Source organism: Vibrio rumoiensis (assembly GCF_002218045.2).
Lineage (GTDB): Bacteria > Pseudomonadota > Gammaproteobacteria > Enterobacterales > Vibrionaceae > Vibrio > Vibrio rumoiensis.
Window position 1 is genome coordinate 1552037 of the sequence record NZ_AP018685.1, and the last position, 57671, is coordinate 1609707.

The following is a 57671-nucleotide window of genomic DNA, read 5'->3' on the forward strand; positions in this document are numbered from 1 at the left end:
AACGCCCTTTCCGTCTAAAAGGCGATTCAAGCGAATACACATGTGACGCGTTAATCGTTTCAACTGGCGCGTCTGCGAAATACTTAGGTTTAGAGTCTGAAGAAGCCTTCAAAGGTCGCGGTGTTTCTGCTTGTGCTACTTGTGATGGTTTCTTCTATCGCAATCAAAAAGTCGCGGTCGTCGGCGGCGGTAACACCGCAGTAGAAGAAGCGCTTTACTTGTCAAACATTGCTTCAGAAGTACACTTAATTCACCGTCGCGATAGCTTCCGCGCAGAAAAAATTCTGATTAACCGTTTAATGGATAAAGTCGAAAACGGTAATATCATTCTTCATACTGACCGTACATTAGAAGAGGTGGTTGGTGATGAAATGGGGGTCACTGGCGTAAGAATTAAAGATACTCAATCTGATCACGTTGAAACCATTGATGTAATGGGCGCTTTCATCGCGATTGGCCATCAGCCGAACACCGATATTTTCCAAGGCCAACTTGAAATGAAAGATGGTTATATCATCGTGAAATCAGGTTTAGAAGGCAATGCAACTCAAACGAGCATTGAAGGTATATTCGCAGCAGGCGATGTTATGGATCATAATTATCGCCAAGCAATCACTTCTGCGGGTACAGGTTGCATGGCTGCATTAGATGCTGAGCGTTATCTTGATGCACTCAATACTGCAAAATAATGTCAACAAAGAGGGTATGATGCCCTCTTTTCTTTTCGTCATAAGCACTTATTCAGTACAAGCTAAACAATCGCTGATAGAATACGTCAGCCTCATTTTAAGGCTGAACTAACACGGACTAATTTTGTCATATTACCGCCATGCCTATTCGGTATTACTCTCGAATCTCTAATACTTATGGTGATGGCCTGTTTTTTGGATGCAATCCTGCCCTTTTTCACCCCCTGATGGGAATGAGTCTTACATGGATAAACAAGAAAGACGTCATTTAACTAAATGGCTTAAGCAGCAAGGTAAACTTGCAAAAAAATGGTTATTAATAACGATAGGATTAGGTGTACTTTCTACCTTGTTTCTACTCGGTCAAGCCGCATTCTTAGCCTCTATTCTGCATAACATCATCATAGAGCATGTCGATAAACATCAACTCGTCAGTTCCTTCATTGGTTTAGCCGTCATGATCGCAGGTCGTGCATTATGTACGTGGGGTCGTGAGATAGCAGGCTATCGCTGTGGCGAAGCAGTACGGCTTTATATTCGTCAGCAAATTTTAGATAAGCTGCGCGATCTAGGTCCTGCCTACATTAAAGGCAAGCCTGCGGGTACTTGGGCAGCATTACTGCTTGAGCAAGTTGAAGAGATGCAAGACTTCTTCTCTCGCTACTTGCCGCAAATGTCACTTGCCGTATTCATCCCGTTTTTGATCTTAGTGGTGGTATTTCCAACCAACTGGGCGGCAGGTTTGATTTTCCTTATCACTGCCCCATTGGTGCCATTGTTCATGGCATTAGTGGGCATGAAAGCAGCCGATGCCAATAAAAAGAACTTTAAAGCATTACAACGCTTATCTGGTCATTTTTATGATCGCTTGCAATCGATGACAACCATTCGTTTATTCCATCGCGCAGAAGCGGAAACTGAATTATTACGCGGCGCTTCAGAAGTACTGCGTAAAAGCACAATGGATGTTTTACGCATTGCCTTTTTATCTTCGGCAGTTCTTGAATTCTTTACTTCGATTTCTATTGCGATTACTGCGGTGTATTTTGGCTTTAGCTACATTGGCGAGCTTAACTTTGGCTACTACGGCGCAGGTATTACCTTATTTACCGGGTTATTCGTTCTCGTATTAGAGCCAGAGTTTTACCAACCGTTACGAGACTTAGGTACGTTTTACCATGCCAAAGCTCAAGCTCTCGGCGCGGCGGAAAGTATTGTTGAATTTTTAGAAGCGGATGTTGAAGCGGCAAAATCAGGTACGACACCTTTAACGACCCCAGAAACCATTGTGATTACCGCCCATGATTTAGAAGTGTATAGCCCAGAGAAAACCAAACTGGTTGGTCCTATTTCTTTCACTTTAGATGCCAATCAAACTACAGCGTTAGTTGGCCCAAGTGGCGCAGGTAAAACCAGTTTAATCAATGCGATTCTAGGCTTTTTACCCTATTCCGGTTCTTTGCAGATCAATGGCATTGAAGTGAAGGAACTCGACTTAAAACAATGGCGCAGCAATATCAGTTGGGTTGGTCAAAACCCACTACTGGTCAACGGCAGCATTTATGACAACGTAGTCCTTGGACAACAAAACATTTCTCAAGAAGAAGTCACCAAAGCATTACAAGATGCCTTTGCTGATGAGTTTGTACAAAGCCATGGTTTGGATTATCACATTAGCGATCGTTCAGGTGGCCTTTCTGTTGGACAAGCCCAGCGTTTAGCACTCGCTCGTGCCATGCTGCAAAATGGTCAGTTCTGGCTTTTAGATGAACCCACTGCCAGTTTAGATGCACACAGTGAAAAGTTAGTCGCGAAAGCATTAGCGGATAATACCATTGGCAAAACCACATTGATGGTGACTCACCAATTAGATCACTTAAAGCAAGTTGAAAATATCTTAGTGATGAATGCCGGCCAAATTGTTCAATCAGGGCAATATGATGCCATTAAAGATTCAGGTTTATTTGCTCAAATGTTGTCTTCAAAAGTTGAAATCGACAACGAGAATAAGGGGAATTTAGATGCGTGAGTTAGCACCTTATCTCAAACTGTATAAAAAGCATTGGTTTAGCCTATCACTGGGGATGTTCCTCGCTTTTGCAACACTCGTCACCTCAATAGGCTTATTAACACTTTCGGGTTGGTTTCTTTCTGCTGCCGCGGTAGCCGGTTTAACCATCGCACGTGAAACCTTCAACTACATGCTCCCTGGTGGTGGTGTTCGTGGTTTTGCTATGGCGAGAACCGCAGGACGTTGGGGAGAGCGTGTAGTCAGCCATGATGCAACATTCAAATTATTAGCCGACCTACGCATCTTCTTCTTTAAAAAATTAACACCGCTGATCCCTGGGCGTTTATCAAAACTGCGTGATGCGGATCTACTCAACCGTCTTGTGGCGGATGTCGATGCGATGGATCACGTGTATTTGCGTTTAGTGAGCCCAATTATTGTCGGTGTTTTTGGTATTGCTTCCTTAACCATTTTCATTGCTTGGTTTGATTTAGCCATAGGTTTAACACTTGGGGCGATTCTACTGACCTTATTATTGTTGTGGCCGATCATTTTCTACAAACTAGGCAAGCACAATGGTGAAACGCTAACCCAAAATAAAGCGAAACTACGTATTGCGACCCTAGATTGGGTACAAGGCCACAGTGAGTTAGTGCTATTTGGTGCAGAACCTAAATACCGTGAAGCCATCAGTACGCATCAAGACTCACTGATTCAAAATCAATTTAAAAACGCTCACTACACGGGTTTGGCAAGCGCCCTACTTCTATTGGCAAATGGTTGGAGCCTAGTGCTTATCATTTGGATGGCAGCTGACGGTATAAATGGTCAACCTCCGGGCCCTATGGTCGCGATGATGGCCTTTGCAACCATGGCCAGTTTTGAACTGTTAATGCCAATTGCAGGCGCCTTCCAATACTTAGGGCAAACCTTAGAATCCGCGCGCAGACTGAATGAAGTGCTGTCAGCGACACCCGATGTTGTATTTACGGAATCTGGTACAGAGACCAGCCAAAATTATGATATTCAACTAAGTAATGTGAATTATCGTTACCATGGCAGTGATCACGACGCACTTAAATCAGTGTCGCTAAATTTAAACGCGGGTCAGAAACTGGCCATTGTTGGCCAAACGGGCTCAGGGAAATCCACCCTATTGCAATTACTCACTCGACAGTTTGATGTCACTTCTGGTGAATTACGACTTGGTGGCAGTTCTATCGATCAATGGACAGAAAAAGGCTTACGACAAAGCATTTCAGTCGTCAGTCAACGTGTTGATATCCTTAACGGTACATTGAAAGACAACTTACAACTGGCGAAACCTGATGCTTCTGATGAAGAAATGAAGCAAATTTTAGCAGAGGTAGGTCTTGCTCACCTTAATGAGAACATGGGTTTAGATGCTTGGCTAGGTGATGGTGGTCGTCAGTTATCCGGTGGTGAAAAACGTCGTATTGGTATCGCACGTGCAGTACTACACGACGCTCCAATTATGCTGTTAGATGAGCCAACCGAAGGCTTAGACAAACAAACTGAAAACCAAATCATGCAACTATTAAGCAAACATACCATCGATAAAACCGTGGTATTTGTTACCCATCGCTTAGTTGGTTTAGAAAAAATGGATATGATTTGTCTGATGGAACAAGGCGAGATTGTAGAACAAGGCAACCATAGTGAACTACTGGCACAAAATGGCTTGTATCATCGTTTACACCAACGTCTATAAATAGACGAGCAACATAACCATACAAACAAAACCGCCAAGCTGAATACAACTTGGCGGTTTTATACCCAAGTGACTTCAAGATGCAGAATTCAGAGCTATCATCCAAACCTTTAGGCAAGGAAGATTGGCGAAGGTATGTAGGCACCTTTCAAACCAATCTGACGCGGCCTTCCTCTTATAAAAAAGAGGAGGTTTGAATGAAGCTCCCGGAGGGCAAGTTACTTGGGTATATTATTGGTAAATCAATCTAGCGCTATTTATTTTCAGCTTCAAATTCCTTCATGAAATCAACCAAAGCTTGCACACCTTCTAATGGCATTGCGTTGTAAATAGACGCTCGCATACCACCTACCGCTCTATGCCCTTTCAATGCTTGTAATCCACGCGCTTCTGCTTGCTCAAGGAATAATCCATCTAGCTCAGGTTTCGCCAATTGAAATGGCACGTTCATTAACGAACGGTTATTGGCATGGACATTGTTACGATAAAAATCAGACTCATCAATGCACTGATACAATAACGCAGCCTTCTCGCGGTTCACTTTTTCCATCGCCGCAACACCGCCGTTAGCTTTCAACCACTTAAACACTAGCCCAGATAAATACCAAGCATACGTCGGTGGCGTATTAAACATCGATTCTTTTTCAAACAGTACTTTGTAATTAAGAATGCTTGGTAATTCATTACATGCAAGATCCAACAAATCATCACGTACAATCACAATGCACAAACCAGCGGGGCCAATGTTCTTTTGAGCACCCGCATAGATTACGCCATATTTAGACACATCAATTTCACGCGATAAAATCGTCGAAGACATATCGGCAACAATTGGCTTATCCGTATTTGGCAAATCATTAATTTCAATCCCATCAATGGTTTCATTCGGACAAAAATGGACATAAGCGGCTTGCTCTGAAATTGGCCAATCTGAGGCTGGAATAATCGCAGTTTTACCGTCAATTTCGGTCATCGCCTTGATCACATTTGGCTGACAATACTTTTGAGCTTCATCAACCGCACTTGCAGCCCAATACCCACCATCGATGTAATCTGCCGTTGTCGCCTCTCCCAGTAAGTTCATTGGAATAGCGGCAAACTGAGCGCGTGCACCACCTTGGCAGAAAAGGACTTTATAGTTATCAGGAATAGAAAGTAAATCACGCAGATCTTGTTCTGCATCCGCAGCAACTTTCAAAAAAGGTTTACTACGATGACTGATTTCCATAACGGATGTGCCTAAACCATTCCAATCTAAAAACTCTTTTTGAGCTTGTTGCATAACGGCTTTAGGAAGGCTTGCTGGGCCAGCACTGAAGTTATAGATAGGTTCCATGATGAATTTTGCTCCTGCGTAAATGACGAATAAATAAGGTGAAGAAATTACCTACAGTAATACCATTTTTTACCGAATTGAGAAAAGCCATTTTTCTTCAAACATAAAAAAAGAGGCCATATTGGCCCCTTTAATTCCGAAACACCTATTTCATCGATAAAAAACAGGTGCAAATCTCGCGATGTCACTTACAAAAACAGCGGCGCAAGTACAACAAATAGTGGAAGAGTTTTACCACCTTTAAACTCAATATTACCGCCTTTAATGTCACCATTAATATGATAACCATCCGCTTGTTTTTCCATGATGCCTTGCTGAATTAAATCATCTAGGCCCGATTGAATAAATGGAAATTTGGTCACCATTTCATTTGAAATAAAGGCATTTGCACCACCGTCAATCGACGAAATGATTTTCATCGGATTCTTAGTGATCTTGTTATCACCTTTAGGGAAATTTAATACCCAATCACTATTAAACTTACCTTCACCAATCGACGCTTTCATTTCATTAAGAGAAATACTAAAGCCTTTCTCAAATAATGTATCCACCGAGCCCATCAGTGTTTTGATGTCTTCATTATTTAAAGCTTGGCCTTTATCTTGGTACACACTTAAGAATTGAGAAAAAGCCTGCATATCCAGATTGCTAAATGACGCCTCAACACCTAAATCAGTTAAAGTATCATTCGCCAAATCCACACTATCAACCGACACTTTATGATGGCTAGTAAAAGTGGTTGCCGATGCATTTTCTTCAGTACTAAATTCATACTCAAACTGATGAACATCAACAATGCTTTCACCTTGAGCATCAATCAGATTGGTGCCACCTAGAGACATTTTTTGACTACCTAACCAAAAACCATCTTTTTTCTGCCCATCACCTGAACCACTGATGGAGTCAACAATTAATGATTCGCCATTACTAAAGTGACCATTAAAACCGTCGAGTGTATAGTCAAATTTCACTTGGCCATCACGATTAATATCCGCATTCAGTTTCGCTGGAGAAAACTCAAGTTGAGAGCTCGCATCATTCGCAAAATTAAAGGCCATCTTTTTACTGGTTACATCAAGTGAAGTGGAACCAGTAAGGTAAGTAACAGAATGGATATCGACTGGTAACGCAGCGTAATCATCCGCTTTCGTGTCTGTAGAAATACTCACTAAACCATGACTAATATAATGATTAAGTGAAAACTCTGTTGGTAAGCCATCCAGTTCTAGTTGTTGCTTTAATGCTGGGTCGACCACCGTAACTTTCGTTTGAGCCGTTGAACTTAAGTAGCCTCGCTCATAACTCACAAGCTCAACACTGACTTCTTTTTTATCTAATTTGCTTACCGTCTCTTGAATCGTTGTTTGTGCAAATTGCCCAACAGCTAACGGCCAACACGCCGCCAATAAAACCGCACCACCAATGGCAGCGAACTTCTTTACATTATTCATTTTAATCCTTGGCAAATAAAAGACAGTCTATCGCAAATTCATTTTCTATGTCATTCAAAAACAAGCTAGATAGCATTCACAGCTTATTATTTTATGATTAATAATCTCCATTAATACTTAAGGCCATTATATTTGCCTGAATTTTACATTAACTCTCTCTTTGTCAATTTACATCTGTCGCTGCTTCTGACAAAATCGGTGCCATACAGCAAAACAAACCTAAGTAACATGCGGTTACTGCCTAGCTTAAAGAATATAAGCTTTCTCCTATTTCGAGATAGCGATGCTTTCACTATCAAGTCTGGGGCAGTTACTACTTGTATACACATTAATTTGCTACTTTCACGATTGAATAAGAAAAGGGTTTTCTTTCATGCGCAAGTCACTGATTCTTTCTGGGCTACTACTGGTGTCTGGTACTACTTTTGCCGCAAGCGATACTAGCTCTGCAAACATGAGCAACTTTAATTACGATTACATCGACGCTCGAATTGGCTTTAGTCCAATGACTTTTGGTTCTGAAATCAGCAAGTCAATTCACCCTAATGCACACGCCATTGCATCTATAGATTCAGAGTTTGATAGTGATTATGACCTTTCTGCAGGTTTAGGATTTCACGCCCCAGTCAATAACTGGGCTGATATTACTGGTGAAATGTTATTTAAATTGGTTGATGACCGACACAAGTTCGATAATGATCCAGGTATGGAAGTCAACCTAGGTGTAAGACAATGGCTTGGACCACAATTTGAAATTGGCGGTCAAGTGGGTTACTACAAGATCAACAACCATGCTGATACCGATGACGTTTACGGTTCTATCTCAGGTCGCTTCCATGCAACTGAACTCTTTTCTATTGGGTTAGAAGGTAAGCTAAATTATATTTATGGCGATCAAGTGATGGTCACCGCTCGCTTTAATTACTAATTAAAAGTGAACTACAGATAACGACAATCGTCGAATACTTTCGTAGCTAACGGCATATAGAGTAAGTATCAAATTAAAAAGCCTCGCACAAATTGCGAGGCTTTCGACTATTTACACGCTTCTATTAAGGTAATAATAGAGGATTTAGTGGTGCACACTGGATAAAAGTTGTTGCTTTCTAGGCTCTTGAATAAGTTTCCAATGACAACCGTCTACTGCACCGGCAAATTTCCATAACAGTCGTATATCGACATCTCCACCATAGGTTTCTTTTACTTTCATAAAGACATCTTCTGGTCCCATTTGCAAAAATGTATCGACATCTGGCACGCCTGACTTTTTTACCATTCTCTCAAGCGTTAATTGCATATTAGGTAAGTCACGTAGTCTGCGACTATCCGCTGACTTTTGAAATGCCCTTTCTTGCTTTGAGTACTCAATCGATAATTGAATAATGTTATCAAGCGAGCTATCACCTTCTGTATAAAGCTTTGTGATATCAAAGTAATTAACGGTTGCAACGGTTTGTTTTTTTACGTGCTTATATCTTTTACAACCCTTTTCTCCTAAGGTTGTATCAAGACTACCACCACCACGAATAAAAATAGTGCCATTAGAAAGCAACGCGTACATTGCATCCTCGCTGAATAACCCAATACCTCCAAACATTGAACGTTTTTGAAACGAGCCAAATTTAGCTACATATTCAAAAAATGAACGCTCCATATTACTGCCCATTGTGTAACCTCCGTACTTATGTTTAATCCCCCGATCAAGACACAAGCGTCATTAAATGACATATTATTATAACTTCCATATTTTTTTGCGAGCAGGCTTAAAAACATCGACGCCATCAATCCTGTTTTTATGAACACGCTCTAATATAAATCATACTTCATGATAAAAATTAAGTAAGTGCACAGCTCACACCTAGCTGTGAAAACCCGATAAAAAATGAGACATTACTCGCATTCCATTTTTCTTCATGTCATGAAAATGTAATGTTAAATTCAAAAAATATATATCACCATAATAACCATGCGGATTACAGAATAAGCAGAAAACTTAATTTCACAGGAAAAATAAAGTGCAACATCTCTTAAGTAGATGATTTTCACTCTCAAAATCATTAGTATAGGCCGCAACTTGCTTTCGATTTTCCCCCATTTTATTCGAGGTGTTTATGTATTCAGGCGTATTTATGATTTTCTTGCCGTTAGTGGTGGGTTATTTCATCGCCATCAAAAATGAGTCTTTGCACCATAGGATCAATAAATCCGTTTCATACCTCATCTATGTCATTCTCTTTTTTATGGGGTTAAGCCTCTCTGCTTTAGATAACCTTGGCAGTAACTTACAAACGATCGCGCTTTTCACATTCACTTTTTTCGTGGCTATAGGAACTTGTAACCTTGCCGCTTTACCCTTCATTGACCGGTGGATGCCAATTGAAGCCTACTCAAAAGCCGCACCTTTACCGATCTATATGATGGCATTAGAATCAGCGAAATTAATTTTAGTCGTCGGTGCAGGTTTATTATTAGGCTTAATTCTTCCGTTTAAAGTGCCTTATATCAGCCAAACCAGTGAAGGTATTTTATTGCTTTTACTCTTCTTCATTGGCATTCAATTAAGAAATAGTGGATTAACACTTAAACAAATTATTTTAAATAAGCGCGGAATGATCATCGCTTGTATCATCGTTGTCACCTCATGGCTCGGTGGGGTGATCTCCGCTTATATCTTAGATATCCCGCTCACCAATGGGCTGGCAATGGCCTCCGGATTTGGTTGGTATTCTTTAGCCGGTATTTTGATGGGCGATGCTTACGGCCCTGTTTATGGCGGAGCTTCTTTTATGTTGGAATTGTTGCGAGAACTCGTTGCGTTAATCACAATTCCAATGTTTATCCGTCGCTACCCTTGTACCACGATTGGTTATGCTGGTGCGACAGCAATGGATTTCACATTACCCGTCATTCAAAGCACTGGAGGGGTAAAATGTGTTCCAATAGCGATTGTGAGCGGCTTTATACTCAGTTTATTAGTCCCCATTTTGATGCTATTTTTTATCTCTCTAGGAGCTTAATTGCCTATTTAATATCGCCACCTAGGTACCATCGCGATGCTGAATCAAGGGGCGCGATAAAGTTACGAATAGTGACAGAAGGCACTGACTGAAAAGCAAGCCAACGCTATAATTAAAACAGTGTAATACCAATGCTCGTGATAACTAAGATTGGTATCAATGCCTTACTCTAGGAAATGAAAATGAAAAAACCTGCTATCGCCCTTTTATTATTATCTTTAAGCAGTTCTGCGTTTGCTACAGCAAATGATCTTCAATGCTTAACGAATAAATACGATGCTTACATTGATGCCTCTTTAACCTGGTATCAAGATCTGGTTACTATCACGACAAAATCTAACCCAGACTTAAAAGAAGTCGGCGATTGGTTTTTACAAGGTAGAACTCACCATTTTGAATTAAATCGTGCCGCCGTCGATTATTACTTAACCTCTTCTCCTGAAAAAGTCGCAATTGATGAACAAGTCGAATCTTGGCTGAAATTATCTCAAGCGGATGTTAAAACTTTATCACAACGTGATGATGAGCTAGGCAAAATAGCCAAAACGACGTTTGATGATCGTCAATCGCCGCCAAATGATAAAAACTATGAACTTCGCTCTGCTTTTGCTGATCTACTAAGCCATCCAAGTAATATCAAACCAGCCTTAGATAAATATAATCAATCGGTCGCAAAAACTAACGCAATGAAATGCCAGTAAATAACGACACAACTCACCTAACCTACCTCCATTTGAGCGAGACTTTATTGATTAATTCATATAAATTATTTCGCTCAAATGAACCGTTATAGACGCTATGGAAGAAAAGCTGTTATGGGATTTAACGACAAAATTGTAGATGTCAATTTTGAAAGCTTGTTACGCATATTTACCGTACCAGAAGCGCCCGATTCAACATTGGGCAACATTGAACAAAAGCTATCTCAAAATCTAAACGAATTTTTACGAGAACATATTGTCGCGGAAGAAAAACCCTTATCAGAAATTGAAAAAGACTTTTCTAATGCTGCCATTCCAGAATCGCCAACGTTTGTTTCCGAACACACACAACACCTTCTGGATACGCTAGTGTCGCACTCGGTACATACCTCTGCACCAAGTTTTATCGGCCATATGACCTCCGCATTACCTTACTTTTTAATGCCGTTATCTAAGATCATGATTGCCCTTAATCAGAACTTGGTCAAAATTGAAACCTCTAAAGCATTTACGCCATTAGAGCGTCAGGTTCTCGGTATGCTACATCGCTTGATCTATGGGCAATCTGAAACCTTTTACCAACAATGGATGCACAGTGCTGAACATTCACTTGGTGCATTTTGCTCTGGCGGTACGATTGCCAACATTACGGCATTATGGGTAGCACGAAACAACGCATTGAAAGCCGACGGTAATTTTCAAGGGGTCGAAAAAGAAGGCTTGTTCAATGCGATGATGCATTATGGCTATCAAGGCATGGCTATTCTCGTGTCAGAACGAGGCCACTATTCTCTAAAAAAAGCGGCCGATGTACTCGGCATTGGGCGGTCAAACTTAGTGCCAGTTAAAACAGATGAAAATAATCGTATTTGCCCTAATGCCCTTGAAGACACCATCAAACAATTAAAATCTAAAAATATTAAGCCCTTCGCCATTATTGGCGTGGCGGGTACTACCGAAACCGGCAACATTGACCCATTAGATATCATCGCTGATATCGCACAGCGTGAAGGTTGCCACTTCCATGTTGACGCTGCTTGGGGCGGCGCCACACTCATGTCGAATAATTATCGCTCATTGTTGAAAGGTATCGAACGTGCTGATTCAGTCACAATTGATGCGCATAAACAACTTTATATCCCAATGGGCGCAGGCATGGTGTTATTTAAAGATCCTACGGCGATGAAAGCGGTTGAACACCACGCAGAATATATATTACGAAAAGGGTCAAAAGATCTCGGCTCACACACTTTGGAAGGTTCTCGCTCAGGTATGGCAATGCTAGTGTATTCAAGCATGCATATTATCAGCCGCCCGGGCTATGAATTATTGATCGATCAAAGCATCAACAAAGCGCGTTACTTTGCCGACTTAATTAAACGACAGGCCGACTTTGAACTCATTTCTGAACCTGAACTTTGCCTACTCACTTATCGGTACGTACCAGAAAAAACAAAACAAGCCTTGAAGGTAGCTACATTCGAAGAGCGCCAACAACTTCATCAATGGTTAAACGAGCTCACTCAGTTTGTGCAGAAAAAACAACGGGAAAATGGGCTTTCTTTTGTATCACGAACTCGCTTAACCCCTGTTCAGTGGGATCGTATGGAAACTAACGTCTTCCGAGTCGTACTGGCCAATCCACTGACGAGCCATGATATTCTGCATTCGGTTATCGAAGAACAACGTCAGATTGCCCAGACCAGCCAACTAGTACTGCCTAAAATTGAGTCTCTGACTAAAGCCATTTTACAGCGATAACAGTTGCCATGTTTTCTCTCCCCACTGTCATGAGTCGCCTGGGGAGAAATTTCTGTAAATTTATTTCTTTGATTAGAAAAAAAATAACGGACTTAATTCGTATTAGTGTGAAAACAGAGGTATTTACTTACAAAACTGTAATTAAATTTGAACTTTGTCATGTTCTCATCATAAAAATGCCTTTCAAATACTCGAATACACTGCCAGCATGGTTATACTCTAAATGTACTCAAGGACTCGAGTATGTATTAGTGCAGTGATTGCCCTCTTTATACACACGTAATCAAATCAGGCTTTGAGTCTTAGCATTTTCGAGAGCAGTATGAATACATTAGAAAAAATCCAAAAAAACCTCGATATTTTCAGTAAATCAGAACGAAAAGTCGCAGAAGTCATCATCGAAGCCCCACAAACGGCAATTCATTCTAGTATCGCCACCTTAGCTAAAATTGCCGATGTAAGCGAACCAACGGTTAACCGTTTTTGCCGCCGTTTAGATACGAAAGGCTTCCCAGATTTTAAACTTCATTTAGCACAAAGCTTGGCTAATGGAACACCTTACGTAAATCGAAATGTTGAAGAGTCTGACGGGCCGGATGCCTACACCCATAAGATTTTCGAATCCACGATGGCTTGTCTTGATGTGGCAAAAAACAGTATTGACCCTTTTCAAATCAATCGCGCAGTAGATTTACTTACTCAGGCAAAAAGAATCTCCTTTTTTGGTTTAGGGGCTTCATCAGCCGTTGCAAAAGATGCGCAGAATAAATTCATTCGCTTCAATATCCCTATCATGAATTTCGACGATATTGTGATGCAAAAAATGAGTTGTATTAACTCAACAGAAAATGATGTCGTGGTTCTCATTTCTCACACTGGCCGTACTAAAAGCCAAGTAGAAATTGCTCATCTTGCCAGAGAAAATGGCGCAACTGTGATTGCTATTACCGCGAAAGACTCACCACTAGAGCAAGCCAGTGATCTTGCTATCTCCCTTGATGTACCAGAAGATACCGATGTTTATATGCCTATGGCCAGTCGTGTCGTGCAAATGGTTGTTATTGATGTTCTTGCGACCGGTTTTACTTTACGCCGTGGTTCAGGCTTTCGAGAAAACTTAAAACGAGTAAAAGATGTACTAAAAGGTTCTCGTTACGATAAAACGAGCCCGTTTTAGGCCCATCAAACATACTTAATTACTTTTAACTATTAATCTCAACTTTAAAAACAGATTATCTTGAGGCATAGTGAACAACATAACGAATGGAAGGAGATAAACCATGTTTGTAGTAATTTTTGGTCGTCCTGCTTGCCCGTTTTGTGTTCGAGCAAAAGAGCTTGCGGAAAAATTGAAAGAAGAGCGTGATGACTTCAATTATCGCTATGTTGATATCCATGCAGAAGGTATCAGCAAAGCAGATTTAGAAAAAACCGTCGGTAAACCCGTTGAAACTGTTCCTCAAATTTTTGTAGACCAAGACCATGTTGGTGGCTTTACAGAGTTTGAAGCCTATGCAAAAGCGAACCTAGGTTTATACAACGAATAAAGTGCTTTTGATTGCACACTCTAATTTCCTCAACGACCAGTATTCTGGTCGTTTTTGTTTTTTCCAGCACAAAAAAGATCATTTTATTAACCCGCATCTAACAGAACGAAAATTAATCTAAATTTTTCATTTTTACTCTTATTAATTCATCATTTATCCGATACACTTCGCAACTAATTGATGCTTGTTATTCGATAAACTTAGTCAATTGAAAATACGATATTATTTGTGACTTTGCGGATAATTACCCTATCCTTTGTTGTACTTTGATTTCACTTGAGAAAAATTGTGAATATAGACGTCGCTTCACTGTTAAACCAAAACCCTATCCTGCTTTTATTTGTTGTATTAGCCCTGGGATTATCTATTGGTAAAATCCGCTTCGGTAACTTTCAGCTTGGTAACTCCATTGGCGTACTGCTGACCGCTCTCTTCATGGGTAATCTCGGTTTTGTTTTTAATGCCGAAGCACTCACCATTGGCTTTATGCTCTTCATCTATTGTGTGGGTATTGAAGCAGGCCCTAACTTTTTCGGCATATTTTTCCGTGATGGTAAACACTACTTCTTCTTAAGCTTAATTGTTATTGTCACTGCGACCACACTGACTTATGGGTTAGGTCATATCTTAGGGTTAGATTTTGGTCTAACCGCCGGTATCATGGCAGGTTCCATGACCTCCACACCGATTCTTGTTGGCGCTCAAGATGCCCTTAATTCTGGCCTAGGCACGATCCCCGAAAGCATGCAGCTTTCTACCGTATTAGATAATTTATCTGTCGGTTATGCCCTCTCTTATTTAGTTGGCTTAACCAGTATGATCATGTTTGCTAAGCTACTACCAAAACTCCAAAAAGAAAATCTCAGTGATTCGGCACAACGCATTGCCCAAGAACGAGGCCTTGGTGGTGCAGGTCAACGAAAAGTTTATTTACCGATTATCCGTGCTTACCGTGTTGGCCAAGAACTGATTGATTGGACGGGCGGTAAAAACCTACGTGAGCTTGGTATCTATCGTCAAACCGGCTGCTATATTGAACGCATTCGCCGTAATGGCATATTGGCCCATCCTGATGGGGATGCAATATTGCAATTAGGTGATGAAATTGCACTTGTTGGCTACCCAGATAGCCATGCAAGGCTAGATCCAAGTTTCCGAAATGGTAAAGAAGTCTTTGACCGTAACCTACTCGACTTACGTATTGCTGAAGAAGAAATCGTGGTGAAAAGTGACAGTATTGCAGGGAAGAAACTCTCCGATCTTAATATTGCAGAATACGGCTGTTTCTTGAACCGAGTAGTTAGAGCTCAGATTGAAATGCCAATGGACTTAAATATCGTACTTGCGAAAGGTGATATTTTACAAGTCAGTGGCGAGAAAAGTCGCGTACTAGGTTTAGCAGAGCGAATTGGTTTCATCTCAATCCATAGTCAAATTGCAGACTTACTTGCCTTCTGTAGCTTTTTCATCATTGGTTTAGTCTTTGGTCTTATCACAATGACGTTTGGCCAAGTAACTTTCGGGCTAGGTAATGCAGTTGGCCTACTTATTTCAGGTATTACACTCGGTTATTTAAGAGCGAACCACCCAACCTTTGGCTATGTTCCTCAAGGCGCCTTAAACATGGTGAAAGATCTAGGCCTAATGGTATTCATGGTCGGAATTGGCTTAAGCGCAGGTTCTAATATGCTGGAATATTTAAGCCAAGTCGGTCTAAAAATTGTCGGTGTCAGCTTCATTATTAGTGTTCTACCAGTTGTTGTCGCTTATTTATTTGGTGCCTATGTATTGAAGATGAACCGAGCATTATTATTTGGTGCCATCATTGGTGCTCGTACTTGCGCACCAGCAATGGATATTGTTAACGATTATGCTAAATCGACCATTCCTGCGCTTGGTTACGCGGGAACCTATGCGATAGCCAATATCTTGATGACTCTCGCGGGTACTTTTATCATCATACTCAGTTAACCTAATCACACAAATAACCCTATAAACCGCCATCGTGCTTCAACAATGGCGGTTTTTTATTGTCACACACCATATACATATCAATATAAGTGCGCGTATCCCAAGCAATTAGTATTTAATAGCAATTTTTCCAATCGATGCGCTGCTTTCAATACGCTGGTGTGCATCTTTCAGTGTTTCTACATTAAAGCCATTTAAGGTTGTCGTTAATGTGGATTGGATACGACCAGCATCAATCAAGTTCGCTACTTGAAATAATATGCTTTGCTGCTTTTGGATATCGTCAGTATTGAAGAGTGAGCGTGTAAACATCAGCTCCCAAATAAAACCAGCTGACTTGCCTTGTAATGCAGACAGATCCACTCCACCATCAAACTCAACAATCGAACAAATCATACCTTGGGGAGCAATCAACTCTACCATCGAATCCCAATGTCCTTTTGTATCCGCGACATTGAAGATGTAATCAACATGTTGAATACTTTGATCCCGTACCGACTTTATAAGGCTACGATGATTAACCACGTAGTCTGCACCCATTTTTTTTACCCACTGTTCAGTTTCTGGTCGAGAAGCAGTGGCAATAACGGTGAGGTTAGTCAATTGCTTCGCTAATTGAATTGCTATTGAACCAACACCACCAGCGCCACCAATAATTAGGATAGATTTTTTCTCGTCTGGACGAACACGCAAACGTTCAAATAGAGCTTCCCAAGCAGTAAGAGTGGCAAGCGGCATAACAGCAGCTGCTTCATCAGAAAGGCTCGTTGGTGCGTGAGAAGCAATACGAAAATCGACTACTTGAAACTCAGCATTCGCCCCCATACGTGTTACATCACCAGCGTAATAAATACGATCGCCGACTTCAAAACCTTCAACATTATGACCTTTTTTAACCACCTCTCCTACCGCGTCATAACCGAGTACTTTAGGCTTCTCAAGCGTTTTATCTTTTGCGTTACGAATACGAATTTTAGCATCTGCAGGATTTATCGACGTCGCATTCACTTTTACAAGTAAATCGTTGTCTTTTAGCTCTGGAAGAGTGGTCTCAAATTCAAATAGACTGTCTTCCTCAGTAATAACGAGTGACTGGGTAAAGCCAATCGCTTTCATTTTTGATGGTGCTAACATAGGTTTTTCTCCTTAAATTAAATCCATTTATTTTGGTGAATGCATACTTCAGATAAATCATTTAATTTTTTAAATAATAAATTTTAGATAATGATATTCACTCTACAGGTAAGTAAAACTTAACGGTATTTAGGTTAAATGATGCTTTTATCAATTAACCAATCATGTGTAATTTCATAATGAAGCAGAAGAAGGTATATCTCCTCACCTCAAGCCCTATTGTTATGTTATTCAGCGTACTTTAACTCCTTAATGAGCAGGCGTCGGTTCAATATAAGGCTTGGTTTGTTGTCGGTTCGCTTTCACAATAATCACTAAACCAATCAGTGGTACAAGAGTCGCTGCATAAGGGATCATACCTGCTCCAACTTGGCTATCTAATATCACTCCACCTAGGAAACCACCAAAAGCATTAGCCAAATTGAAAGCTGAAATATTCGCTGTTGCCGCTAATTCTTGTCCGTCGCCACCATGTTTCATAACACGTAATTGCATAGCTGGAACATTCGCAAATGAGGCAATACCGAACACGAAAGCGGCAATCACAAACAACACTTTATTATCAATAACCAAGCCAACAAAAATCAGTGAAGCAATCATCATCACCGCCCAAAATACAGAGGCACGGTTAAGGTTTTTATCTGATGAACGACCACCTAGGATGTTTCCAATAATCAGACCTACCCCAACAATCACTAAGATCCAAGTCACTGCATTTTCACTAAAACCGGTTATGTGGATAGCAATAGGGGCAATGTATCCATAAAAGGTCATAAAACCAGCCCATGCTAAAGTTGTGATCGCTAAACTCATTAATAACATTGGGTTTTTAAATGCCATCAGTTGAGTTTTAATATTTTTAGCTTCACTGTGCCCTGTTGATTTAATTGATGTTAAGACAAACAGCATCGCAACCGCTCCAAATGCTGCTACGGTTAAAAAGGTATTCTGCCAACCGAATTGTAAACTTATCCATGTACCAGCAGGAACCCCGAGAACATTAGCAAGAGTTAACCCTGCAAACATTTGACCAACGGCTCTGCCTGCCATTTTTTCAGATACAAGGTGTGTCGCTACCACCGCTCCAATGCCATAAAAGGGACCTTGAACCAGTCCAGCGATAACACGGCTGACAAGCAATAAATCATAACTTGGAGCATAGGCGGACATAATATTACCCAGAATGAACAAGCTCATAAGCCCAGCTAATACCGCTTTCTTGTTAAACCGAGCTAAATAAATGGTTAAGATCGGGCCACCAATGACGATTGCTAATGCGTAGGCACTAATCAAATAACCAGCTTGCCCCTCTGTTATCGAAAGTGATATCGCAATTTGTAGCAATATACCGGCTATAACAAATTCAGCAGTACCAATCGCAAATGCTGCTAGTGTGAGTATCCATACTTGAAATGGGATTTTTTCGTTGCTCATAATGCATATCTCCATGCAATATAAATTATTGAATCAAAGCACCACCATCGACGTCGACAATGGCACCTGTCATATAAGGATTTTCAATGATCATCACATAAGCCATTGCAATATCTTTCGGTTCACCAACCTTTCCTACTGGTAAAGAACTCCCCGCATTTTGATACATAGATAAACGGTCAGATTCATTCATATTTTGATAAGCCTCAGTCATGGTTAAGCCAGGACTCACCGCATTAACACGTATTGGAGCAAGTTCCTTAGCAAGCACCTTCGTCATTGACTCTAATGCCGCATTAATGGTGGTTTTCACATAGGTATTTGCCACTACTTTTCGAGATAGCATACCGGTAGTAAATGTAATTGTTCCCTTTGGCTTTAAGTAACTAGCGGCATGTTTCGCCGCTTGAATCGCTCCCCAAAACTTGGTATCAAACGCTTGCTTTGCCTGTTCAATATTTACATCGATCAATTTACCAGTTGGCGCATAAGAACCTGCGGTGATAACTAGATGATCAAAAGGACCAATGGATTGGAAATAGCGATAAATCGATTTTTCATCGCTAATATCCAGTCCGGTTTGACGGCTTGCTATATGGACAATATTGTCGTTATTATCGAAATGTGAGGCGATCGCTTTACCAATACCAGAAGTTCCACCGATGATGACGTATGAACTTTTTTCTTGATTCATAATTTATCCTGTAAAGTTATTCATTTGATGGAAATGAGTATATGTATTTTTGTTAATTTGATAATTGGCTAGTTCATGAAAACATTATTCAGTTATTGTGAATAATAGAGGGAGAGGATGTGATGGATAAATTTTCAGATATGGTGATGTTTGTCAGCATAGTAAAGCATCAAGGCTTGGCTGCCGCGGGACGTGAATTAGGGTTATCGCCAGCGGCAATGACAGCAAGAGTTCAGGCTCTTGAAGAAAGATTTGGAGTCAAATTACTCAATCGAACTACTCGTCACCTATCACTAACCGATTCCGGTTCTCTGTACTATAAAACTTGTATTGAAATTTTAGACATTGTAACTGAGGCCGAAAATCTAATTCAAAGTGGCACAAAAGAAGTAAAAGGAGCTTTAAAAATCATCGCACCAAAGGATATTGGCAAACAATATATTCTTCCAATTTTATCAGATTTCATCCGACAACATCAGGGAGTTGTTCCCTACCTGTACCTCAATGACCATGTGTTAAATATTGCTGAATCGGGAATGGATATTGTAATTCAATATGGCGAACAGATGGATAGCAACCTCATTTCCAGAAAGCTATCTAGTAGTCGAAGAGTACTATGTGCCTCTCCTGAATATTTACGCAAACATGGAACCCCACTGATCCCCCATGACTTAGTGAACCATGACTGTTTGGCAATGCTACGAAGTGATGAAGAATTAAAAACTTGGCATTTTCAAGATCCAGATAAAAAAAGTTCAATTAGAGTCGAACCTAAACGTTTCTCGGATGATGGTGAAGTGATACGTCGCTGGGCGTTAGAAGGGGCTGGAATTGCACTTAAATCGATTTTAGATATACAGGATGATCTTAATAACCACCGTCTGACCACTGTATTAAATGGCTATATGAAAAACTTCGACTCTTCGACATCAGTATCGAGTGCAAACTTGAATGTTGTCTATCTCAGTCGAAAATATCAACCAAAACGTATTAAACTATTTTTAGATTTTCTATTTCAAGAGTTTCAGGTTCGATTGTCACCATACCAATCGCAATAATAAGCCACCTAATATATAGGCTGAACGCGGTTCCAGATAATGGCTAATAAGAAAATAACCTTTCATTTAATCTCGACACTCTGCTCGTAACCGCCTTGTGTGCTACACTCACGTTCATATTTTTCAGGTAAACATCCATGACCTTCAGTGCTCTCAAGCTCAATTCAACACTCCTTCAAGCTTTACCGAATTCTGTTGTCACTCCGACAACCATTCAACAGCAGGTTATACCTGAAATTTTAAATAAAGCCGATGTGCTTGCATTAGCACAAACGGGTAGTGGTAAAACCTATGCATTTGGTCTGCCAATGCTATCGATGATCGAATCCGAAGATAAAAAGAATGAAAGTATTCAAGCCGTCATCATCGTGCCAACTCGCGAACTTGCAAGACAAATAAGCCAAAACCTCTCCCCGCTTGCTCGTAGCCTTAATATCAATATGGCAAGCTTATTCGGTGGCATCGATATCGAACTGCAACGACAACAACTCGATAAAAAACCGAAGGTTATTATTGCAACACCTGGTCGCTTACTGGCGCTGTTAAAAGAAAAATGTCTCGACCTAGCATCAATGACACAATTGATCTTAGATGAAGCCGATCGCTTAATTGATATGGGATTTTGGAGCGATATTCAAAACATCATAAAAGCGATGCCTAACTCACGCCAGACCTTGTGCTTCTCTGCCACACTTGCTGATGATCTGGCGCAGAAAATGAATGCCATCATGCACGCCCCACAAAAGATTCAACCTCAGGAGCAAAATAGTGTGGCCGACAACATTAATGAGCATTTATACCTCGTGAACAAAGGCAGCAAAACCAATGCGCTATTAGCCTTGTTAGCCAAACACCCGCTACAGCAAATTTTGGTTTTTATTAGTGCCAAAGACAATGCAGATGCCTTGACCAAGAAACTGACGAAAGCTGGGATTAAGGTCGCAGCTCTTCATGGTAATAAAGATCAAACGACACGAGAGCAGACACTGGCGGACTTTAAAAAGCAGAATATTAAAGTCTTAATCGCAACGGATTTATTAGCGCGTGGTATTCATATCGAGGCTCTGCCAGTCGTGATTAATTTTGATCTTCCGGAAAACGCCCCGATTTATGTACACAGAGTTGGACGCACCGCACGTGCAGGTTACACAGGTCTGGCAATATCGTTAGTCTGTCACGCAGAAACCGTTGCATTAGAAGCGATACGTCACTTAACAGGCCGCTCATTGCCCCTGCAAAGCTTAGATGGGTTCCCTGTTACCGATAAGCCAAGCAGCGGCGCCGCTAAACGTCCACCTAAAGATAAACAAGCCAATCGCCGTAGCGCACAAAAACGTAGTATTAAAGAATTTAAGGCTAAGCCTAAGCGCGGTTAAAATTGAAAGTAGATGAATACTACGATTCAATCAAATGGGTGGTAATGGCGTTGAAAAACGCCTATTTGATGCAGGGAGTTAATTCAATTTTAGAAGAAATATAAGGTAATTATTGAAATGATTACTTTTTCTTACTTAGCTTAACCAAGGTTTCGTTCCACGCAATACTACCGTCTCGCTTGCTTACATCATACTCTGAGCAAAATTGCGATATCGTCATATTGTTATCACCCGTCGCTAACTTCAATGCTAACTGAACTTGTTGAAGCTTACTTTGAAGGCGCAATATTTGACCAGCGTTAGGATTCTTTTCTTTGGCATATTTTAAGGCTGCATGTTTGCGTTCTGCTGCCCCAGCTCTTCGATCAGCTTCACCCAATAAATATTTCAGCTGAGCAATACTTTTACCCTTTTTAAAGGCTGGTTCAATCAGTTCGACACACTCATCAAATGATGGGTTGACAACGTATTGGTCAATTTTTCGAGCTTGTTGGCGCATCCATTTCAGCGCGAGTTCTTCATCTGACATAATTGGATCTTTACAAAGAAATAGCTTTATATGGTATCGCTCAATAGCAAACCGTTGCAATAAAAAAGTGATTAGTCTTGTTGCATCACGGGTATAAAGAAAATCGAATTTCAGTCTTTTTGCTTTATGGCTGTGGATTTCCTATATAACTATCAAAAATCACCTGCCCAATATTTTAGCGATCGCCTCATTTCGTTCTTCCATAGAAGCTTCTGTTTGCGCAATATAGATACTGATTATTATTGGTGGTAGATGATCATTCCAAACAATAGCCGTAATACTCCTCGCGGCAAAGCCACCTGCGCCTGAACGATCCGCAATAAGCAAGTTATCTGGTAATGTGTCTGCTCATAACCAGCGACGTACTTTTTGACAATAGTCTGCGTATTCCTTGCCAAATTTTTGTCGTAGAAAACGCTCTTCAGGTTTAATTTGAAATTGAGTGATATACCAAACAAACGCGATGCATATTCCGGTAGTTAACCAGTTATTCAACCACACCGAAATCGCCAGTAAATTAAGCAATATCCCTAAGTACATTGGATTTCGTGAAATCCGATAAATACCATCGGTGACGAGAGTATTGGTGGCGTGTTTTAGATCAGGGTGAATGGTGGTTTCTGCTTGAATGAACTTTTTTACACCTGTCATCGCAAGCATCCCGCCAATAAGCACTAACCCTAGTACCATTCCCAAGCGATACTCTCCTACTCCTAGCGTCTCCCTAGGCAGCCAATAATCGAGCCCAAACATAATGATTACGGCAATCACAGCAACAATCGGCGGTTTTATTTTAAGCTCTAATGACTTCATATATACCCTAGTGGCTTTCTTTACGGATCGTTTTAATCATAAACCCTTCTTGGGGCTGAGGCGCTTCGAAATATTGGGTTACGTGTTGAAACATTGCCTCCGTATCGAATTTAGCGCGTGCAGGCTGCTCGATACGTCGATGTTTAATCTGCTCTAAACAGACCTCATTATCAGCATCAATATAGATCAGTTGATGCTTAGCTTGAGCATGGTCAAATAGCTGCTTAAACCACTCTCTTTGTTGGCGCGTATTGGCAGGAAAATCGAGGACGACATCGGTTCCCGCGGTAAGAATTTGTTGAATATGTTTGGAAAGTAACGGTTTTATTCTTGAAGCCAACTTTAAGTATTCTTCAAAATTGGTGATTTGATCAGGATACAATGCCGCTAACCACTCATCTTCACTGATATGAACCGCCTTAAGCTCTTTTGCCAATTGCAGAGAGTGAGTCGATTTACCGGCTCCCATTTTTCCAGCATAAAAATACAGTGTTGCTACATTTTCCATCTCATCTACCCTAACCACTACACCCGCCTCTCATACCCAAATATCATCATCGAATACGAGTTGCAGCATCTTATTGTCACTTGAATATAGTTATACCGATTATTACCATTAAAACATAGACCAAATCTAAAGTTGTTATGGTTTACAAATAATAAAAAAGACGCTCCGAGGAGCGCCTTCACTTTCATTCAAACTTCCACTAACGAAAATTATATGTCTTGTACGTCGAAGTTAACTTCTGGATTTACGTCAGCGTCGTAGTCAACACCGTCAACGCCAAAACCGAACAGTTTCAAGAATTCTTCTTTGTACTCTACGTAATCGGTTAACTCTTTCAAGTTTTCAGTCGTGACTTGAGGCCATAGATTACGACAATGCTGTTGAATGTCTTCACGTAACTCCCAATCGTCTAGGCGAAGGCGGTTCTTATCATCCACTTCTGGTGCACTACCATCTTCTTTATATAAACGCTGGGTGAACATGCGATAAATCTGTTCCATACACCCTTCGTGTACACCTTCTTCACGCATTTTCTTAAAGACCATTGCGATATAAAGAGGCATCACTGGAATAGCAGAACTTGCTTGAGTCACAACGCTCTTCAATACGGCAACGTTCGCAGTACCGTTAAGATCCGCAAGCTTCTCATTTAACGCAGCAGCCGCGCGATCTAGGTCCATTTTCGCTTGACCTAGTGCGCCATCCCAATAGATTGGCCATGTTAGCTCTGTACCGATGTAACTATAAGCAACCGTTTTACAACCTTCAGCTAATACGCCCGCCTCAGCCAGCGCAGCCATCCAAAGTTCCCAATCTTCGCCACCCATAACCGTGACAGTATCTTTAATTTCTTGCTCGGTTGCAGGCTCAACACTCGCTTCAATAATAACGTCTTTATTGGTATCAACAGCTGTTGCAGTATACGTTTCGCCAATCGGTTTAAGAGATGAACGAATCACTTCACCGGTTTCTGGCATTTTACGCACTGGTGATGCTAATGAATAAACCACCATGTCGATTTGGCCAAGATCAGCTTTGATCAGGTCAATCGTTTTTTGTTTTGCTTCATTTGAGAAAGCATCACCGTTTAGGCTCTTAGAGTATAAACCTTCTTCTTTGGCAAACTTGTCAAAAGCTGCTGAGTTATACCAACCCGCTGTGCCAGTTTTTTTCTCTGTACCTGGCTTTTCGAAAAACACACCGATTGTCGATGCGCCACCGCCAAATGCAGCCGCAATACGAGATGACAAGCCATAGCCACTTGAAGAACCAACGACAAGTACACGTTTTGGTGCATTGGCTATTGGACCTTGTGCTTTTGTATAGGCAATTTGTTCTTTTACGTTTGCTTCACAACCCACAGGATGTGTTGTTGTACAGATAAATCCACGGATTTTCGGTTTGATGATCATATTCAGCTTCCTTTAAAAAACCCCTGTAGGATAAAAGTTTATCCAAGGTTTCGCATCTTATTTCTGCATTTTTTTGCTTATATACCCAAGAGGTTAGACCTGTTTAACCAAGTCTCCACCAAAGCAAAAACGCCACAGTAGCTGTGGCGTTGTCATTAAGTATACTCAAGAATCATCTATTTTGTATGATATGCGCGCCTTCAGATCAAGCAGCGCTATCAAGCTTTTTTGACGATTTATCCTTATTATCGGCATCATGAGTACGAATTTCACTGAAATCATGGCTAAAGTGGTCAACTTGAATTGAACGATATCGAATTTCGTCTGCTTTCAATACTTGCTCGGCTTCATCTTGAGTTAAGATTTTTTGTTCAACCGCCGCTTGTAAACGTTCATTCAAAGGACCAGCTTTCGCTAACTTGCCATCTTTTACCGCTTTCATCATTTTACGCTCTAGATGCTTCACACCGTACATGGCGATGAATGCTCTTTCAATTAGACCAACATTATCGTTTTCATCTTCACCAATGTAGCAAAGGTGTGTTAGACGATCACGATGCGCTCCAGGAGTCATCAAGCTTTCCGCCACTTTAGTTTTTTGCTTATCAGATGGTGCTTTGAAACGATTGCCAAATGGGAAAACCAATAGTTTCAGCAGATTACCTGCAATACGACTCGGAATATTACGATACGCTTCTTCTAGACCATTTGCCGCTTGGCTTAAACAATGGTTCATCGCGTAATGAACATAATCAAGATCGTCTTTTTGACAGCCTTCATCTTCATAACGTTTTAAAACCGCAGAGCCTAAATATAAGTAGCTCAATGCATCACCAAGACGTGCGGATAGCATTTCTTTACGTTTTAACTCTCCACCGAGCGTGAGCATCGCAAAATCTGTAGTCACCGCAAGCGCTTTACTCAAGCGAGTCATGTCGCGGTAGTATTGCTTGGTTGCACCAGAGGTATGAGATTTCGCAAAGCGAGAACCGGTTAACGCCATGCTAAAAGCGCCTAGGCTATTTTTAATCGCATAGCCCATGTGTTTGAATAACAACTCATCGAAAGCTTTTGCGCCCGCTTTTTCATCTGGATTTGCCGCCGCTTCCATTTCGGGTAACACAAATGGGTGGCAGCGTGTTGCGCCTTGGCCAAATATCATTAAGTTACGGGTTAAAATGTTCGCGCCTTCTACCGTGATAGCCACCGGTACGCCATAGTAATGGTGCGCTAAATAGTTCATTGGGCCAGTTTGAATCGCACGACCAGAATGAATATCCATTGCATCATTTAAGATAGTTCGACCCATTTCGGTCATATGATATTTCGCAATCGCAGTTACAATCCCCGGCTTCTCGCCCATATCAAGTGATGTCGTGGTCAGCGTGCGGGCAGCTTCAAGCATATAAGTCATGCCACCAATACGCGCCATGGCATCGGCCACACCTTCAAATTTACCAATCGACATACCAAATTGCTTACGAACATATCCATAAGCACCGGTTGTACGGCTAGTTAGGTGACCAATTGCGGTGCCAAGTGCTGGAAGTGAAATACCACGACCCGCAGATAAACATTCCACCAGCATACGCCAGCCTTTACCTGCGTAATCTGCACCACCAATCAACCAATCCATTGGAATAAAAATATCTTCACCACGAGTTGGGCCATTCATAAATGCAAGGCCAAGTGGATCGTGACGCTCACCAATCTCGACCCCTTCATGGTCAGCAGGAATAAGAGCACAGGTAATACCAAGGTGGTCTTTATCGCCAAGTAGGTGCTCAGGATCATCTAATTTAAAGGCCAGCCCCAACACCGTCGCCACCGGTGCTAACGTGATATAACGTTTATTCCAGCTCAGGCGAATACCTAAAACTTCTTCACCATTGTGCATCCCTTTGCACACCACACCTTTATCAGGAATGCCGCCAGCATCTGAACCCGCTTCAGGGCCAGTTAATGCAAAACACGGAATGTCGGTACCATCCGATAAGCGTGGCAGCCAATAGTCTTTTTGCTCTTGAGTACCGTAATGTGAGAGTAGCTCACCTGGACCTAAAGAATTGGGAACCATTACGGTGACTGCAGCACTAATACTGCGTGTCGCAATCTTTGTCACAATGGTTGAATTAGCGTGAGCTGAGAAATTCAAGCCACCATAAGCTTTATCAATGATCAGTGCGAAGAACTTTTCTTTGCGGATGTAATCCCACACTTCTTTAGGTAGATCGCGGTCTTCTTGCACCACTTTGTAGTCATCAAGCATCGCAAGTAAGGTTTCGACTTGATTATCAATGAACGACTGCTCTTCTTCCGTCAGAGTCGGTTTTGGATAGTTATGTAAAGTTTGCCAATCTGGTGAACCAGAAAAGAGCTGGCCATCCCACCAAACGCTACCCGCTTCCATCGCTTCTCTTTCTGTACTGGACAGCGGTGGTAATACTTGTTTAAACCATTTAAACGCTGGGTCACTGATCCATTTTTGTCTTAGCGAGCTCATAATCTATTCCTTTTATCCACGTTATTAGTCTAGTCGTTTTTATTATGTTCTGTATCTATGCTTGAGCGGCAACACCTGCCGCTAAGTATGGGATGAGTTGTTGGATAAACACATCTGAATCAACCTTTTTCCCATAAGAGTTATAGGCGATTTCAGCCAGTGCTTTACTAGATGACATGGTGAAGACACACGTCCCTAGGGTGAAGTGTAATCGCCAAAACAAAGTTTCCGCATCGAGTGCTGGGTTAGCTTTTTTTACTGAGTCGGTAAATAAGTTCAGCACACTGCTGTATCGCGTTGTGATAAACCAGCGTAAATGCCCTTGTACATCCGTATAACCACGTCCCGTTAAAAGCATGAACCGACTTGCGCCATTTGGTCTCAGTTTATCTAGGGATAATAAAGGTTGAGTTAGCGTGTTGAATACATCTGTCATGGTATAGTCACCACGTAAATTTAATTCCGTTAAACTTTTTTCCAACTCAGGCATGAAGGCTTCTAAATAGCGGTTAAGCACCGCCCTAACCAACGTTTTTTTATCACCAAAATGATAGTTAACTGAGGCTAAATTCACGTTAGCTTTGGTGGTGATCGTTCGTAATGACGTATCATTAAATCCATGCTCAGCAAATAAGGCCTCTGCCACATCCATGATTTTTGCTTTTGTTTTGTTTTTTGCCGTCATTTTAATCACTCGTATTAAACACCTGTTTGAATATTATCAAGATAGCTCAAACGAACAAGAGGCAACGATCACAAATACGAAACATTACTTATACAACAATTTAATATTCAAACTAATTCAATAGCTTAATAAAAATGTCACTTTTTTTTGAAAAAAGATTGAACTGAATGAAATTCGCTTAGTCCTATATTACGTAGCAAGTGGAAATGAGCTGGAAAGCTGTCTTAGTTTATTCATCCATCAAGATTTTCTACACCTAACTGCAATTTTTTCATATACAACTCCTATATTGTTTTTAGCCCATTTCATTTTGATTTGGGCTTTTTTTTATCTTTTGCTTTTCAATCCCAATTTCGTATTACTTGACTTATCGCCCTGATTCTCAATAAATTGCAGGTACAAAAAAGGCCACTTATTTAGTGGCCTTTGTCGCTATCAGCAGAATAATGCTAGTTTTCAATGTTGGCTTTTTTCGGTAAGAACATATGCAATAGCAAATAACCTAAGATAGCAGCGGTTGTTGAGCCGATTAAAATCCCTAACCGTGCATAGGTATCAAAGGCTGCATCAACATTGGTAAACGCCAATGACGAGATAAAAATCGACATAGTGAAACCAATACCACACAGGACTGAAACCGCAAATATTTGTTTAAAGTTGACACCTTCTGGTAACTTAGCGAGACCTGTTTTCACGGAGACCCAACTAAAAGCAAAAACACCTAAAGGCTTACCAACTAATAACCCAAGCGCGATCCCCATAGGTACAGTTGATGCTAACCCACTTAATGAGACACCAGCCAAAGAAATACCAGCGTTTGCAAAAGCAAAGATAGGTAAAATTAAGAAATTCACATACGGATGCAATGCATGCTCTAGTGTTTTCAATGGTGATTTCCCACCTTTTTCACCTTCTAGAGGAATCGCAAAACCAATTAATACACCAGCTAATGTGGCATGTACGCCTGATTTCAACACACTCACCCATAAAATAAAACCAACAATCAAATACCAACGTGTTTTAGTGACATTCTTCATATTCATGTAAAACAACACAGCCGTTGAAATAAAGCCAACCAGCAGTGCAAGGCTTGATAAATCACTCGAGTAAAATAACGCGATAATAACCACGACACCTAAGTCATCAATGATTGCCAAGGCAAGTAAGAATACTTTTAGGCTCACTGGCACTCGTGGGCCCAATAAAGCCATGATCCCTAATGCAAATGCAATATCAGTCGCCGCAGGAATTGCCCAACCGCTCACAGCAACAGAGTCACTATAATTAAAAACTAAATAAATAAGTGCAGGAGCGAGCATACCACCAATTGCTGCAATGGCAGGAAAGACTGCCGTTTCTTTAGAACGTAGCGCGCCAATCAATAGCTCTCGTTTCACTTCCAAACCAATTAATAGGAAGAATACCGCCATCAGACCGTCATTAATCCAATGAGAAGCCGACATTCCTAGAATGTAAGTATGAAGAGCATCTTGGTATAGAGGACCAAAAGATGAATTGGCGATCAACATTGCAATAACAGCGGCGATCACGAGAATGATGCCACTTGCTGATTCCATCTTAAAAAAATTAATTACTTTATCGCGCATTACCTTTTCCTTAGTCTGGCGTTAAGTCACTTAACAAAACATCCGTTGATACTATCTGGATATTTTAAACTATAAAAATCGATTGTTTAGAGACTTAACATCGGTTTTTCCGAGCTAATAAGCGTTCGATCAATATTAAAGCGATGAAATAAGTAATCGATATAAACCTTAACTTATTGAAATTGGCTATTGATAAATTAATAACCTGTAAGTTGCATAAAGCCAACCCCCTTATGACTGCCTGTCACGACAATCGGGCCCTCCCAGGATGGAACCCAGAATGGTAACCATAGTTCTTTATTCAACGATTGAGTAATTAAGCTAATTTGATATTTGGGTAATTCGATCACCCAGCGTAAAGGTAACTCTTTTCCATTTAACAAACGTTGTCTTTCTAATGGGTATATTCTTACTTCATCATTCTTAATGATAGTCGTAGATCCATTCTTTCTGGATAATGTTCCTGAAATATAACGAATATTTTGTGAATTATGGTACTGCGTTAATGACAACACTCGACCATCAGTTAGGTGTAAATTGAAACTGTCCCAACGCAGGGAAGGAGTCGAGATAAGGTGATTTCCCCACTCTTTATCCAACCAAGCTAAACCTTGTACTTTCACTTCTCGACCATTAAGCGTCAACGTCCCCTTTGTTTTTAAGAAAGGCGCGCTAAAGGAATAAGACGCGATCGACATTAAGTCATGCGTTTTCTTATAGCCTTTTTCGCCATTTAAGACAAACGGGCCATAAGAGGCATTGTTCAATGACACCTTGAAATCATCGGTTTTTACCATTAAGTGGCTTGGCATTGCGAAATTATTATTCGATACCCAGCTCCAATCGTCTATCCATAATCTAAATGGATACATCATGACACCCGCCTGCCCGATCCCCCCACGAGAAATACGTTGTTGAGACCAAGAATGATTCGCTGTTGAAACCACAACTTGCGCGGTATAAATCTGGGCATTATTCCAACCAATGCCTTGATGATCGCCATTCGCAATACGATAAACCGTCCATTGAACACCATATTCTTGACCATCATTACCTTTCAGATTTGCCCTATAGTGCCAAACTTCATGGTGAAAGCTGTCATGCGCGGCAAAGTCCCGCCCATATTTAACCGTATAGTCAGGCAACACAGGCTCATAAACCGCGTGTTTATCTTCTTTCGGTTCAGCTTGCTGAATATGCAAGCTATCCATTTCTTTCGCCACTAACTGCTTGATAAAATGCGGTGCTAAAAGCCCTGACAACAAAATAAGAGCAAGCGTCATCACTGTAGCTTTAAACATCCATTGATGTTGCTTGGTCTTCATTATAATGAGTCCCTCAACAGCTTCATCGGAGTCGTTTTTACCATATGCCAAACCGGCCACGCACCCGCAATAAATAAAGTTAATAACGACCAAGCAAAAGTCGAAATATATTGTTGTGGTAATAACGACAGTTGCATTGTCCAACCAAAGGCGTTTTTAAGCACAACTTCCACCATTAACTGGGCTAAAACAATCCCTAACGGTAACGCAATAAAAGCTGTAAACAAGCCAATAGCTAAAAGTTGTAGTGCCCCTAAAATGACCAATTCTTTCCCTGAAATACCTAAACAACGAAGTAACGCAATTTGCTTTTGCCGAGAGACTTCACCGGCTACGGTTGAAACAAACAAACCAAAAACCGCAATAAACAATGTGATTTTGCCTAACGTATCGGCCACTTTAAAGGTTTGGTCAAAAGCAATCATCGCTTTAGTGTGCATAGCATTGTTGTTATAAATCCTTTCTGGGGACAAACTATAGCGTTTTTCCATCCGCTGTATTAGAGCCGATGGATCCAATTTGTCATTGAGAACAACACCGAGTGCAACGTCACCAGTTCCTTGGAATAATCCGGTCCATTTATGCTGCGAAATGATCACCTGATTGTATGGATTACCATAATCATAATAAACACCAAGAACCGGCCAAGAGCCTCCGAGAGGTTCTGGTAAATTGACAAGATCACCCGGGCGTAAATTTTCTTTTAATGACATCGATTCACTGATCATGACACCTTTAGTGTTATGTAATAGATACCAGAATTGAGGGACGGCTAATTTCACGGTTAATGCTTTACGCTCACCTTCCGTATCACCAGAACTAACCACTTGAATCGTACCAGTATCCGTTTGTAATGATTTCTCCCAGCGCCACCATACCGTTTTCACTTCCGACTGAGCTTCTAACCATTGACCCATTCGAGTCGCTGAAGACGTCGTTGGTGTTATGTATAAGTCGGCAGATAAACGTTGAACTAGCCACTGATCGGTGGTTGCTCTAAAACTGTTCACCATCGTTTCTACGCCAATATTGGTCGCGAGAGCCAGCATAAAGGCCATCGCAGCGACACCACGATAACTCATACTTGCGGCAATATCGGCAAAGAACCAGCGCACTTTGACCCAAGGCATGGTGAAAGAGAAGCTGGTAAACAACTTCCAAAGGCAATATGGCATGACCAAACCCACACTCACCAGCATTAAAGCGATCAGCGTAAACCCTTCTTCTTGCGTTGTGGGTGATTGATACAAAGCTACGGCTGCAACCGTACAAATACAGGCAACAAATGCTTGTAAACCAAATTCTCGTCCAGCAAAACGAATCAAAGATAAACGAGAAGCCAATCGAATCGGTTGAGAACGGACTAAACGAACCAGTGGCCAGAAACAAGAAAGTAAACACCCAAAGATAGACATCAATAAACTGTATTGAATCCACTCCCAATTCCATTCAATGGAAAGGCCAACATCCGCATTGTACAAATCACTCAAACTGGCTGAAACAGATGGCATCAATCGGTTGGCTAAAGCTAAGCCTAGAATGGTTCCACTAAACCAACCAATGAGAATCCAAGCAATAATCTCAAGCAATAAGGCTTTGGTTAACTGCCAACCTGAGACTCCTGTCAATCGCAAAGCCCCCACTAACGGTTGACGTTGTATAAAGGAAAGGGACATCGCCTGATAAAAGATAAACAAGCCAACGAGGAAAGATAGCATCCCCATTGCCGTTAAATTCATGTGGAATGCTTTGGTGAGCGAACCTAACTCAACACGGGTATTACGGTGTAAAGAGATCCCATCAGGTAAATAATGACGTAATTGTTCTAACTTATCAGGTGACATAGCAGAGCAAGCGATCATATCAAAGCCAGCACTGCGATTCAGCTTGCGGAGCAATGACATGTCAGCGACTAATCGCGAACCTGAAATTCGCCCTTGGGTATCAACTTTAATTGGCCCTAACTTTTCACCTGATTTCAATACAATAAAGTCATGGTCACTCACATCCAAATACTTAGACAATTGTGCGCTGATTAACAGTGGATACGGCGGACGCATTAACTCGAGAAAATCTTTTGATTTCTGGCTTGGCCCTTCTTGAAAAGACATCATCGCGACTGGATCAAAGCCGACGATATTTAATTGCATACCATCATGGGTAACCACGCGGTAAGAATCAAAAGGAGCACATTGGTGAAAGCCACTGCGCCTGAGTTGAACATAGAAACCTTGCGGAATTTTATTACTCGCGAGTTTTGGCTGTATACGATAAGGAAGCGGGTTGGAAAATAACTTCTCACCATTGGCATAACTTTGCTTGGCGTGATAATTCACCGCTAGCACACCAACGAATAAAGATATGCCTAGAGTAAGCCCTAGCCAGACCAACAGAATTTGAAATGGATGACGGCGATAATGGCCAAGTAGAGCTTTAGCTACGGGCCACAACATTGAGAACGCCTCCTTGTAATCGAACGCAGCCTTCTAAATGCGCCGCAACTCTTTCACTGTGTGTCACCAATAATAACGTGCAATTCATTTTGCTTGATAAGCTGGTTAATAATCGCATGACCGCTTCTGCATTTTTCTCATCCAGGCTACCGGTAGGCTCATCAGCAAGTAACAAAGAAGGTTCCATATACAAAGCACGAGCAATCGCCACTCGTTGCTGCTGGCCACCAGAAACCTCTTCAGGGTAACGGCCCAACAATGGCATAAGATCAAGCGAGGAAAGAATTTGACGCCACAAATGCGGGTCTTCAGGTAAGCCCTTTAGTTGACGGCAGAAACGAATATTATCGGCGATATTCAGAGTCGTTAACAGGTTAAATTGTTGGAAAATCAGCCCTATATTATTACGTCGAAAAGCGGTTCTTTGCCTATCGGGAACATCATGCATGGGAAAATCAGAGCAAATTATTTCACCAGAATCACAAGTATCTAACCCTGCAATCATGTTCAATAAAGTACTTTTCCCTGAACCACTTTCTCCCATTAAGGCTAATTGGGCACCACGTTTTAATGATAACTCAGCACCTTGTAAAACAGGGTGAAAAACGCCCCCGTCAATATAACCCTTACAAAGATTTTTAAGATAAAGCATTAAACTTGCACCTGCTACCAATAATAAGAAAGGAAATTTACACTAATTAACCTGTTGTAGGAAGAGGTTTACACCCCACGCTCTAACTCCGTGCTCCTTACCGTCATACGTAACATCACAACACCAAATATCAAACACAAATTCAATAAAACGGTAAAGTTCCAATAACTAACTCATCTTAATAATAAAACTATTAATAGTTCATTGGAATTTCAGCCAACTTAGGTCCGATATTGTTTGGATAAATCAGATATTCACCGTGATACTTCACTATCGATTTATAATCCGTTTGTTTATGCAACAAGAAACCTTGTTCTGTCGCCTCTGTAATGAAAGCGGCGTGATTACCCCGGACATAAAAGCTCATTGGTTTATGCAATAGCTCGCCATCAAAGCAGTCATCACATTGTTTTGCACATAAAACAAATGAGTTCGGCTGATCAGCAAAGATCTGCGTTTTTTCCGTTAACTCAAACTCATTCACCACTTCCCAACCTTTTTCTTCCATATGATCCATGAAGGCTTCAATGTCAGAATCTTTAATCGGTTTAGGGCCTCCAGCCGCTGGTATAAAATGTTGATATAACTTTGCTATGCGCTCAAACGTCACGATCAGTTCACTACCCGCGCCTTTACTACGGCTTAGTTTTTGCCAGCGAATTAAATCATGCTTAACACACCCATCAAAAGCTTGAGTCTTGATACTTTTGGTTACCCAGCGAGCAAGAAAATGCGTATTAGTAATGGGAGTATTCGCGAGCTTACCCGTTTGGTGTTGTTGCTTTAATTCGGATAAAGCCGTGGTCACTACACGTTGAATTTCTTGTGAATATTGCATATTTCTCTCTAACTTAAAGGGGTAACATTTAAACTTTCGGTCGTTCTAACTAACGAATGTCAGGCCTTCGATTATGCCTTACGACTCAGCAACCAATAACAACTTGCCGATAAAACCGCACATAAAAACATCGACATCACCATTGGCCAAACATAGCCACTCGGTAAAAAGGCAATAAGTGCACTGATTGCAGCGCCTAAACCAAAACGTAAAGTTCCAGCTAATGACGACGCAGTACCGGCCATTTGAGGGTAGCTACTCAGTAGTAACCCCATCGAATTACTGCCAATGATAGAAATCGTTCCGACAAATAAAATCACACATGGAACAATCGCCCATAAACCAAACCCACATAACCAACTAATCAGGAGCGCCACTCCGGCAAAAGTTTGGCACCAAAGACCAAAACGTAACATCCAATGTGAGCCCATCTTACGAACCGCACGTCCATTGAAACTCGTCATTGCCACCATACCAATAACGTTTAATGCAAACAAATACCCAAAGTATTCAGGTTGTACGCCGTAGATATCAATATAAACAAACGAGCCGGCGGTAATAAAGGCAAACATACCCGAAAAAGAGAATGCACCACAAAAGATAAGGCCAAACGCAACCGGATTGGTGATTAATTTAAAGTAATTACGCATCGTTGTTTTAAAACGCAACGGCTGTTTATTTTCAGGCGCTAAGGTTTCCGGAATTTTAAACAACACCGCCATTAGTACCATAAAAGAAACCAAAGCCAACACAGTAAAGATTGAACGCCAACCAAACCATACCGCTAAATGCCCGCCAATCATTGGGGCTAAAAGTGGCGAAATGGTAATAACCAATGTAATGAAAGACATCGCTCGGGCGAACTCTTCTTTATTAAACATATCTCGAACGATCGCTTGCACAATCACGGCTGCCGCAGCTCCTGCAAAACCTTGAGCAAATCGGGTATACAGTAAGGCTTCAATGCTAGTGGTCGTGGCACAGATAATTGAAGCGATCGCGAAAAACACAATCCCACCCATTAATATTGGGCGACGGCCATAACTATCCGCCAAAGGACCATGTAAAAGCTGCCCCAATGCAAAGCCTGCGGTATAGGCGGTTAATGTCCCCTGCACCATGCCATGATTGACCATAAGATCACTCGCAATGGTTGGCATTGCTGGCAAATACATATCAATCGCGAATGGTGTCAATAAACCAATTGAACCTAAAATCAGAAATAACACAAAACTGCTTTTAGGCAAGGAAGATTGTGGCATAGCTTGTCCTTTACGAAGAGTTGATAAAATGACTGTTTATCGAACTATAGAAATTATTAAATGAATAACATTAAGCGGGATAGAAGGCTCACTTTATAGAAAAAGCAAGCCTTTAATAGTGCATCAACTTATGAAATAGATGCGATCTCTTCAGCGGTTAAAGCTCGGTATTCACCAGGTTCAAGCGCCTCATCAAGAACAATCGTTCCAATTGATTCACGATGAAGTTGCTCGACTTTATTACCTAAAGCAGCAAACATACGTTTTACTTGGTGGTATTTACCTTCAGAAATGGTCAGCAGTAATTCATTTTGAGAAAAATCGACAACTTCCATTTTCGCCGGTAGCGTTAACTCTTTTTCACTTCTTAATTGAATACCTTCCGCCAACTGTTGAGCATAGTCATCCCCAATCGCATCTTCTAACCATACGCGATAAGTTTTCTCACACTTGTGTTTTGGTGACGTAATACGATGCGACCATTGACCATCATCGGTGATCAAAACAAGACCGGTAGTATCAACATCTAAACGTCCAGCGAAGTGGAGTTTATCCATATTCACTTCATCTAATAAAGTAAAAGCCGTCGGGTTATTACTGTCTTCATGTGAGCAAACAAAGCCATCCGGCTTAAACAGCATAAAATAGCGAGGACCTGGCATCGGTAAATGACGTTCTTGCCATTCAACACGAGACTCTTCCCCTACCTTGATTGATGCCACTTTGACCGTATTTCCATCCACAGTCACTTCACCACGGCGCAGTAAAATAGTCGCCTCTCGACGAGTCACTCCTAATGTTTCACATAAAAACTTATCTAAACGCATGAATACCTCTAGTCTGACTGCAAATTATTTGACTGAGTCAGCACACATAAATGTTGGCCAAATACTAGGGCAGTTTCTTTTTCGTGAAAATTTTACCGCGAAAAACTAACCATCCTGAACTCCAGCATGAAAGCTCATTATAGAGATATTTCCTCCATTAGTTGAGCTATTTCACAAATTTGATTGGTTATTTGATAAAAAGAGAAAAGGAATGAAACAAAGCAATGAGAGCATCAGAAATGGAATCAATAAACAAAGTGAAAACTGTTTAAATAACGAGCAACCGTACTGATAATATTATTATTGGTTTATTTTTAGACTTTTGTAGTATCTTGTCACAATTAAATTTCCAACGCTTTTTTGTTTGTTTTATACCCCAAAAATCATAAAACATTATTCACGAAATAAATTAACCCCCTCGACCTTAGTCTAAAATTAAATCAAAAAGTTAGCACCACATTAGACTTTAGTATCAACACATCAACCCTTCATTTTTTGCTTAAAAAATAAACAAAAATAAAATTCAAATATTATCAACAAGTTATACTGGTCATACCTGATTTATCGTAAGAAATAAGATAAATTGCAAAAATATTAACCTTGTAGCATTTTTCGCAATTAATGTTACCAATAAATCACATTAAGTAATAAAACTATTAACAACACATCGGACCAAGCCGATGAGGCACAATAAAATAATTAATGTGTAAGGGATGACAATGAAAAAAACACAATATTCGCTATTAGCAATTTCGATTGCTCTAGCTTCTCAAGTTCATGCTGCTGGTTTCCAAGTTGTAGAACATTCCGCCTCTGGTTTAGGTCGTGCATTTTCAGGCGACGGTGTCATTGGGGATAATGCAAGTGAAATATCAGCTAACCCAGCCATCATGACCCATTTTGATAAAGCACAATTTTCTGGCGCAGTTTCAATTATCGATCCCGAAATCGATGTCTACGACGAAAGTACAAATCAGGGATCGAACGATATTGCTCCACTACAAGTGGTTCCTGCATTTTATTACGCAAGCCCAATTAATGAACAATGGGCTTGGGGGATAGGCATGTTTACTTCATACGGAGTAACAACCGATTATCCAACCGACATTGCCGCAGGTGATATGGCAGGTAAAACCTCTTTAATTTCTTTTAATGTAAACCCTAATATTGCCTACAAAATCAATGATCATTTTAGTGTTGGTGCCGGTGTCAGTTTAGTATATGCCCAAGCTGAACTTAAACGCAGCTTAGGTGCTGTTGGCCCTATTTTTGGTCAAAGCAGCTCTGACCCTCTGATTTCCATGAAAGGTGATACTTTTAGTTATAACTGGAATGTCGGCGCTTTATTTGAAATTAATGAAAATAACCGATTCGGTGCCTCTTACCGTTCCTCGACCAAATTAAAATTTAAAGATGGCACGTTTAAAGACTATACCGGACAAGTATTAACGGCGGGAAGCCCAGGTAAAACAGATGCGGATCTAGATATTGAACTCCCTGATATTGTTGAACTCGCAGGTTTCCACCAACTAACACGTCAATGGGCCGTTCACTACAGTTGGCAGTGGACTAATTGGAGCAAATTCCAACAGCTTGAAGCAACAAGTAATAACTGTAATGGCGGTGTATGTTTCAATAAAGTGGAACATTACGAAGATAATCAACGCTGGGCAATCGGTACCAGCTTCCAACCAAATGACAGTTGGATCTTACGCGCAGGCTTTGCTTATGATGAGCAAGCCGGCTCGCCAACTTTAAGTATTCCTGATAGCGATCGTTATTGGTATACCGCTGGCTTAACTTACTTTTGGACTCCCGATCTTTCCTTCGACGCAGGCTTTGCGTATATCGATAGTAAAGATGGCCGTTTTGAAGAAACTAGTCCAACAACCGGTAATACAAGCCACTTCCGCTCTGAAGGCCCGGCTTATATCACGTCTTTACAAGTCAATTACTCGTTTTAATCAGTAGTAAAGGGACAATACTATGAATAAATACTTTAAATTAACCGCCCTTTGCTCGGCGATGTTACTTGTCACCGCATGTGGCGATGAAAAAAGCAGCACAGGTACGGATTCAAGTAACCAGTTTGAGTCTTATATCAATGACTCGTTAGCACAAAGTACAAAGGTTGACTTCACATTGCAGGGAAAAGACCAAAACGTCCCTCTTCCCACCTTTATCTTGATGAATAAAGTCGATGGCACGCTAGAAATCCCTACTGGTGGGGATGATGCTTTAAGCAACCCTAAAGCAGCATTAAGCCAAATGGATGGTTGGTCAACCTCTCAACCAATTTCCATTCCTTTTAAAGGTGTGGGCTTTAATTCAGCAGTCCTGAATTCCGGTGTGGCAATTATTGAACTAACAGACAGCTTAACGGGTTCACCAAAAGTCAAAGCCGTACTCACCCAAGGCACTGACTTTCAAATCGTCACTCAAGCCAATAGTGTCAATATCATTCCGACCAAACCTTTGGATGAAAAGAGCAATTACATCATTGCCCTTACCAATCAGATAACAGATAAAGACGGTGATCCAGTTGGCATGTCATCGTCATATGCAGCGCTGAAAACCAACACCAATACTTTTGAAACTGGTGATCTTAGTTCTCTTCAGCAAGTGATTAAAGGCGTCGAAGGTATTTTCTCTCAAGCCGGAATTGATCCAAAGAGCATTGTCTATTCTACTTGGTTTACGACCCAATCAATTGGTGACACCTTATACGCAACCAAGGCTGCAGTGGCTCAAGGTCTAGCCTCTAAACTCGCAGGAGGTGATGGTATTGGTGCGATTTGGAAAGGCGAAGCGAACCCGAATGATGTTGATCTCAGCAGTGCATATACCATGAGCATTGCAAGTAGTGGTGACTTTGCCGCAATGCTAGATGCGGATGAAAACTTTACCACTTACATTGGCGGCGAGAATAGTGACGCATTAAAAGTAGCATTAAATTCTCAACTTTCCGCCGCCGCGGTTACCGTCTCTAAAGGTATCGTCAATTTGCCATATTTCCTTGAAAAAGGTGATAACTGGAACAAGACCCCTTTTGAGTCTGGAATGCCAAGCCTTGCCATTATTAAGCATGCTCTTGAGGGCGCGGATGCAAGCAACATCATGCAACAGTTGGTTGAAAAAGGTATTGATCCAAGTAAATTATCTGACTCTAGTGAGCAACTAAAACTGATTGGGCTTAAACTAAAAGATGCCGCTGGCAACGCTTTAGATAGTCAACGTATTATTACTCAATATAGCCCTGTACCAAAAATTAAATCGCTAGAAAAAGTGCCCTTTATTTTGTTCACACCAAAAGGAGCATCAATAGGTTCTACACCAATTGTGGTGTACCAGCACGGTATTACTTCAGCCAAAGAAAATGCTTATGCTTTCGCGGCCAACATGGTAGCCAGTGGTATCTCCGTCATTGCGATCGATCAGCCGTTACATGGTGAACGCTCTCTCGATGGTACACGTTCTGCCAATATAGACCCAACGGCCTATATCAATTTATCTTACTTACCGGTTGCACGCGACAATGTTAGAGAAAGTATCTTAGATATTATTGGTCTACGCGCTGCATTATCTGTGACAGCAAAAACACTGCAAGCTGAACCTAGCTTAGCGGCCTCTCCTGCTTTTGCCGAGTTTGCGAAAGTGAACTTTACTCAGCTTCCTCGATTCTTTGGCCATTCACTGGGTGGTATTGTTGGGGTTTCTGCTGTTGCAGCAGCCAATGAAACATTAGGTAACGCAAATGCAGATCAACTGTTTGCATTTAGCTCAGGCGCTTTTGCTAACGCAGGTAGTCAAATTGCACCTTTGCTCATTAATTCACAAACATTTGGTCCAAGTATTGTCAGCAATGTTGGTGCGGAAAATATTGCTGCATTCTCTTTTGCTGCTCAAACAATTCTGGATACGGTCGATCCAGTCAATACTGCGAGTTATATCGACCCTGCTCTTCCTGTGTATGTCAGTGAAGTTGACGGTGATAAAGTCGTACCAAATAAAGTGGCGAATACCTTTGCAGGTACCGAGCCATTAGCTTTAGCTCTGGGTTTAACGCCGACCAATGCAAGTAACACCGTCGTAGATGGTGCTCGTAATTGGGTGCAATTTAATAGCGGTGCAAGCCATTCAACGGTTATTGCTCCTGCGAGTGATTATAGTGACATCACTCAACATACCGAGATGCAAACTGAGTTAATTGACTTCTTAACCGACAATGCTCTTTCTGGTGTTTCCGATGCCACTACTCTGAAATAATACCTAAGTGATCACTCGTCAAGCCCACTGAAATCGACATTCAGTGGGCTTTCTTTGTTAGCGCCTCTAGCAATCCCTTAAAATTATCAGTACTCTGAGCCGGTCTTTTTTTACTTAATTACCTCATGTTCAAACTTCGCCCATACCAAGCTGACTCCGTAAAAGCGGTTATTCATTATTTTCGCAGTAACAGCGATCCTGCCGTGATAGTGTTACCCACTGGTGCGGGAAAAAGCTTAGTGATCGCAGAGCTGGCTCGTCTTGCCAAAGGCCGAGTATTAATGCTGACTCACGTAAAAGAGTTGGTTGAACAAAATCATGCGAAATACGAAAGCTACTCGACGGATGATAGACCGTTAAAAGGCGCGATTTTCTCAGCGGGGCTCGGCCGAAAAGAAACCGATGAACAAGTGGTTTTTGCTTCGGTGCAATCGGTTGTTAGAAATTTAGATGCGTTTGCCAATCAATTCTCGTTGTTGGTGATTGATGAGTGCCATCGCGTTCCTGATAACCCTAAAAGTAGCTACCGCAAAGTCATTTCACATCTACAAAGCGTGAATCCTGGCATTAAAATTCTAGGCTTAACGGCCACCCCTTACCGCCTAGGAATGGGCTGGATTTATCAATATCAAGTACGGGGCAAAACCGGCCAAGTGAAATCACCTGAGCCACGCTTCTTCCGCGACTGTATCTTTGAATTGCCAATCCAATATTTACTCGATGAAGGTTTTTTAACTCCTGCCAGAATGATTGATGCCCCGGTACTGAGCTATGACTTCTCTCATTTAAAACCGGCATTGGCGGGCCGTTATAAAGAAGCCGATCTCGACTTAGTGATTGAGCAATCTAAACGCGCCACGCCACAAATCATTGAGCAAATTATTGAACTGGCGAAAGACAAGCAAGGCATCATGATCTTTGCGGCCACCGTTCGTCATGCACAAGAAATTTTAACCTTATTACCTGCGGAACAATCGGCACTGGTTATCGGTGATACTCATCAAGTCGAACGCGACCGCATCATCAATCAGTTCAAAGCCAAACAGATTAAGTTTTTAGTCAACGTATCGGTATTAACGACTGGGTTTGACGCCCCTCATGTGGATCTCATCGCAATTCTTCGCCCGACAGAATCCGTGAGTTTATATCAACAGATCATCGGCCGTGGGTTACGTTTAGCGGAAAATAAAACCGAATGTTTGGTACTCGATTATGCTGGCAATAATTACGATTTGTATCAACCAGAAGTCGGAGAAACGAAACCCGACCCAACTAGTGACGCCGTCACGATACCTTGTCCGGCTTGTGGATTTAACAATACCTTCTGGGGCAAACTGGATAACAACGGCATGCTGATTGAACATTATGGACGCCGCTGCCAAGGGTACTTTGAAGTATTAGACGACGATGACAAACCCACAGGGGAACGTGAACATTGTGGCTACCGATTTAAAGCGAAGTATTGTTCTGAATGTGGCGCAGATAATGATATTGCCGCACGTATCTGTCATCAATGTGATGCAACGTTGGTCGACCCAGACAAAAAACTGCGAGATGCATTAAACCTCAAAGACGCGCTGGTGTTTGAATGCAAAGATATGCAGCTCAATGTTCATAAAACTCAAGATGGTAAATCTCAGTTAAAAGTCACCTATTCTGGGGAAAGCAATGATGATCAACCTCATGCTTTAGTCCACGAATTTTGGTCGTTAAGTACTAAAAAACAAAAACAAAATTTTGCCGAGCAGTTTGTCCGCCCTCACCTTGCCGACAGACACCGTCCATTTGAAGAAAGCTCACCAACCAAAGTGGCCAACAACCAACATCGCTTCCGCTTACCATTATTTATTATTGCGAGAAAATCCGGTCGATTCTGGAAAATCCGCGATAAGATATTTTCGGATGAACTGAGTTAACACGCCTTTCATTACATGCATTACATCGTTTCGTGCCATTTCCTTTTATTCTTGGTGGCTTTTCCAAATATTATTTCTAGCGCCAACGGAGAACACTAACGCTATTGCTCTCTCTTTTCATTAAATCATTCAGCAGATCGTTTTTTGTGATCCAGTTAATAGCACAGACCAATAGTTACCGGTAACATTTTCATTACAAGTTACCGGTAACATTATTCTTATAATCGGAACTTATACGCCAATACGTAATGCCTCTATGTGCAATCAAAAGGACGATAAAATGAAACTGACACGCACTTTGCTTACTGCCGCTTTAGCTGGAATATTTTCCACCTCTGTTTTAGCCGCTGACTTTAACCTTAAAATTCAATCCTCCGATCCATCGGGCGATAAAAACTTTCAAGTCCAACAAAAATGGGCCAAAAGTGTTGAAACCATGTCGAATGGCCGCATCAAAATCTCCCTGCTTCCGGTTGGCAGTGTGGTTAAAAATACCGAAACTTTAGACGCCATCCGTCAAGGTATTCTTGATGGACAACTGACTGCGACCGAATACTTTTCAGGTAAAGATCCCGCTTTTGGCCTGATTGGTAATATGGTTGGAGCGTGGTCAAACACTGGCCAATTACTTCAATACATCAATTACGGCGGTGGTTATGAATTGATGACCGAGCTTTATAAACCTTATGGTGTGAAGTTCATCGGTGGTTCGACAACTGGCGTTGAGTCTTTGGTATCGAAAGTACCACTTGATGGCGTAGCCGATCTGAAAGGTTTGAAAATTCGCGCGCCAGAAGGTTTGGTGCAACAAGTGTTCGCAGCCGCTGGAGCAACACCCGTTAACTTACCGGGTTCTGAAGTTTTTACAGGCTTAAGTAAAGGTGTTATTGATGCCGCTGACTACACGGTATTTTCAACGAACCAAAAAGCTGGCATGAACGATATTGCCCCTCACCCAGTTCAACCAGGTTTCCATTCTCTACCATTAATTGATGTCTCAATTAGCCAGAAGAAATGGGACAAAATGACTCCGGATCTACAAGAAATCCTAACCGTATCGGTGCGTGACTTTGCTAACGATATGACAACCGAACTTCGTATTGCCGACCAAGCTGCGGTCGCAAAAGCGGAAAAAGATCCTAATATCACCATTCACAACTGGTCTGCTGAAGAACGTAAAAAATTCCGCGCAATTGCTAAAACACAATGGAAAGTATTTGCCGAACGTTCTCCAAATGCTCAGAAAGTCTATGACTCTGTAACCAAATATCTAGAAGAAAACGGTTTACTGTAGTTTTTCGACGTTTACTACCTGAGGGCGACATTCTTCGCCCTCATTACTCTCTTTTGTTTGTTTAAATAGGTTGTGTTATGAAGGATGTCCCAACGCCGCCAGAGGCTGAAGATGCGCCTAAAAATCGTCTTGATGCTTGGATAATTAAGATCAGCCATGCCCTTAGTCTGCTTTTCATTTTGACCGTGTTTATTTCTTTTTATGAAGTGTTAATGCGTTATGTGTTTGATGCCCCAACTACCTGGGTACACGAAACCGCTTCTTTTGTTGGCGGTAGCTTATTTGTGATCGGCGGTATCTATGCGTTTGCAACCGATAAACACGTAAGGGTGGTGTTGATTTATGACGCTGTATCCGCCAAAACGCGCCGCGCATTGAATATGGTACACCATATTGTCGGCCTGGCTTTTTCTCTGATGATGGCATGGGCTTCCTACATCATGACAACAACCGCTTGGTATACCCCTTGGGGCGAATTTCGCCTTGAAACCTCCGGTTCTTATTTCAATCCGCCTTACCCAGCTTTATTAAAGGCACTAATTTTCGTTATTTTTTGCATTTTATCGCTGCAATTTATTCTTCATATCATCCATGAAATCAAAGCATTAAGGAGCGGTAAAGATGTTTGATTTATCTGCTATTGGAATTGGCTACGCCAGCTTACTCATGCTGGTGATGATGATCGGTTTATTGCTAACCGGTATGCAACTGGCTTTTGTTACCGGCTTTGTTGCTTTGTTCTTTACTTTAGGTTGGTTCGGTGTAGACGCCCTTCCCCTGATCTCTAGTCGCATGTTTAGCTTTGTTGACGGCTATATATTCCTTGCGGTCCCTATGTTTGTCTTAATGGCCGCCCTTCTTGATCGCTCCGGCATTGCACGTGATTTATTTGATGCAATGAAATCGGTTGGGCGTAACGTTCGTGGTGGTGTGGCCGTACAAACGCTATTAGTTGCCGTGCTACTTGCTTCTATGTCAGGCGTTATTGGTGGTGAAACCGTGTTACTCGGTATTCTTGCACTACCACAAATGCTGCGCTTAGGTTATGACCGAAAACTGGCGATTGGTACCACCTGCGCCGGCGGTGCATTAGGTACTATGCTTCCCCCAAGTATCGTATTGATCATTTATGGTTTAACCGCGAGTGTTTCTATTGGTGATCTATTCAAAGCTTCTTTTGTTCCTGCTCTCATTCTGGCGTTGTTATACATCGCTTATGTACTGATTCGCAGCTTTTTAAACCCAAGTTTAGCGCCGCTTCCAACCAAAGAAGAATTAGCAGAAGATGCATTAAATCGCCCGAGTTATTTTAAAGCGTTATTCTTTCCAATCTTGTCCGTTGCGGTTGTACTAGGCAGTATTTACACCGGCGTTGCCTCGGTTACCGAAGCATCGGCTTTAGGTGTTGTGGGCATCATGGTGAGTGCGATCATTCGCAAAGAAATGAATTGGACCATGCTCAAAGAAAGTGCCATCGCCACCATGCGTACTTGCGGCATGATCATTTGGATTGGTATTGGCGCCACCGCTTTAGTTGGGGTTTATAACCTAATGGGCGGCATTGATTTTGTTGAACAAACCATTCTGGCTTTAAGTGGTGGTCATGCCATGGGCACGCTATTAATCATGATGGTGATCTTGCTGGTTTTAGGTATGTTCTTAGATTGGGTGGGTGTCGCGCTATTAACTATGCCAATTTTTGTACCCATCATCATCAACCTTGGTTTTGATCCTATTTGGTTTGGCGTGGTGTTCTGCCTCAATATGCAAGTGTCATTCTTATCGCCACCATTTGGCCCTGCTGCCTTTTATCTCAAATCCGTCGCACCGAAAGATATTAGCTTAGGTGAAATATTCTCATCTTTGCTGCCATTTATCGGATTGCAAATTGTGGCATTGGCTTTGGTTATTATCTTCCCTCAACTCGCCCTATGGTGGCAGTAAATTAATCACAATTATCACGCTGGCCTTAGTATTCTAAGGCTTAGCTAAGGCAGTATTATGAACAATAAAAAGATAGTAGTGATGGGCGTTTCCGGCTGTGGGAAAAGCCACATTGGTCACTTACTTGCACAACACTTAAATTACCCTTTTTTCGACGGCGATGATTTTCACCCGCAAAGCAATGTCGACAAAATGCGCCAAGGGATCCCCTTAACGGATGACGACCGCGTTGATTGGTTACACACACTTAACCAACTCTTCATTGATAATGAATCGGCGGTGATTGCTTGTTCCGCGTTAAAACCGGAATACAGAGATATTCTACGTACCAACAATGAAGACCTCACCTTCATTTACTTACAAGGCGAGTTTGAAACGATTTGGCAACGTCATCAAAAAAGGGCCAATCACTGGTTTAATGGCAAATCCATGTTAGAAAGTCAGTTTGATGCGCTTGTTGAGCCTCTTCCAAGTGAGGCTATCTTCATTGATATAAAACCACCTGTAGAAACCGTTTTACTCAACATCCAAGAGAAATTACATCAAAATCAAGGAACGCTTATGCCGAATACACACTCTACCCCCCCTTGCCATATTGCCATGATCGGGCTTGGTGTGATGGGAAAAAGCCTCACCTTGAACCTACTAGATAACCAATTTAATGTCGCCGGTTTTGATATTAATAAACAACATTTATCCGCAACATCCCAAGAAGCCCAACAGCTCAATAAGGGGACTTTTATCGCATGCGATGAATTATCGACATTACTCAACGCCCTTGAGTCACCACGTGTGATTGCTTTATCCATTCCGGCAGGCAACGTCGTAGAACACGTTATCGATGATTTGCTAAAAGCGGGATTAGAGCCTCAAGATATTGTGATTGATACTGGCAATAGCTTATGGACAGACACCATTGCGCGTGAAACAAAATATCAAGGGAAATTGCAGTTTTTCAGTACGGCTGTTTCAGGTGGTGAGCAAGGCGCGCGTTTTGGCCCAGCATTAATGGCAAGCGGATCAGCACAAGCATGGCAATCGATTAAACCTATGTGGAATGCCATTGCTGCAAAAGTCGATTCTCATGGTGTGCCCGTTCCTCCTCTTCACGACGGTGAACCTTGCGCGACCTATACTGGCCCAAGTGGCTCTGGCCACTTCGTTAAAATGGTGCATAACGGAATTGAGTATGCCGACATGCAGTTAATTTGCGAGGTTTACCATTATTTACGCGATGCTATTGAGCTCACGCCCCATGAGATTGGCGACATTTTCACGCAATGGAATCAAGGGGTACTCAATAGCTATTTAATTGAAATCACAGCAGATATTTTAAAACAGCAAGATTTTTCCACCAATAAACCACTGGTCGATGTGATCCTAGATAGCGCAGGACAAAAAGGCACTGGAACCTGGACGGCGATCAATAGCCTAGAAATTGGCTGCCCAACTCCGACGATTGCCCAATCGGTATACGCCCGTTCATTAAGTAGCTTAAAGTCACGACGTCTGATTGGCGCTCAATGCTTGAAAGCGAAGACGCAACCTATCGATAAAACCGACCTACCAGCGGTCATCAATGAGCTTCATGATGCGTTATATTGCGCCAAATTATGCGCTTATGCTCAAGGATTTGATTTAATGAAAGCCACCTCTGAGCAACAAAACTGGCAACTCAATTTTGTGGATATAGCTAAAGGCTGGCGAGCTGGCTGCATTATCAGAGCAACCTTCCTACAAGACATTGCCAACGCCTATCAACATACACCTAGGTTAGACAATTTATTGTTCGCAGAACGCTTTGCTCATCAACTAGAAAATCGACAATTAAACTGGCGAAAAACCGTGTCGAATTCCAGTCTACATGGGATCCCAATGCCTGGGATAAGCTCTGCATTAAGCTATTTTGATTCCATAAGATGCGAGACGTTACCAGCTAATTTATTGCAAGCGCAACGAGACTTTTTTGGTTCACATACTTATTCTCGAATCGATCAACCTGAATCAGATAAATACCATGTAGAATGGAGTCAATCCCCAAGAATTGAAGTAAAACGTTAAACTTTGATATCGTGTGAAAGTCCCCCTCTTTCACACGATATATCACTGACTGGACTGGAAGTAATCGAGAATTATATGGCACCGAAAAATAAACGGCCAACACTCCAAGATATTGCTAACCTTGTTGGTGTGACAAAAATGACAGTAAGTCGCTGCCTACGAGATCCTAACAACGTCTCCGATGCATTACGCGAAAAAATCCAATTAGCCGTGGACGAACTTGGCTACATACCAAACCGTGCCCCCGATATTCTTTCTAATGCGAAAAGTCGCTCGATTGGCGTTTTAGTTCCCTCTTTAACCAACCAAGTGTTTGCGGAAATCATTCGCGGTATCGAAAGCGTCACCGAACCCGCAGGCTATCAGTTGATGTTGGCTCACTATAGTTACAGTGAACAGCAAGAAGAAAAAAGCATCGAAATGTTGCTTTCTTATAATGTCGATGCACTCATATTATCGGAAAATCATCATAGTGAACGTACCAGAAAGATGCTGAAAACCGCGGGTATTCCGGTCATTGAAATCATGGACTCAGTTTCAAAACCGATTGAACAAGCGGTTGGCTTTGATAACCATGCCGCCGCCAAAGCCATGACCACATCAATGATCGAAAAAGGACATGATCAGATCGTATACTTTGCCGCTCGATTAGACGTTCGAACCAAATTGAAATTAGCCGGTTATGAAGAAGCGATGCGTGAACATGGTTTAACGCCAATTAGCCTGCAAACAACCAATGCATCTTCTTTTACTTTAGGCGCTGACCTATTACACAAAATGCGTAGCGAACACCCTCAGGCAAATGGCATATTTTGTACCAATGATGATTTAGCCGTTGGGGCAATCTACGAATGCCAACGCCTTGGCATTCGAGTCCCACAAGACATCGGTATTGCAGGTTTTCATGGCCATGATTTATCCAACATTATGGTGCCTAGACTGGCGACGGTGATAACGCCTCGGGAACAAATGGGGATCGTTTCAGCCACACAAATACTGCAACGATTAGAAGGCCACCCTGTGACAAGACCAACCATTGATTTAGGCTTTAAAATATCGCTAAGAGAGAGTGTCTAATTTCACTATAATTCAGTGGCTTTCTATTGCTCTGGTGCCATTTGAATGATAGTATCCGCGCTCGTTTCAACGCTTAATTATTTTACATTAGCTTGGAGCAACGCTTAATCACTAGGTCGCTACGTGATTAAACATCTTTTAATTTACTAATTTGAGAGTAAATACTATGAAATTTGAAGCAGTAGTACGTACTGAACTAGGTAAGGGTGCGAGCCGCCGCCTACGTCACGCTGGCCAATTCCCAGCAATCGTTTATGGTGGAGAAGCTGCGCCTATCTCTATCGCTCTAATTCACTCTGACGTGATCAACCAAATGGACAAGCCTGAGTTTTACGAAGGTATCGTTCTTGTGATCGACGGCAAAGAAGTTAAGGTTAAGCCGCAAGACGTTCAACGTCACGCGTTCAAGCCTAAAGTTGAGCACATGGACTTCATCCGCGTTTAAGACCTACCAGTCTTTGATTCGATGAATCCACCTTTTGCATACCATTGATTTCGAATTTACCACTCGATACTCAATAAAAATTAGAAAGCCCGATTGCTACCAACTTTCGGGCTTTCACCTTTCTAGCTTTTACCAACAGCTTCACCACCTTCCTGCAGAACTAAAATCATCCATCAAGCGATAACATCAATTTTTTCGATCCACTTCAAATTTAGATTCTATACTCCTTAAAGCGTAAAACGCTCTCCCCCATTAAATAAGGAGTTTCTTATGGCATCGATAGATAGTAAATACGTCAACTTTAGTGAAGATCATGAGCTAAATAGCTGTTTGCGTCATGCGGGGCTACGCCAAACCGCAGATAACCGTAAAAAACTACAGGCTCTTGGCGCGGAAACCAAAAGTCGTTTAGATAAAAAGCGCTTAAGTCACGATGATTTATATGGTGCAATCGATATGTGTAAAGGTGATTTTGAGTGACCGATTCACCCGCATTACGCTTGTGGCGTCACTTTTCATTAGGCTTTAACCAGATCAGTGACGTCGCATTTTAGACACCACCAGCAATATCAATAAAGCTCCCGGTCACAAATGAAGCCTCGTCAGATAATAACCAAGCAATAGATTGTGCGACTTCTTCTGGCGTACCCCCACGTTGTAGTGGAATTTTACTTGCTAGTCGCTTAACTCGATTCGGCTCTCCACCATCTTTATGCATTTCGGTATCAATGAAACCCGGTCGCACACCATTAACTCTAATTCCTTGCGCGGCCAGTTCCATAGATAGCCCTTTAGTCAAACTGTCCATCGCGCCTTTTGAAGCCGCATAATCAATGTATTCATTCGGTGCTCCTGTTCTAGATGCGGCAGAAGACACATTCACAATCGCGCCGGATTCCGGCATGCTTTTAAGCGCCTCTTTACAACATAAGAAACAACCGATCATATTGGTTTGTAATACTTGATTAAAACGCTCGACACTGATGTCTGATAATCTTGATTGCGTAAATAGAATGCCGGCATTATTAACTAGGTGAGTCACACTACCGAAAGTTTTCGTGATCACATCAAACATCGATTTGACTTGTTCTTCTATTGCAACATCCGCTTGAACCGCTAAAGCTCGTCCACCTTGAGCCTCAATATCTGTAACCACTTTCTCTGCACTAGCACGGTCTTGACGATAATTCACACAAACCCAATAACCTTGCAGGCCTAATAATCTTGATGTGGCCGCGCCAATGCCTCGACTCCCACCAGTCACTAATACAATCTTATTCATACATTCCTTGTGAATCATCGGTTTAAAATAAGTTTCCTTGAGGAGGCAAATCCGCGTCATCTTCGACATTTACAACCGGAATCGCATTACGTTGCGCTAAGCGTTTACGGTAATAGCGTTGCTTACATAACTTGATGATGTGCCTTTGTTGCGCAGGACTAAAGTTAAGCCAATTGAAACGCTCTTCTCGCTTTCTCATACAACCTTGGCAATACCCTTTATCGTCTACTGTGCAAACCCCAACACACGGACTGGGCACTGAAAAAAACTCTAATTGTTCCATGTGCCCTCCTTCACACCCTTAAAGATATTCATTCTATGCTGGTAACTTGACCGTTACACTCTTGTAATAAATTAATCACTTTGTCAATAAATGTAAACATTCAAACTTTTTTAACCCTTTGGCGTCTAATGATTATCCGGCAATAATTTGCTAATCTATAAAAATATAAATAACACCTATCGCTTTTACTTTCATTATTGATAAAGCATAGTCCACCGATATGGAGAAACCGATGAAAAAGCTGCTCACAGCATTAAGTATTCCTGTTCTACTTGCTGCTTGTTCTTCAACAGATAAAGCGGATTTTGTAACACCTGCCGATTTACAGCATCACCATTGGGTACTCAGTGAAGTTGATGGCAAAGAAGTAGCAAAAGCACCGAATGGTTCTCAAGCTGATCTAGAAATTGGAGAAGCAATGAACGCTAACGGCAACGCAGGTTGCAATGGCTTCCACGGCCAAGCAGAAATCAATCCTAAAACGGGTCAGTTCCGTATAGAGAAAATGGCGATGACCATGAAAATGTGTCAAGGCGAAGCGATGAATACTGAACGTGCCGTCGCTAGCACACTATCCGTATGGAGCAAAATTGATCTAGGAAAAGACACACTAACCTTATCAAATGACCAACATACGCTGACTTACACATTACGTGACTGGGTCAACTAATAGATTTGAGTAAATCCGTTTATTTAATCTTGAATCACCATTTTTATGAGCGCTCTATTTACTCAAGCAATCTCGTTTTTATGTATGTTAAATTGAACTCAAAATAGCAAAATGGTGGTTGTCTTCAATTTTCCTAACTTAAATCTTATTTGGTTCTTACTGAAATTCACCTATTGGCGTAACTTGGATATAGACTTGTGCTATATGATCGATTAACGGAAGGAGTGAGTCGAAATGGAGTTTGCCTGTGTTTAAATATTGCTTTGCTGTCTTATTATTATCAATTTCATCAAATTCTCAAGCATGCAAAATCATTCAATCGACCATCGGTAATGAATACCTAATTAGCGAAGATTGTGTTTTAACGCCGTACAATGCTAATGCTCTCGAAAGCATTTCCCCCTCTACTGACTATTTTGTTCAATACTTGTTTGCTTCTAGCTTTCAATCCTATTTAAAGATCAAAGGCGATATACAAAGTCAGTTTACGCTTCCAATTGCAGCCCAACCTTTCAACCATGGATACCGCCTATTAATTGGCCCCGTCAACACCCTTGATGGTGCCCAACAAGCACTTTCTGAACTGAAACGCCGAGGCTATCGCGATGCACTCATCAAGTTATATACCCAATCCCAAAGCCCGGAAACTATTTCGTTATCATCGATAGATGAAAATGGTACAGCAACGCCCGATTCATCCATCACCATCGTCATGCCCGATATGGTCCCAATTTTTTCGCTGGGAGGATCAACCGCGCTATTACCGATTTATGATGAAAATTATCAAGGTAAAACGACGCACTATAATAAGACCTATATTGGAAGCTTTACCTTTCAGCAAGCTCAAGCGGTATGCCATGAGTCCAACAGTAAAATTGCCAATGCGAGAGATTATAATTACATGTTGTCCAACATGAACTTTGTAATGAAATATGCGGTTAAATCACAATTTTGGCTGGCTCCAAATCAAACCGTCACTCGAATTCAAAATCAAATCATCACCAAGGCACACAGCCCAGAATCCTATTTCAATGTTATTTGTGTGACCCAATAACCCACCAATCCCTTTTCGCCAAGCGAGAAACCAAGAAAAAGCCAGCACAATGGCTGGCTTTAATTGCGTTCAATATTTAATTGATAACTTATAATTGAAATTGCTTACGTAGTGTTTTCGCCGCTTCAACCATATTATGCAACGACGCTTCGGTTTCTGCCCAGTTACGGGTTTTCAGACCACAATCTGGATTTACCCATAAACGCTCAACTGGAATTTTTTTCGCCGCCGTTTCCAGCAAACCAATAATCCACTCTTGCGTCGGAATATTTGGTGAGTGAATGTCATACACACCCGGACCAATTTCATTTGGATAATTAAACTCTTCAAATGCTTTAAGTAATTCCATATTTGAGCGCGACGTTTCAATGGTGATCACATCCGCATCAAGCGCGGCGACCGAATCGATGATCTCGTTAAACTCGCTATAACACATGTGCGTATGGATCTGGGTTTCAGGTTTAGCACTGGCTGCTGACAATTTAAACGCATCAACCGCCCACTCTAAATACGTTTTGTGGTCGCGTTTTTTCAGCGGTAAGCCTTCACGGATCGCCGGTTCATCGATTTGAATAATATTAATGCCGGCTTTTTGTAAGTCATCCACTTCATCACGTAATGCAAACGCCAGTTGTTGAGCAATTTGCTGACGAGTGATGTCTTCACGCGGGAACGTCCAGCATAAAATTGTCACAGGCCCAGTCAGCATGCCTTTCATTTGCTTTGAGGTAAGCGATTGTGCGTATACCGACCAATCAACCGTCATTGGTTTTTCACGTTCAATATCCGCTACCACAATCGCCGGTTTTACGCAGCGAGAACCATAACTTTGTACCCAACCAAAACGAGTGACTTGAAAACCCGCTAAATTCTCAGCAAAGTATTCCACCATGTCATTACGCTCAGCTTCACCATGCACCAAAACGTCTAAACCCAATGCCTCCTGACGCTTCACTGCATCTTGAATATGACCTTTTAACGCCTGCTCATAATCTGCTGCATTTAGTTTACCGGCACGAAATGCACTACGCTGTTGACGAATTTCGGCGGTTTGGGGGAACGAACCTATGGTCGTGGTCGGTAACAATGGCAAGCCAAGGACTTCTGCTTGGTGGTGAGCACGCTCTGCATAAGTTGCACTACGCTCAACCAAATCTTGGGTTAATGATTGAATACGTTGTTGCACTTGCGGCTTATTGACATGATCGGCATGTAAACGCGCTTTGATCGGCTGGCTATAACTGGTACAAGCTTCAATCGCATGACCATTGCCATCTAATGCGGCGCCTAATAAGCTCACTTCATTGAGTTTTTGTTTGGCGAATGCAAACCAGCTTTTCACTTCTTCTGATAGCTCTGTTTCCAAATCCAAATCAATTGGGCTATGCAACAAGGAACAAGAACTCGCCACCCATAAATACTCACCACGCTGTTCTTTGACTGGTTGCAATTTTGTAAGCCAAGATTCAAGATCGGCACGCCATACGTTACGACCATTAATCACCCCAACCGATAATACCCAGTCTTGAGGAATCGCTTTATTGACCGCTTCTAATTGCTCAGGTGATGCGGATAAATCGATATGCAAACCATTCACTGGTAGCTCAACAATTTTAGCGAGATTATCTTCCACAGAATCAAAGTACGTGGTCAATAATAGCTTCACTTCTCCTTGAAGGATTTGGTAAGCCAGTTTAAACGCACTCGACCATTTATCTTCTAACTCTAGGCTTAAAATCGGCTCATCAATTTGTACCCACTCGACACCCAGCGCTTTTAATTTTGCAAGAATCGCTTGATAAGCAGGCAGGATTCGAGCCAATAGTGATAAACGATCAAAGCCATTGGCCACTTCGTCTTCATTGACTTCTTTACCTAAATATAAATAACTGAGCGGCCCTAATAATACTGGCTTCACATTGTGGCCGGCTTGAATCGCTTGGTTTATTTCGTCAAATAGTTGTGGCCAACTCACTTGGAAACTGTCGTCTTGGCTAAACTCCGGCACAATATAGTGATAATTGGTATTAAACCATTTCGTCATATCCGATGCCGCTGCCCCTGCGCTTTCTTCATGATTGGAGCCACAGCCACAAGCAGACGACTCCGAATTTGAAGATTGGCCACGAGCGACTTTAAACAAAGTGTCTAAGTCTGGAAAACCGCCATTCGAATGTCTTGCTGGCACATGACCAAGAAGAAGACTGGTTGTGAGTACATGGTCATACCATGCGAAATCACCCGCCGCAACATAACTTAAACCGCTCGCCGCTTGGTCATTCCAATGGCGCTGACGCAATTCACTACCTACTGCTTTTAAGGCATTTTGATCAATCTCGCCTTTCCAATATTGTTCTTGAGCAAATTTCAGCTCACGTTTTTCACCAATGCGTGGATAACCGAGAATATGGGTGATGGTTTTGGTTTGTGTCGTCATACTGTCCCTGCCTTTTCATGAATTTAAACTTTCGTTACTCGGATCTCGAAGCAAAACCTTATCGATTCGAAATCCGTCTAGATGGCTAAATCATCTGCCTTTCTATCAACATGAGCAATGTCTATTCATTCACAATCATTATGAAATTAATTCAACATATAACGACAAATAGCCATCTAGACGTTTACATAAAGGCAATAAGGGAGTAGTTTTATACCAATCACGCTAATTAGGTGGTCAGAAATTGCGACGGGAAAAGGCTTGAGAACAAGGCAAAAATTTTCGATAAGTAGTTATTCTACAGTCAACTTCTTCATAAACGAAAAGTTTAACGCAGTTATCAAGCATTTTAACAAGCAAGGATGAACAGATAATTAGTACGATTGGTATTATTAGTAATTCTAAGGGAAAGTTTTTCATCATGAGGATGAGTAATGATAGAAATAAAGCATTTACGGACATTGTCAGTCTTACGTGATACCGGCTCATTAACTGCGACCGCGACCGCCCTGCACCTCACCCAATCGGCGTTATCCCATCAATTGAAAGATCTTGAATCTCGTATTGGGGGGAAACTATTTCTACGTAAAACTCGCCCGATCAAATTTACCTCAGAAGGCACAATCATTTTAAAGGTGGCCGATGAAGTACTGCCCAAAATTGCCCGAGCAGAAAATGATATCGCGAGTTTAAAAGAAGATATGAATGGTCGTCTGCACATGGCAATCGAATGCCACTCTTGTTTTCAGTGGCTGATGCCTGCATTAAAGGAGTATCAAATCGCATGGCCGAGCGTCACGCTTGATTTTTCATCAGGCTTTGGCTTTGAGCCCTTACCTGCATTGGTGGCGGGTGAATTAGACTTGGTGATCACATCCGATATTCAGCCGCGCTCTGAAGTACATTATGAACCGTTATTTGATTTTGAAATGCGTTTAATCACTGCCACTAATCATCCATTGGCTGAGAAAGAATTCATCGAACCCAAAGATCTAGCCGCAACGACGATGCTTTCCTATCCAGTACAAAAACAGCGTTTAGATGTGGTAAAACATTTCCTGCAACCTGCCGGCGTTGAACCAGCGAAATGGAAACAAGCGGATAATACTTTAATGTTGGTACAAATGGTGTCGGCTGGATTAGGTGTGGCGGCGTTACCCAACTGGGCAATCAGTGAATTTTCACGCCAAGGGTTAATCACCAGTAAACCATTAGGCAAAGGATTATGGCGACGCTTATTTGCCGCCACCAGACATTCAGAGAAAGAGAAGCGATATTTACAGGCGTTCTTTAGCACCGCGAAGCAGCAGTGCCAAAGTCATTTGGATGGGATAAAGATGGTGTAAGCGTGGCTCGTTGCTCGGGCGCTTCGCTTCTCGTGACTCGAGGGGGGTTCTTTTTCGAATCACGAGCAACGAAATTTCGAACTACGGAAGTTGATTCATCACAAAGATAAATGATTTAACGTAACTCGTTGCTCGAGCGCTTTGCTTCTCGTGACTCGAGGGTGGTTCTTTTCGAATCACGAGCAACGAGATTTCGAACTACGTAAGGTGGTTTATCACAAAGATAAGTGATTTAACGTAGCTCGTTGCTCGAGCGCTTTGCATCTCGTG

47 protein-coding genes and 2 pseudogenes (1 of these 49 cut by a window edge) are annotated in these 57671 nt (G+C 41.7%); 26 read left to right on the top strand and 23 right to left on the bottom strand.

Translation table 11 applies throughout. The features are described 5' to 3' along the window. From trxB to cydC, 3 genes are all read left to right on the top strand, one after another. A protein-coding gene (gene trxB / locus VRUMOI_RS07220) for a thioredoxin-disulfide reductase (protein WP_089139810.1) crosses the window boundary here: on the top strand, nucleotides 1-689 show its 3' portion. The gene continues 274 nt to the left of window position 1, outside the view; the window shows 689 of its 963 coding nt (coding positions 275-963); its start codon lies beyond the left edge, outside the window; it ends in the stop codon at nucleotides 687-689. Nucleotides 690-933: 244 nt separating this feature from the next. Next, nucleotides 934-2718 carry a heme ABC transporter permease/ATP-binding protein CydD gene (gene cydD, locus VRUMOI_RS07225; RefSeq protein WP_089139809.1) on the top strand — a complete coding sequence of 595 codons (1785 nt, stop codon included), beginning with the start codon at nucleotides 934-936 and terminating at the stop codon, nucleotides 2716-2718. Continuing rightward, the gene (gene cydC, locus VRUMOI_RS07230; protein ID WP_089139808.1) at nucleotides 2711-4432 is read left to right on the top strand and encodes a heme ABC transporter ATP-binding protein/permease CydC; all 1722 of its coding nucleotides are present in this window, start codon (nucleotides 2711-2713) and stop codon (nucleotides 4430-4432) included. The genes cydD and cydC overlap by 8 nt, the downstream gene beginning before the upstream one ends. Before the next feature lie 253 nt (nucleotides 4433-4685). Here the strand turns inward: cydC and serC are convergent, their stop codons facing one another. Both serC and VRUMOI_RS07240 read right to left on the bottom strand, forming a co-directional pair. Then, nucleotides 4686-5768 (bottom strand): 3-phosphoserine/phosphohydroxythreonine transaminase, encoded by a 1083-nt coding sequence (gene serC, locus VRUMOI_RS07235; protein WP_089139807.1) that lies wholly within the window; start codon nucleotides 5766-5768, stop codon nucleotides 4686-4688. A 188-nt stretch (nucleotides 5769-5956) separates the two neighbouring features. After that, nucleotides 5957-7219 carry a DUF945 family protein gene (locus tag VRUMOI_RS07240; RefSeq protein ID WP_089139806.1) on the bottom strand — a complete coding sequence of 421 codons (1263 nt, stop codon included), beginning with the start codon at nucleotides 7217-7219 and terminating at the stop codon, nucleotides 5957-5959. A 373-nt stretch (nucleotides 7220-7592) separates the two neighbouring features. On the opposite strand from VRUMOI_RS07240, the gene VRUMOI_RS07245 reads away from it, so the two are divergent. Then, on the top strand, nucleotides 7593-8147 hold the full coding sequence (locus VRUMOI_RS07245; protein ID WP_089139805.1) for a hypothetical protein: 555 nt from the start codon (nucleotides 7593-7595) through the stop codon (nucleotides 8145-8147). Nucleotides 8148-8291: 144 nt separating this feature from the next. Here VRUMOI_RS07245 and VRUMOI_RS07250 read toward each other — a convergent pair whose 3' ends face one another. Further along, a complete protein-coding gene (locus VRUMOI_RS07250) occupies nucleotides 8292-8885 on the bottom strand; it encodes a TfoX/Sxy family DNA transformation protein (RefSeq protein WP_089139804.1) in 594 nt (197 codons plus the stop codon). 445 nt (nucleotides 8886-9330) lie between these two features. Here VRUMOI_RS07250 and VRUMOI_RS07255 point away from each other — a divergent pair, with 445 nt between their 5' ends. The 6 genes from VRUMOI_RS07255 (at nucleotide 9331) to VRUMOI_RS07280 (ending at nucleotide 16216) form a co-directional block, all read left to right on the top strand. Next, the gene (locus VRUMOI_RS07255; RefSeq protein ID WP_089139803.1) at nucleotides 9331-10236 is read left to right on the top strand and encodes a lysine exporter LysO family protein; all 906 of its coding nucleotides are present in this window, start codon (nucleotides 9331-9333) and stop codon (nucleotides 10234-10236) included. Nucleotides 10237-10418: 182 nt separating this feature from the next. After that, nucleotides 10419-10937 (top strand): hypothetical protein, encoded by a 519-nt coding sequence (locus tag VRUMOI_RS07260; protein ID WP_089139802.1) that lies wholly within the window; start codon nucleotides 10419-10421, stop codon nucleotides 10935-10937. Nucleotides 10938-11051: 114 nt separating this feature from the next. Beyond that, the gene (panP, locus tag VRUMOI_RS07265) at nucleotides 11052-12698 is read left to right on the top strand and encodes a pyridoxal-dependent aspartate 1-decarboxylase PanP (RefSeq protein WP_089139801.1); all 1647 of its coding nucleotides are present in this window, start codon (nucleotides 11052-11054) and stop codon (nucleotides 12696-12698) included. 322 nt (nucleotides 12699-13020) lie between these two features. Beyond that, a complete protein-coding gene (locus tag VRUMOI_RS07270; protein ID WP_089139800.1) occupies nucleotides 13021-13875 on the top strand; it encodes a MurR/RpiR family transcriptional regulator in 855 nt (284 codons plus the stop codon). 103 nt (nucleotides 13876-13978) lie between these two features. Next, a complete protein-coding gene (locus VRUMOI_RS07275; RefSeq protein WP_089139799.1) occupies nucleotides 13979-14245 on the top strand; it encodes a GrxA family glutaredoxin in 267 nt (88 codons plus the stop codon). Nucleotides 14246-14533: 288 nt separating this feature from the next. Then, nucleotides 14534-16216: an aspartate:alanine antiporter gene (locus tag VRUMOI_RS07280; RefSeq protein ID WP_089139798.1), complete on the top strand. Its 1683-nt coding sequence runs from the start codon at nucleotides 14534-14536 to the stop codon at nucleotides 16214-16216. A gap of 108 nt (nucleotides 16217-16324) precedes the next feature. Here the strand turns inward: VRUMOI_RS07280 and VRUMOI_RS07285 are convergent, their stop codons facing one another. The 3 genes from VRUMOI_RS07285 to VRUMOI_RS07295 all read right to left on the bottom strand — a co-directional run bounded on the left by VRUMOI_RS07285 (nucleotide 16325) and on the right by VRUMOI_RS07295 (nucleotide 19478). Continuing rightward, nucleotides 16325-17350, bottom strand: a complete 1026-nt coding sequence (locus VRUMOI_RS07285) for a zinc-binding alcohol dehydrogenase family protein (RefSeq protein WP_089139797.1) — start codon at nucleotides 17348-17350, stop codon at nucleotides 16325-16327. A 249-nt stretch (nucleotides 17351-17599) separates the two neighbouring features. Beyond that, nucleotides 17600-18784, bottom strand: coding sequence for an MFS transporter (locus VRUMOI_RS07290; RefSeq protein ID WP_089139796.1), 1185 nt, complete (start codon nucleotides 18782-18784; stop codon nucleotides 17600-17602). A 25-nt stretch (nucleotides 18785-18809) separates the two neighbouring features. Continuing rightward, nucleotides 18810-19478 carry an SDR family oxidoreductase gene (locus VRUMOI_RS07295; protein ID WP_089139795.1) on the bottom strand — a complete coding sequence of 223 codons (669 nt, stop codon included), beginning with the start codon at nucleotides 19476-19478 and terminating at the stop codon, nucleotides 18810-18812. Nucleotides 19479-19600: 122 nt separating this feature from the next. On the opposite strand from VRUMOI_RS07295, the gene VRUMOI_RS07300 reads away from it, so the two are divergent. Next, nucleotides 19601-20536 (top strand): LysR family transcriptional regulator, encoded by a 936-nt coding sequence (locus VRUMOI_RS07300; protein ID WP_089139794.1) that lies wholly within the window; start codon nucleotides 19601-19603, stop codon nucleotides 20534-20536. A gap of 137 nt (nucleotides 20537-20673) precedes the next feature. Next, nucleotides 20674-21912: a DEAD/DEAH box helicase gene (locus tag VRUMOI_RS07305; protein ID WP_089139793.1), complete on the top strand. Its 1239-nt coding sequence runs from the start codon at nucleotides 20674-20676 to the stop codon at nucleotides 21910-21912. A 121-nt stretch (nucleotides 21913-22033) separates the two neighbouring features. Here VRUMOI_RS07305 and VRUMOI_RS07310 read toward each other — a convergent pair whose 3' ends face one another. The 14 genes and pseudogenes from VRUMOI_RS07310 to rsuA all read right to left on the bottom strand — a co-directional run bounded on the left by VRUMOI_RS07310 (nucleotide 22034) and on the right by rsuA (nucleotide 37326). Then, on the bottom strand, nucleotides 22034-22441 hold the full coding sequence (locus tag VRUMOI_RS07310) for a hypothetical protein (RefSeq protein WP_089139792.1): 408 nt from the start codon (nucleotides 22439-22441) through the stop codon (nucleotides 22034-22036). 124 nt (nucleotides 22442-22565) lie between these two features. Next, nucleotides 22566-22780 (bottom strand): annotated as a pseudogene (locus VRUMOI_RS19465) (hypothetical protein); the annotation flags it as partial. 9 nt (nucleotides 22781-22789) lie between these two features. Continuing rightward, nucleotides 22790-23254, bottom strand: a complete 465-nt coding sequence (locus VRUMOI_RS07315) for a methyltransferase family protein (RefSeq protein ID WP_089139791.1) — start codon at nucleotides 23252-23254, stop codon at nucleotides 22790-22792. 7 nt (nucleotides 23255-23261) lie between these two features. Continuing rightward, nucleotides 23262-23762 (bottom strand): AAA family ATPase, encoded by a 501-nt coding sequence (locus VRUMOI_RS07320; protein ID WP_089139790.1) that lies wholly within the window; start codon nucleotides 23760-23762, stop codon nucleotides 23262-23264. A gap of 209 nt (nucleotides 23763-23971) precedes the next feature. Beyond that, the gene (fabV, locus tag VRUMOI_RS07325) at nucleotides 23972-25174 is read right to left on the bottom strand and encodes an enoyl-ACP reductase FabV (protein WP_089139789.1); all 1203 of its coding nucleotides are present in this window, start codon (nucleotides 25172-25174) and stop codon (nucleotides 23972-23974) included. Nucleotides 25175-25379: 205 nt separating this feature from the next. After that, complete coding sequence (locus VRUMOI_RS07330) at nucleotides 25380-27677, bottom strand: acyl-CoA dehydrogenase (RefSeq protein WP_089139788.1); 2298 nt, start codon at nucleotides 27675-27677, stop codon at nucleotides 25380-25382. 55 nt (nucleotides 27678-27732) lie between these two features. Beyond that, on the bottom strand, nucleotides 27733-28362 hold the full coding sequence (locus VRUMOI_RS07335) for a TetR/AcrR family transcriptional regulator (protein WP_089139787.1): 630 nt from the start codon (nucleotides 28360-28362) through the stop codon (nucleotides 27733-27735). Nucleotides 28363-28811: 449 nt separating this feature from the next. After that, nucleotides 28812-29969 carry a Na+/H+ antiporter NhaA gene (gene nhaA / locus VRUMOI_RS07340; protein WP_089139786.1) on the bottom strand — a complete coding sequence of 386 codons (1158 nt, stop codon included), beginning with the start codon at nucleotides 29967-29969 and terminating at the stop codon, nucleotides 28812-28814. Between the two features lie 197 nt (nucleotides 29970-30166). Beyond that, nucleotides 30167-31294: a lipocalin-like domain-containing protein gene (locus VRUMOI_RS07345; protein WP_089139785.1), complete on the bottom strand. Its 1128-nt coding sequence runs from the start codon at nucleotides 31292-31294 to the stop codon at nucleotides 30167-30169. Further along, nucleotides 31294-33747: an ABC transporter permease gene (locus VRUMOI_RS07350; protein ID WP_089139784.1), complete on the bottom strand. Its 2454-nt coding sequence runs from the start codon at nucleotides 33745-33747 to the stop codon at nucleotides 31294-31296. The genes VRUMOI_RS07345 and VRUMOI_RS07350 overlap by 1 nt, the downstream gene beginning before the upstream one ends. Continuing rightward, nucleotides 33728-34399 carry an ABC transporter ATP-binding protein gene (locus VRUMOI_RS07355; protein ID WP_089139783.1) on the bottom strand — a complete coding sequence of 224 codons (672 nt, stop codon included), beginning with the start codon at nucleotides 34397-34399 and terminating at the stop codon, nucleotides 33728-33730. The genes VRUMOI_RS07350 and VRUMOI_RS07355 overlap by 20 nt, the downstream gene beginning before the upstream one ends. A 193-nt stretch (nucleotides 34400-34592) precedes the next feature. Then, the gene (locus tag VRUMOI_RS07360) at nucleotides 34593-35237 is read right to left on the bottom strand and encodes a DUF2913 family protein (RefSeq protein WP_089139782.1); all 645 of its coding nucleotides are present in this window, start codon (nucleotides 35235-35237) and stop codon (nucleotides 34593-34595) included. A gap of 71 nt (nucleotides 35238-35308) precedes the next feature. After that, entirely contained in the window at nucleotides 35309-36499 is a 1191-nt protein-coding gene (locus VRUMOI_RS07365) for a Bcr/CflA family multidrug efflux MFS transporter (protein ID WP_089139781.1), read from the bottom strand. 128 nt (nucleotides 36500-36627) lie between these two features. Beyond that, entirely contained in the window at nucleotides 36628-37326 is a 699-nt protein-coding gene (gene rsuA / locus VRUMOI_RS07370; protein ID WP_089139780.1) for a 16S rRNA pseudouridine(516) synthase RsuA, read from the bottom strand. 719 nt (nucleotides 37327-38045) lie between these two features. Here rsuA and VRUMOI_RS07375 point away from each other — a divergent pair. From VRUMOI_RS07375 to VRUMOI_RS07420, 11 genes and pseudogenes are all read left to right on the top strand, one after another. Continuing rightward, a complete protein-coding gene (locus VRUMOI_RS07375) occupies nucleotides 38046-39290 on the top strand; it encodes an outer membrane protein transport protein (protein ID WP_089139779.1) in 1245 nt (414 codons plus the stop codon). Nucleotides 39291-39312: 22 nt separating this feature from the next. Further along, on the top strand, nucleotides 39313-41592 hold the full coding sequence (locus tag VRUMOI_RS07380) for a VolA/Pla-1 family phospholipase (RefSeq protein WP_089139778.1): 2280 nt from the start codon (nucleotides 39313-39315) through the stop codon (nucleotides 41590-41592). Between the two features lie 125 nt (nucleotides 41593-41717). Then, on the top strand, nucleotides 41718-43508 hold the full coding sequence (locus tag VRUMOI_RS07385) for a DEAD/DEAH box helicase (protein ID WP_089139777.1): 1791 nt from the start codon (nucleotides 41718-41720) through the stop codon (nucleotides 43506-43508). A 280-nt stretch (nucleotides 43509-43788) separates the two neighbouring features. Then, complete coding sequence (locus tag VRUMOI_RS07390) at nucleotides 43789-44802, top strand: TRAP transporter substrate-binding protein (protein WP_089139776.1); 1014 nt, start codon at nucleotides 43789-43791, stop codon at nucleotides 44800-44802. Nucleotides 44803-44879: 77 nt separating this feature from the next. Beyond that, nucleotides 44880-45431 carry a TRAP transporter small permease subunit gene (locus VRUMOI_RS07395; protein ID WP_089139775.1) on the top strand — a complete coding sequence of 184 codons (552 nt, stop codon included), beginning with the start codon at nucleotides 44880-44882 and terminating at the stop codon, nucleotides 45429-45431. Further along, nucleotides 45424-46746 (top strand): TRAP transporter large permease, encoded by a 1323-nt coding sequence (locus VRUMOI_RS07400; protein WP_089139774.1) that lies wholly within the window; start codon nucleotides 45424-45426, stop codon nucleotides 46744-46746. Before VRUMOI_RS07395 ends, VRUMOI_RS07400 begins: the two co-directional genes overlap by 8 nt. Before the next feature lie 57 nt (nucleotides 46747-46803). Then, nucleotides 46804-47292 (top strand): annotated as a pseudogene (locus VRUMOI_RS19415) (gluconokinase); the annotation flags it as partial. A 15-nt stretch (nucleotides 47293-47307) separates the two neighbouring features. Next, the gene (gene gndA / locus VRUMOI_RS07405; protein WP_197712958.1) at nucleotides 47308-48807 is read left to right on the top strand and encodes an NADP-dependent phosphogluconate dehydrogenase; all 1500 of its coding nucleotides are present in this window, start codon (nucleotides 47308-47310) and stop codon (nucleotides 48805-48807) included. A 75-nt stretch (nucleotides 48808-48882) separates the two neighbouring features. Continuing rightward, nucleotides 48883-49884, top strand: a complete 1002-nt coding sequence (gntR, locus tag VRUMOI_RS07410) for a gluconate operon transcriptional repressor GntR (protein ID WP_089139772.1) — start codon at nucleotides 48883-48885, stop codon at nucleotides 49882-49884. Between the two features lie 166 nt (nucleotides 49885-50050). Next, complete coding sequence (gene rplY / locus VRUMOI_RS07415; RefSeq protein ID WP_089139771.1) at nucleotides 50051-50329, top strand: 50S ribosomal protein L25; 279 nt, start codon at nucleotides 50051-50053, stop codon at nucleotides 50327-50329. 270 nt (nucleotides 50330-50599) lie between these two features. Then, nucleotides 50600-50809: a hypothetical protein gene (locus tag VRUMOI_RS07420; RefSeq protein WP_089139770.1), complete on the top strand. Its 210-nt coding sequence runs from the start codon at nucleotides 50600-50602 to the stop codon at nucleotides 50807-50809. Nucleotides 50810-50879: 70 nt separating this feature from the next. Here VRUMOI_RS07420 and VRUMOI_RS07425 read toward each other — a convergent pair whose 3' ends face one another. Together VRUMOI_RS07425 and VRUMOI_RS07430 are read right to left on the bottom strand one after the other, a co-directional pair. Then, nucleotides 50880-51611, bottom strand: coding sequence for an SDR family oxidoreductase (locus tag VRUMOI_RS07425; protein WP_089139769.1), 732 nt, complete (start codon nucleotides 51609-51611; stop codon nucleotides 50880-50882). A gap of 22 nt (nucleotides 51612-51633) precedes the next feature. Next, nucleotides 51634-51894 carry a DUF1289 domain-containing protein gene (locus VRUMOI_RS07430; protein WP_089139768.1) on the bottom strand — a complete coding sequence of 87 codons (261 nt, stop codon included), beginning with the start codon at nucleotides 51892-51894 and terminating at the stop codon, nucleotides 51634-51636. 220 nt (nucleotides 51895-52114) lie between these two features. Between VRUMOI_RS07430 and VRUMOI_RS07435 the strand changes: the two genes are divergently transcribed. Then, nucleotides 52115-52564 carry an META domain-containing protein gene (locus VRUMOI_RS07435; RefSeq protein WP_174208800.1) on the top strand — a complete coding sequence of 150 codons (450 nt, stop codon included), beginning with the start codon at nucleotides 52115-52117 and terminating at the stop codon, nucleotides 52562-52564. Between the two features lie 247 nt (nucleotides 52565-52811). Continuing rightward, nucleotides 52812-53618 carry an SPOR domain-containing protein gene (locus VRUMOI_RS07440; protein ID WP_089139766.1) on the top strand — a complete coding sequence of 269 codons (807 nt, stop codon included), beginning with the start codon at nucleotides 52812-52814 and terminating at the stop codon, nucleotides 53616-53618. A gap of 88 nt (nucleotides 53619-53706) precedes the next feature. Here VRUMOI_RS07440 and metE read toward each other — a convergent pair whose 3' ends face one another. Further along, a complete protein-coding gene (metE, locus tag VRUMOI_RS07445) occupies nucleotides 53707-56055 on the bottom strand; it encodes a 5-methyltetrahydropteroyltriglutamate--homocysteine S-methyltransferase (RefSeq protein WP_089139765.1) in 2349 nt (782 codons plus the stop codon). 434 nt (nucleotides 56056-56489) lie between these two features. On the opposite strand from metE, the gene metR reads away from it, so the two are divergent. Then, entirely contained in the window at nucleotides 56490-57401 is a 912-nt protein-coding gene (gene metR / locus VRUMOI_RS07450; protein ID WP_089139764.1) for an HTH-type transcriptional regulator MetR, read from the top strand. The last annotated feature ends 270 nt before the right edge of the window (nucleotides 57402-57671 follow it).

Bases quoted from the DNA above. Each gene is read 5' to 3' on its own strand.
- cydD (WP_089139809.1), top strand. From the start codon at position 934: ATGGATAAACAAGAAAGACGTCATTTAACTAAATGGCTTAAGCAGCAA.
- cydC (WP_089139808.1), top strand. From the start codon at position 2,711: ATGCGTGAGTTAGCACCTTATCTCAAACTGTATAAAAAGCATTGGTTT.
- serC (WP_089139807.1), bottom strand. From the start codon at position 5,768: ATGGAACCTATCTATAACTTCAGTGCTGGCCCAGCAAGCCTTCCTAAA.
- VRUMOI_RS07240 (WP_089139806.1), bottom strand. From the start codon at position 7,219: ATGAATAATGTAAAGAAGTTCGCTGCCATTGGTGGTGCGGTTTTATTG.
- VRUMOI_RS07245 (WP_089139805.1), top strand. From the start codon at position 7,593: ATGCGCAAGTCACTGATTCTTTCTGGGCTACTACTGGTGTCTGGTACT.
- VRUMOI_RS07250 (WP_089139804.1), bottom strand. From the start codon at position 8,885: ATGGGCAGTAATATGGAGCGTTCATTTTTTGAATATGTAGCTAAATTT.
- VRUMOI_RS07255 (WP_089139803.1), top strand. From the start codon at position 9,331: ATGTATTCAGGCGTATTTATGATTTTCTTGCCGTTAGTGGTGGGTTAT.
- VRUMOI_RS07260 (WP_089139802.1), top strand. From the start codon at position 10,419: ATGAAAAAACCTGCTATCGCCCTTTTATTATTATCTTTAAGCAGTTCT.
- panP (WP_089139801.1), top strand. From the start codon at position 11,052: ATGGGATTTAACGACAAAATTGTAGATGTCAATTTTGAAAGCTTGTTA.
- VRUMOI_RS07270 (WP_089139800.1), top strand. From the start codon at position 13,021: ATGAATACATTAGAAAAAATCCAAAAAAACCTCGATATTTTCAGTAAA.
- VRUMOI_RS07275 (WP_089139799.1), top strand. From the start codon at position 13,979: ATGTTTGTAGTAATTTTTGGTCGTCCTGCTTGCCCGTTTTGTGTTCGA.
- VRUMOI_RS07285 (WP_089139797.1), bottom strand. From the start codon at position 17,350: ATGTTAGCACCATCAAAAATGAAAGCGATTGGCTTTACCCAGTCACTC.
- VRUMOI_RS07290 (WP_089139796.1), bottom strand. From the start codon at position 18,784: ATGAGCAACGAAAAAATCCCATTTCAAGTATGGATACTCACACTAGCA.
- VRUMOI_RS07295 (WP_089139795.1), bottom strand. From the start codon at position 19,478: ATGAATCAAGAAAAAAGTTCATACGTCATCATCGGTGGAACTTCTGGT.
- VRUMOI_RS07300 (WP_089139794.1), top strand. From the start codon at position 19,601: ATGGATAAATTTTCAGATATGGTGATGTTTGTCAGCATAGTAAAGCAT.
- VRUMOI_RS07305 (WP_089139793.1), top strand. From the start codon at position 20,674: ATGACCTTCAGTGCTCTCAAGCTCAATTCAACACTCCTTCAAGCTTTA.
- VRUMOI_RS07310 (WP_089139792.1), bottom strand. From the start codon at position 22,441: ATGTCAGATGAAGAACTCGCGCTGAAATGGATGCGCCAACAAGCTCGA.
- VRUMOI_RS07315 (WP_089139791.1), bottom strand. From the start codon at position 23,254: ATGAAGTCATTAGAGCTTAAAATAAAACCGCCGATTGTTGCTGTGATT.
- VRUMOI_RS07320 (WP_089139790.1), bottom strand. From the start codon at position 23,762: ATGGAAAATGTAGCAACACTGTATTTTTATGCTGGAAAAATGGGAGCC.
- fabV (WP_089139789.1), bottom strand. From the start codon at position 25,174: ATGATCATCAAACCGAAAATCCGTGGATTTATCTGTACAACAACACAT.
- VRUMOI_RS07330 (WP_089139788.1), bottom strand. From the start codon at position 27,677: ATGAGCTCGCTAAGACAAAAATGGATCAGTGACCCAGCGTTTAAATGG.
- VRUMOI_RS07335 (WP_089139787.1), bottom strand. From the start codon at position 28,362: ATGACGGCAAAAAACAAAACAAAAGCAAAAATCATGGATGTGGCAGAG.
- nhaA (WP_089139786.1), bottom strand. From the start codon at position 29,969: ATGCGCGATAAAGTAATTAATTTTTTTAAGATGGAATCAGCAAGTGGC.
- VRUMOI_RS07345 (WP_089139785.1), bottom strand. From the start codon at position 31,294: ATGAAGACCAAGCAACATCAATGGATGTTTAAAGCTACAGTGATGACG.
- VRUMOI_RS07350 (WP_089139784.1), bottom strand. From the start codon at position 33,747: ATGTTGTGGCCCGTAGCTAAAGCTCTACTTGGCCATTATCGCCGTCAT.
- VRUMOI_RS07355 (WP_089139783.1), bottom strand. From the start codon at position 34,399: ATGCTTTATCTTAAAAATCTTTGTAAGGGTTATATTGACGGGGGCGTT.
- VRUMOI_RS07360 (WP_089139782.1), bottom strand. From the start codon at position 35,237: ATGCAATATTCACAAGAAATTCAACGTGTAGTGACCACGGCTTTATCC.
- VRUMOI_RS07365 (WP_089139781.1), bottom strand. From the start codon at position 36,499: ATGCCACAATCTTCCTTGCCTAAAAGCAGTTTTGTGTTATTTCTGATT.
- rsuA (WP_089139780.1), bottom strand. From the start codon at position 37,326: ATGCGTTTAGATAAGTTTTTATGTGAAACATTAGGAGTGACTCGTCGA.
- VRUMOI_RS07375 (WP_089139779.1), top strand. From the start codon at position 38,046: ATGAAAAAAACACAATATTCGCTATTAGCAATTTCGATTGCTCTAGCT.
- VRUMOI_RS07380 (WP_089139778.1), top strand. From the start codon at position 39,313: ATGAATAAATACTTTAAATTAACCGCCCTTTGCTCGGCGATGTTACTT.
- VRUMOI_RS07385 (WP_089139777.1), top strand. From the start codon at position 41,718: ATGTTCAAACTTCGCCCATACCAAGCTGACTCCGTAAAAGCGGTTATT.
- VRUMOI_RS07390 (WP_089139776.1), top strand. From the start codon at position 43,789: ATGAAACTGACACGCACTTTGCTTACTGCCGCTTTAGCTGGAATATTT.
- VRUMOI_RS07395 (WP_089139775.1), top strand. From the start codon at position 44,880: ATGAAGGATGTCCCAACGCCGCCAGAGGCTGAAGATGCGCCTAAAAAT.
- VRUMOI_RS07400 (WP_089139774.1), top strand. From the start codon at position 45,424: ATGTTTGATTTATCTGCTATTGGAATTGGCTACGCCAGCTTACTCATG.
- gndA (WP_197712958.1), top strand. From the start codon at position 47,308: ATGCCGAATACACACTCTACCCCCCCTTGCCATATTGCCATGATCGGG.
- gntR (WP_089139772.1), top strand. From the start codon at position 48,883: ATGGCACCGAAAAATAAACGGCCAACACTCCAAGATATTGCTAACCTT.
- rplY (WP_089139771.1), top strand. From the start codon at position 50,051: ATGAAATTTGAAGCAGTAGTACGTACTGAACTAGGTAAGGGTGCGAGC.
- VRUMOI_RS07420 (WP_089139770.1), top strand. From the start codon at position 50,600: ATGGCATCGATAGATAGTAAATACGTCAACTTTAGTGAAGATCATGAG.
- VRUMOI_RS07425 (WP_089139769.1), bottom strand. From the start codon at position 51,611: ATGAATAAGATTGTATTAGTGACTGGTGGGAGTCGAGGCATTGGCGCG.
- VRUMOI_RS07430 (WP_089139768.1), bottom strand. From the start codon at position 51,894: ATGGAACAATTAGAGTTTTTTTCAGTGCCCAGTCCGTGTGTTGGGGTT.
- VRUMOI_RS07435 (WP_174208800.1), top strand. From the start codon at position 52,115: ATGGAGAAACCGATGAAAAAGCTGCTCACAGCATTAAGTATTCCTGTT.
- metE (WP_089139765.1), bottom strand. From the start codon at position 56,055: ATGACGACACAAACCAAAACCATCACCCATATTCTCGGTTATCCACGC.
- metR (WP_089139764.1), top strand. From the start codon at position 56,490: ATGATAGAAATAAAGCATTTACGGACATTGTCAGTCTTACGTGATACC.